Here is a 57,671-nt window from a genome sequence, read left to right as displayed (position 1 = left end):
ATCTGAAATTGTCAATTTAGAACGGGGACTGAACGGCGAACGCCCGTGCGTTTACGCGCTCGGCGGCTCAAAGGTGGATGATTCGTTGCATGTCGCGGAAAACGTCCTTTCCAAAGGCAGCGCCGATTCCGTCTTATTTAGCGGCGTCGTCGGAAATGTTATTCTCGCGGCGGCCGGATTCAAAATCGGAAAGCCGAATATGGATTTGATTGTGAAACTCGGATATACGGATCAAATTGAAATCGCCAAAGAAATGATTCAAAAATACGGGGATAAGATCAAATACCCGATGGATGTGGCGCTGAACGCTGACGGCAAGCGTGTTGAAGCAACCATTAAAGAAATGGGAAAAAGCAATTATCCGGCGTATGACATCGGTCTTGAAACAATTGTCGCGTACACGACAGAAATCGAAAACGCGGGAACCGTCATCTTAAATGGCCCGGCAGGCGTCTCTGAAAACCCGGATTTCGCGATCGGAACGCATGAAATTATCCGCGCGGGAACACGTTCTAAATTTTCAATCATTGGCGGCGGGCACATTTCCGCTGAAGTGAACCGGCTCGGAATCGAAGGACAGTTCTCTCACATCAGCACCGGCGGCGGCGCTTGCATTGAATATTTATCGGGCGTTGAGCTTCCGGGAATCACGGCGCTTGAAAACGCGGCGAAAAAAAAGAATTGAGATGAAAAACGGCACAATTCAGGAAGAATGTTATGTCAAAATATCATCTGTTGACGAATGAAGGTATCTTGGCGGTCAAATTGGCCCGTCAAACGATTGAATCGATGTTAAACGACGAAAAGCCTCAAAGAATCCCCAATTTGCCGCTCAATTTTCAGGAAGACCGCGGCGTTTTTGTCACACTCACTTTGGACGGCGAATTGCGCGGCTGCATTGGTTATCCGTACCCGATTATGTCGTTTGAGAAAGCCGTCATGAAAGCCGCGATTTCAGCCGCTTTTGAGGACCCGCGATTTTTCCCGATTGAGAAAAAAGATTTCAACCGGGTTTGCGTGGAAGTGACGGCGCTGACGATTCCGGAAGAATTGGAGCCGCCGTTTACATCCTACACCAATCAAATTCAAATCGGGAAGCATGGCCTGATGGTGGAATACCAAGAGAATCGCGGCCTGTTGCTTCCGCAAGTGGCGGTTGAGCAGGGATTTGACTCAATTGAGTTTTTATGCCAAACGTGTATCAAAGCCGGCCTCACGCCAATGGCTTGGAAATACGGGGCAAAAGTGTATCGGATTGAAGGACAGATTTTCCACGAAATTGAGCCGAACGGCGAAATTGTGGAAGAAAAGCTCTGACCTGAAGATGGAAGACAAATTTATGAAAAAATAAAAAGATAAGAATTTGGAGCCTTTTTTGTGAGTGACCAAGCAATCCCCGCAACGATTGACGAGTATATTTCAGCGCAGCCGCCTGAAATTCAAAAGATTCTGACCGAATTCCGCCGGACGATTTTGCGCGCCGCGCCGGACGCGCAGGAAAAAATCGCCTGGGGAATGCCTTCTTTTACAGCGTACGGAAGTTATGTTGCTCAATTTGCCGCCCACAAAAATCACGTCGGATTTTATCCGGGACCGGAGGCGATTACTGTTTTTGAAAAAGAGCTTTCCGGCTACAAAACATCCAAGGGCGGAATTCAATTTCCTTATGAAAAGCCGGTGCCTTATGATGTGATTGAAAAAATCGTCAAGTACCGGGCACAGGAAAATCAAAAAAGAATGATGGAAAAAGAAAGCAAGAAAAAAATCAATAAGAACCAATAAACAAAATTTTGATTCTTATTTTTGTTTATTTTTTTGTTTATTTTTTTGTTCCTTTTGTTTATTTCTTATTTTGGTTCACTTTCAGTACTCATTTTTTATTCTTGTAAGCGAAAATTGCGGCGGCAATCAGTAAAACACAAATCACGGCAATAATCAAAATCAAGAGAGTTCTGTTCCCAAAAAAATGGGTGTTACTGCTCGTGTTATTGTCACTTTGATTATTTCCCATACCGTTCTCCGATGAATTGTCGGACATATTCGTATTGTTTTCGGAATCCGGCGGAGTTTCAGACCCCGGCGTATCGGGAACCGACGTGTTGATGACAGTGGCCCGGCCGAATCCGCCGCTGTTTCGAACCTCGTTTACCGTCAATGTCGCAAATTCGGTTGAAAACGGATTTATGACGGCGCGATATTTCCATCCGTTCATATTCAGTTCCGCAGCCGGTGTTTGATAATTGGCTGTCGTTTCGCCGATCCCGCCGACGACATCGGAAAATCCGTTCCCGTCGTTTTGGTCGACTTGCCATTGGTATCCGAGACCATCAATATCAACAACAGAAAAGACAGCATGTTGGCCTTCATAAACAAATTGATTGTCGGGCGGTTCAATTTCCAGATAATCGCTTTCATTGATTGCGGTTTGATAGAAAAAGAATTTGCCGTCCGGATCCGCCTCGGACTTAAAAACAATAGGAGTACCCAACACGGCGTTTGCAAACAGAACGATTTGGCTGCCGGTATATCCGGAAAAAGCAGATTCATAAACAAGCTGGTCATCGCTGTTTTTAATTTGATTTTCCGCAGGATTGTCACTGTATCCTTGAAGAACTGAAAATTCGGAAGGGATTGTCGGAGTATAAATGCTTCCGCCGTCAATTGTAATTGCGGAAGTTCCCGATGTTGCCGGATTTGGACTCGTCCGGGAAGTACCGCCTCCGATTGCAAACCCGTTCCCGGTTTGAGTCACTTGAACCGTTCCGCCGGAAATCACAACTTCCGCATTACCGCCCGTTCCATTATAATTTCCGCCGCCACCGCCGATTGCCGCAGCATTTCCGCCGCCTCCGGAATCAGTGATTTCACCGGAAACAGCTGTCACTTTCGCCGCATCGGATATTTTTATGGTTCCGAACCCCCCGGGCCCGAGAACGTTTTCGGAACCGCCACCGCCGCCGCCACCGATTCCGGCACCACTTCCGCCACCGTTTGATCCTTTAGCAGTCCCACCGGCTGCGGTAACAGATGCTGAATCGGATATTTGAACGGTTCCGTTTCCACCTTTTCCGTTATGGCCGCCGCCGCCACCGCCGATTCCGGCACCACCGCCACCGCTTCTTGCGTTGCCGCCGGTTCCGCTGCCGCCGCCGCCATTTCCACCGGTTGCTGTAACAGTAACATTTCCCATAATTTTAATGCCGTCATCCGCTCCGGAACCGCCGCCGTTGCCGCCGACAGAATCTGCTCCGCTGCCACCACCACCAATTCCGGCGCCGCCGCCGCCGTTGGAAGCATTCCCGTTCCCACCGGTTGCGTGAATTGTTCCGGCCCCGGAAATTTCAATTTTAAAGGCAATACCGCCATCCGAAGTGTTTTCGAATTTGTGGTCTCCGCCGCCGCCACCGATTCCGGCACCGCCGCCCCGACCATTAGGATTGCTTCCGCCGATTGCGTTAATTTTCCCGGAACTGTTGATTTTAATCGAACTCACGTTTCCACCGGCTTCCCCACCGCCGCCACCGATTCCGGCGGCGCCGCCAAAAGTAGTTGAATTGTTAGTTCCACCGCCGCCACCGTATGCGTTAATGTTAACGTTTCCGGAAACAACGATGTCGCCGGTATCTTTTCCGGTTAACCGCGGTCCTCCGATTCCGGCACATCCCAACCCGCCCCGGACCGTTAAATTTCCGCCGCTATCCGAAGTAACCGTTAAAGCGACTCCTTGAGGAACATAAATTCCGGCAAGCGATCCGGTAATATTGTTCGTTCCTTTCACAAATAAAACCGAATTATTTCTTTCGGAAAGATTGAGTCCAAAAACACCATTGGCAGATGTTAAACTGAGATTTTGAATCGTCAAATTTAAAGGTTGAGGATTTGACGGCGTCTCCGCCACAATATTTGTTCCGGCAAAATTGGACTCGGGATTGTTGCTGAGAATCGTTAAATCGGTAATGTTTCCCGGAATTCTAATGGTACCTCCCGCCCATGATGTCGGATTAAGAGTCAAATTGTGGGGCCCCGGTCCCGAAAAACTATTTAGTTTGTTGTTGGCGTCAGTGACGTTGTTGGCGGTCGCGTTGTCAGCATAAACAACGGCCGGCATCAATAAAACAAGGAAAAGAGCAAGAAATGTTAAAATGACCACCCTTTTTACAATTGAAATTTCCATAACTTTACTCCCCATTTACAATGTTTTCCATTAGAATAAATTAAAAATCGAACAACATTTTAGTTTTACACATTAAGAATATACAATAAAATATACAATAAATATTATTTTTATTTTTTTATTATTATAAGAGAGATATTTTTATTTTATATTCTTATACTTTTTCTTAAAAAAATATTCAAAAATTCCATTTAATTTCGAATATGAGTTAACATCCGGAAGGATCTGTTTTTAAAAAAAGAAAAAATTTGAAAAATGATGATTCTCATAAAAATGAAAGCAAAAGAATAAAAAATGAAATTAAAAATGAAATTAAAAAATGATTATGAACTTCACCATCCGATCATATGAAAAATGTAAGAAAATGATTCCAAAGTTCGACGACAAATGCTTGTTTTGCAAAAATGTTTGAGCATGTAAGAATTACTTACATCTCCACAAATCAATCTTTTCCAAAAAAATAATCTCTGATTTTATACTCTCCAATGTCGGTGAGTTCTTTTTTCTGTATTTCTGCCCGCTCTTTGTTTTTTTCCCTGTCTCTCTCAAAAACCATATCTGTGCAAGGAGATTTATCTAATATCTCATAGACCCGGTCCTCGTATTTTAAATCAACAAAAAGCGAGTCGGGGATTAACATCATCATAGCGTCACCTTTTTGATTCCTTCGTTTTGAATGGCTATCGAATGTGTTTTTTGTAAAATGTATTCATCGGAAGGCGTGAACAATCTGGTTGGAACCGCTCCGCCTTTGAAATCGTCCAACACTGAATCCAAAAGTGAAATGAAATTAAAAAATGAAATTAAAATAATTCAGATAACTTTCAATCATTTCGGCATTTCAATCAAATGTTCCGCAAGCTGCGCCTTAATATGTTCCGGAATCGGCGTCGTCACTTTATTTTTGAAATCGTAATGCACGACAACCGCTGAGCCTTTGACGCAAAGACGTCCTTCCTGCCAAGCTTCATGATATGTCGTAAACGATTTGGTTCCGATTCGGATAACATAAGTCCGGATTTCGACGTCGTATTGGAAGAAAAGCTCGTCCAAAAAATCGAAATCGGTGTGCGCCATAATGAGCGTCCACGTGTCATAAGACAAATTCAAATTCGGCTCAAACATTCTAAAAATCGGATTTCGGCCCAACTCAAACCAATTGCCGAGGACGACATTGTTGATGTGACCGAGGCCGTCAACATCGCCAAAGCGCGGGGTAACTTTTGTCGTAAACATAGCCTTTCCTATTGTCGAAAAATATTTAAAGATTTGGATTTCAAATTCCTTTTTTCATTTTTGATGACAGCGTTCGGTTTACAGTTCCGATTGCATCTGCTGTTTACGGTTCCGATTGCATCTGCTGTTTACGGTTCCGATTGCATCTGCTGTTTACGGTTCCGATCGCATCTGCGGTTTACGGTTCCGATTGCATCTGCTGTTTACAGTTCCAATTGCATCTGCTGTTTACAGTTCCGATTGCATCTGCTGTTTACAGTTCCAATTGCACCTGCGGTTTACGGTTCCGATTGCATCTGCTGTTTACGGTTCCGATCGCATCTGCGGTTTACGGTTCCGATTGCATCTGCCAATGCTGTATCCAATCATTTCGTTGGAATCCGAGAAAATCAAACGCAAAGCGTTTGATTTTTCGGGAAGGTTTGCTTGATTATTTCAAAAGGATGGTATGGACTTGCTTAATTTTTCAAAAACCGCCCCACGTTTTTGAAATCCAAATGAAATGTGCCGCCATAACGCGCGCACCGCCGCCTGCCAAAAAACAATAACAGACAAAAAAATTCATAGTATGATAATGAAAAATCATTACAAATTAATGAAAAATTATATAACGGATGAGAGAATTCTGAGTCACGCAAAATCCGATTTTTGCAAAAATACAAAGAAGGGGATTCCATTATTCGAAAAACTCAACATTCTTGACACCACACTCCGTGATGGTGAACAAACGCCCGGTGTGGCGCTTTCGACCGACGACAAAATAAAAATCGCGACGGCTTTGGACGACTTGGGCATCGGCATTATCGAAGCCGGCTCGGCCGTGACGTCCGAAGGCGAACGCACGGCGATTAAGGCGGTTTCCGCCTTGGGACTTTCCGCCGAAATTTGCAGCTACTGCCGCATGAAAAAGGAAGACATTGATCTGGCGCTTGCCTGCGACGTTGATTCCGTTCATTTGGTGGTCCCGTCTTCCGCGCTTCATATTGAGATGAAGCTTCGAAAAGACATTTCAAAGCCGGCTGACCGGGAATCTGTTTTGGCGGCCGCGGGAGATGTTGCGGAATATGCGAAATCGCATGGTCTGATTGTCGAATTCAGCGCTGAAGACGCATCGCGCGCCGATTTAAAATTCTTAAAAGAATTGTATAAAACAGGCGTTAGCCATCACGTCGATCGTTTATGTTATTGCGACACGGTCGGAATGTTGACGCCGGAACGGGCGTTTACGATTTTCTCGGAACTGGCTTATAATGTGGGAGCGCCGCTTTCGGTGCATTGCCACAATGATTTTGGTTTGGCGACCGCCAACACGGTGGCGGCTCTTCGCGCCGGCGCCGCCGAAGCGCACGTAACCGTCAACGGAATCGGAGAGCGCAGCGGAAATGCGTCTCTGGAAGAAGTGGTTGTCCAACTCGAACATCTTTACGGCAAAAACACCGGCGTTAAAACCGAAAATTTATATAAAGTCTCGCGCCTTGTGAGCCGGCTTACCGGAATTCCGGTGGCGCCTAATAAAGCCATTGTCGGCGGCAACTCTTTTACCCACGAAGCCGGCATTCATGTCCATGATTTGGTCAAAAATACGGCAACTTACGAACCGATCGGTCCCGAATTTGTCGGACGGGAACGAAAAGTGGTTCTCGGAAAACATGCGGGAACCAGCTCCATTGAATTGGCTTTAAAGGAATTAGGATTCGGCGCCGAAAAATCTCAAAAGGAAGAGATTTTCGCCCGCGTCAAAGAACTCGGCGACCTTGGAAAACATGTGACGGATGCCGATTTGCAATCCATTGCCGAAGCGGTTTTGGAGATTCACCACAATCCGGCTGTTCGCTTAAAGGCGTTTACGGCGGTTTCCGGACGGCCGTCTATTCCGATGGCGTCCGTTGTTTTAGATGTTTTCGGAAAAGAAACAATTTGCGTTGACACCGGCGACGGTCCCGTGGACGCGGCGATTCGTGCCATCCGGCAAGCTGTTTCATCGGTTGGCGATATTATTCTTGAAGAATACCATGTCGACGCCATTACCGGCGGAACCGACGCCTTGGTCGAAGTCATGGTCAAGTTGTCCAAAGACGGAAAAACCGTCACCGCCCGCGGTGCCCGGACCGACATTATTGAGGCTTCCGTTGAAGCCGTCATTAACGGGATGAACCGGTTGGTTTGACGGCCCGACCGTCAACAAACCTCTCCCCGGAAAATGAATTTTTTTGAGATTTCAAAACGGAGCGGATATTTTATCCGTTCTTTTTTCGAATTCAAAAAAATTCACAAATAAAATGAGTGACAAGACTCATATAAAATAATCCCGTACAGATTAACTCATTATCATCAAAATGATCAGTTTCAACGACAATTTCAAAACAAATTTTAAAAATAAATCAACATAATTATCAGGAGATCTTTATGAAAAAAGAACCGACAGAACGAATGAATGGCGCAAGAGCGTTCATCGAATCTCTCAAAAAAGAAGGCGTCGATACGATTTTCGGGTATCCCGGCGGCGTCTTGCTTCATATTTACGATGAGATTTACAGTTGCGATTTGCGCCACATCCTGGTACGGCATGAACAAGCGGCAGCGCACGCCGCGGACGGATACGCGCGCGCGACCGGACGCGTCGGCGTCTGTTTGGCAACATCCGGCCCCGGCGCCACAAATCTCGTTACCGGAATTGCAAATGCTCACATGGATTCAATTCCGATGGTTGCGTTTACGGGACAAGTCGGAAGTTCTCTCATCGGAAACGACGCGTTTCAAGAGGCAAACATCACCGGAATAACGCTTCCGATTACAAAACACAACTATTTGGTTCAAAAGGCGGACGACATTCCCAAAACCATTAAAGAAGCCTTTTATATCGCATCAACCGGTCGTCCCGGCCCCGTTTTAATCGATATTACCAAAGACGCAACCGCTACCGAACTCAAATTTTCATATCCGGAAAGCGTCAGTTTGCGCAGCTATAAACCGACGGTTCGCGGAAACGCTCAGCAAATCAAAAAGGCGGCGGAACTCATCGCCAACGCCAAAAAACCGGTCATTTACGCCGGCGGCGGCGTTGTGTTGTCCAACGCGTCATCCGAACTCTACAAATTTGCGGAAGCCATCAACGCGCCGGTGACAACAACACTGATGGGAATGGGAGCGTTCCCGACAACGCACCCGCTCTTTATCGGAATGCCCGGCATGCACGGTACAAAATACGCCAACTTCAGCATCCAGGATTCAGACCTGCTGATTGCGGTCGGCGCCCGGTTTGACGACCGTGTGACCGGAAAAATTTCATCGTTTGCAGCCGGCGCTAAAAAGATTCACATTGATGTAGACCCGGCGGAAATTTCCAAAAATGTGAAAATCGACGTCCCGATCGTCGGCGACGCTAAAAATGTACTTACGGCGCTCACCCAAACCATCGCCGAAAAAATCACTGCCGGAAAAACCGACGACTGGTTAAAACGCGTGAATCAATGGAAAAAAGAATATCCGCTCGGTTATTTGGACGACGGTTCCACCATTAAACCGCAGTTTGTGATTGAAACGCTATCCAAAATCGCACCGGACGCCATCGTAGCGACGGAAGTCGGACAGCATCAGATGTGGACGGCACAGTATTTCAAATTCAAAGAACCGCGCAAATTCATAACGTCCGGCGGTCTCGGCACCATGGGATTCGGGCTTCCGGCCGCAATGGGCGCTAAAGTCGGCTGCCCGGACCAAATTGTCTTTGACGTGGCGGGCGATGGATCGTTTCAAATGAACTCTCAGGAACTTGCAACGTTGGTGACCAACGATATTCCGGTGATTTCCGTAATTTTAAACAACGGTTATCTCGGAATGGTGCGGCAGTGGCAGGAACTCTTCTACGACTGCAAGTATTCGCACACCGATATCGCAAACAGCGTCGATTTCGTCAAATTGGCGGAGGCGTACGGAGCGCTGGGCCTGCGCGTGGAAAAGAAATCGGAACTGGAAGAAGCCGTCAAACGCGCCATTAAAGAGGGACGGCCAACGGTCATTGATGTCCGCGTGGACCGGAAGGAAAACGTGTTCCCGATGGTTCCGGCCGGGGCGTCTATTAATGAAATTATCGACGAAAGAAAATACGGGGGCAAGTAAATGTCCGACATCAAAAATTATACGCTTTCCATTTTGGTGGAAAACCATTATGGTGTGCTGACACGTGTGGCGGGACTGTTTGCCCGACGCGGATACAACATTGACAGCTTGGCGGTCGGCGTCACGGAAGATCCGTCCGTTTCCCGAATGACCATTGTGGTCCGGGGAGATGATTCCGTCATCGAGCAAGTGATTAAGCAGCTTTACAAGTTGATTGAAGTCATTAAAGTGGTGGATCTCAGTTCGGAAGAATATGTCGACCGCGAGCTGGCGCTCATAAAAGTAGCCGCAAGCAAAGAAAACCGTGCCGAAATCCTTCAAATCGTGGAGATTTTCCGGGCGAAAGTCGTCGACGTCGGCGCAAACACCATGATGATTGAAATTACCGGAAGCGGCGAAAAGATTTCAGCTTTGGAAAAACTCCTCAAACCGTTCGGTATCAAAGAACTGGCAAGAACAGGACGTGTCGGGCTTTTGCGCGGCACAAAAGATGTCGTCAAAGCGCGGGAAGAATAAAACCTTGAAACGGAATCAAATAAATAGCCGTTTGAAATTAATAAAGCAAGTTTATAAAAACGATATTAATTTGCTCACCTTATGAACTTAATTAACTCAATCAACTGAAATAGATTCAAAACCGAATCAGGAAATCAATATGGCAAAAATGTATTATGACAAAGACGCAGATTTGAATGTTTTGAAAGGCAAAACAATTGCCGTTATCGGATACGGAAGTCAGGGTCACGCCCAGGCGCGCAACTTGAAAGACTCCGGCCTCAACGTGGTGGTCGGCCTTCGCGAAGGCGGCTCCGGCTGGAAAAAAGCGGAATCCGACGGCATGAAAGTGATGAAAGTCGCGGATGCTGTAAAGTCTGCCGACATCGTTCAGATTTTAGTCCCGGACGAAACCCAATCCAAGCTGTACTACGCTGAAATTGAGCCGAATTTGAAAAAAGGCGCAGCGCTTTGTTTCTCTCACGGATTTAACATTCACTACAACCAAATCACCCCGAGAAAAGACATGGACGTTTTCATGGTCGCCCCAAAAAGCCCCGGTCACATCGTCCGCCGGACATATTCGGAAGGAATCGGTGTCCCCGGCCTTGTCGCGATTTATCAAAACGCATCCGGAAAAGCTCTTGAACTCGGACTCGCCTACGCCAAAGGAATCGGATGCACCCGCGCCGGCGTTTATGAAACAACGTTCCAAGAAGAAACCGAAACCGACCTTTTCGGCGAACAGGTAGACCTTTGCGGCGGCGTCTCAAGCCTCATGAAAAACGCGTTTGAAGTCCTTGTCGAAGCCGGATACCAGCCGGAAATGGCGTACTTTGAAACCGTTCACGAACTCAAGTTGATCGTCGACCTTATCCATGAAGGCGGCCTTGAACGCATGTGGTTCTCAGTTTCCAACACCGCCGAATACGGCGGCATGACCGTCGGCCCCACCATCATCAACGAAGAATCTCGGGAAGCCATGTATGAAGCGCTGGCCCGCATTCAAAACGGCGAGTTTGCCAAAGAATTCATTTTGGAAGGCATGATCAACCATCCGGTTTTGAAAGCGATGGAACGCTACGAAAAAGAGTTGGAAGTTGAAACAATCGGCAAAGAAATCCGTTCGAAAATGCCGTGGCTCAACAAAGGCATTGATTCCGATTAAATTTTTTGGATTGATTGAAAAATCAATCTTCTCTTTCTTTTTTTTGTTATTTTGTTCTTTTTTTGTTTTTGGCGGACCGCATGTGCGCGTGTTATGGCGGCACATTTTCCATTTGAGATTTCAAGACCGATAACGGTTTTAAAGTTTGTAAATAGTGCCTATGACAAGGTAAATATAATATAAATTAAAAAAGAGTCAGAAAGTATGATTAGAAAATTCATCTTCTTATTCTGTTTTATTTTTTTTATTTTGGCAACGCCCATTGTTGCTGAAAGTGGAGAAAATAATTCAGAAACAATAAATACTTCATTTGGGCCCGTTCAAGGTATATCAATTTATAAAACCGGCATAATCAAAACATCCGGCGAAATGCCAACACAGGAAATTTCCGCAGAATATTGGCCAAAACTGGACAGAATGACAGATGTCATCCACGATGAAAATTTGTTAGCATCATATTCCTTTATAATGGGATATGGTCCAAGCACAAAAGGATATTTCTCAATCGGTACTTGTTATAATTGTGAAATTAAAGAAGAAGAGTTAGATGAAATTATGGATATTGTTAAAAAAGTCGGACAAGGAGAAGGAATTGAAGATGTGCCTATCGTTATTGCCAGAGTCGGACCGGGAACAAATGCAACACCACCGGAAACAATTCATGATGACTCAATCCCGGGATTCACACTGCCTATGTGTCTGCTTGCAATTGCTGCCCTAATCGGTATCAATTACAAACCAAAACAAAAGAAATGAATCAAAACAACTCATTTCTTATCTTTCAATTTCAAACTTGCCGGCATTTTCTGCTTATGTTTGGCGCGCTTCATTCTCTCAAGAATCGACACCGCTTTTTCTTTTGGAATTCCGGATTTTTCAATCATCCGTATTTCTTTTTCCCCAAACTTTTTGTTTTTCCCGTCCGATTTTCTTTTTTCAACCCATTCCAAAAAAGCATCCAGTTCATCATAAGAAATCCCAAAATCCGCCTCATCCGATTGTCCTTCAAAAAATCCGGCAGACGGAACTTTTGAGAGAATATTTTCCGGCAAGTTCATGTGTTTCGCAAGCAGCCGAACTTCCGTTTTGTAAAGATCGGCAATCGGCTCAAAATCAACACCGCCGTCTCCGAATTTTGTAAAGTAGCCGGTCATTTTTTCCGTTTTGTTCTTCGTTCCGATCACCAATAAATTGCTTTCGTTGGCGAAATTGTAAAGGAGCGACATTCGGAGGCGGGATTTTAAATTTCCGTCCGCGATTCGGGATTCGAAGGCATTTTGAGTTTCATGAGTTTCATTATTTTCCGCCGCAAAATCAACGGTGTTCATGACGGACTTGGCGGACAAGAAAATAGAACCCATGTCAATCTTTTGAAGGTGAAACCCGAATTGTTTTTCCACGGAAAGCGCGTCCATGAAGTCATTTTCATAGGTGTTTCCGGTATGAAAGAAAAAACACCACACATTTTCGGAACCGAGCGCTTTTGCGGACAAGGCAGCGACAACGGCGGAATCGATCCCGCCGGAAAGGCCGAGAACAACACCGTTTGCGTTTGCCTTTTTAACGGTTTTTTGAATAAAAGAAACGATTTGTTTTTCCGCAGATGGCGAATCAAAACAGTCCTTCATTTTTTGGTTGGCGGAAATCAGAGTCATAATTAAAAGTTGTCCTTGCTGATTTTAATAGTTTTCTAAAGAATGAAAAACAAAAACAAAATAGAAATAAAAACAAAAACAAAATAGAAATAAAAACAAATTAATTCAGTACAATTTCCAGTTCCGGTTTGTACCGACTGTTTTTATTTTCAGTTCAGATTGCACCTACTGTCTACAATTCCCATTTGCCCTGCCGGTTACTATTCTCCTATTTACACCTGCCGGTTACTATTCCTATTTGCACCTGCCGGTTACTATTCCTATTTGCACCTGCCGGTTACCATTCCTATTTGCACCTGCCGGTTACCATTCCTATTTGCACCTGCCGGTTACCATTCCTATTTGCACCTGCCGGTTACCATTCCTATTTGCACCTGCCGGTTACCATTCCTATTTGCACCTGCCGGTTACCATTCCTATTTGCACCTGCCGGTTACCATTCCTATTTGCACCTGTCATATCCAATTCATTTCAGCAAAATCCGAGAAAATCAAACGCAAAGCGTTTGATTTTTCGGGGCGGTTTGCTTGGGATTTTAAAGAAAAGGAAATAAAGACCAAGCGACCGAAGGGAGCCGTTCGCGAAGCGAACTTTTTGGAAACAGCCTCTCACCGCTCTTTGAAAAATTCCGAGCAGAGCGAGGAATTTTTAAGCGAACTTTTGGAAACAGCCTCTCACCGCTCTTTGAAAAATTCCGAGCAGAGCGAGGAATTTTTAAGCGAACTTTTGGAAACAGCCTCTCACCGCTCTTTGAAAAATTCCGTAGCGAAGCGAAGGAATTTTTCAAAAGAAAATTTATAACCGATAACGAAGTCTATACAGTCATTGACTGCAATAGTTTTAAATGAACCTGCTCTATTTATTTCATATTTTTACTGACATGACAGACTCACATTTTTCAAAACTCAAAGGGATTTTATGGCGAAAACTGACAAAAATGCGGAACGGATTGAACTTGTCCGGTATGAAAAAGATTCGAATACGGACTCCTCAAACGGAAAAATCGAAAAGGAAACTGTCATTGAAAAGCCGGAACCTGTGACTCGTGTTCCTGAAATTCAAATGGGCGTCGAAAAAGTTTACCCGACAGACGACTACGGCAAAGGAATTATTCCGCTCACCAGCGATGTGATGGCACATCTTGGAGTTTCTATTGGCGAACCGGTGGAAATCGAAGGCGAACGAAAAACAGTTGCCCGCGTTTGGAAAGCCAATATTTTGGATGGGGGAGACGATTCCGTTCGGATTGACACATTTATCCGCTACAACGCCAAAGTTTCGGTCGGCGACCGTGTCACGATTCGAAAAACAAAAGCTGTCCCCGCCAAAAAAATCACGATTGCGCCGCTGGAAGGAGAAAAAATCTCTCTGACCAAAGAAATTGAGGACAACATCAAATACAACATCCGGGAACGTTATCTTGTCAAAGAAGATATTATACCGGTCCGAAAAGACTTGCTGCCGCTCGCCGAATTTTTCTCGGAACCGGAAATGAAAAAGCAAACGATTGAATTTATGGTGACGCAGGTCACACCATCGAAATCGGCCGTTCTGATTACGAACGAAACGCAGATCGCGTTTGAAAAAAGCGCTGACGGCTACCGAAAAAAATATATTTCTTATGAAGATATCGGCGGGCTTTCCGGCGAACTTCAGGAAATCCGCGACGCCGTCGAACTTCCGATGAAACAGCCGCGCCTCTTTAAAAAACTTAAAATTGACCCGCCGAAGGGTTTGATTCTTCACGGGATTCCGGGAACCGGAAAAACCATGATTGCCAGAGCCGTCGCCGACGAAATCGGTTCAAATTTTTATTACATCGCGGGTCCTGAAATCGTACGCAGCGGCTATGGTCAAAGCGAAGAAATGATTCGAAACCTTTTCCAAGACGCCGCCAAAAACGCGCCGGCGATTATTTTTATTGACGAAATTGACTCCATTGCCCCGAAACGTGAAAATTCAGGCGAAGTGGAGCGCCGTATTGTGTCTCAGTTGCTCACCGTGATGGACGGAATGATGGACACCACTCAAGTTTTTGTGATCGCGGCCACAAACCGTCTGCATACGATTGACCCCGCCCTTCGCCGTCCCGGACGTTTTGACCGGGAAATCGAAATCGGAGCGCCGGACCAAGCCGGACGGGAAGAAATCATCAGTATCCACACCCGGTTTATGCCGCTTGAAGGCTCACCGGCGCTCAAAAAAGCGGAAATGGCGCTTAAAGAGGAAAAACAAAAGCTTCAAAACAGCGGAATTGAAAGCGGCCGGATCGACGAAGACGAAAATATCGCCCGCCTCACACAAAAAATCGCTGTCCTTCGGGAAACATATGAAGCGGATAAAAAATCACTCTTTAAAGAATTGGCTGCCCGGACGCAAGGTTTTGTCGGCGCGGATTTATCGGCGCTGGCGCGCGAAGCTGCTCTTTTTGCCATTAAAAGAATTGCGCCCCACGTTGATTTGGATGAAAAAATCCCGGATTCAATTCTGGAAGACTTGGTCGTGATGCGGGATGATTTCGAACAGGCGCTCAAAAAGAGCGAGCCTTCCGCCCTTCGTGAAATTTATGTCGAAATTCCGGAAATATCGTGGAACAACATTGGCGGGCTTGACGATGTAAAGCAGCAAATTATTGAAACCGTTGAATGGCCGCTCAAATTCCCGGAAAAATTCACCCGGATGGGAATCGAGCCGCCGACCGGCATTTTGCTTTACGGACCGCCCGGCACCGGAAAAACAATGCTCGCGCAAGCCGTTGCCCATGAATCGGAAGCCAGTTTCATCAGCGTGAAAAGCACGGAGCTTCTCCTCAAATGGGTTGGTGAATCCGAAAAAGCCATCAAAGAGATTTTCAGAAAAGCCAAACAAGCGTCCCCCACAATCATTTTCTTTGACGAAATCGACGCGTTCGCGACGATCCGGGACGGCAGTTCCACCGGAACGCGCTCGGTCGCCGAAAGCACACTCAACCAGATGCTGGTGGAAATGGACGGCATCGAACGCCTGAAAGACGTTTTTATTATCGCCGCCACGAACCGTCCGGAAATTTTAGACCCGGCCCTTTTGCGTCCGGGACGCTTAGACCGTTTGGTTTACGTCGGCGCGCCGGATTTGCCCGGAAGAAAAGCCATTTTTGAAATTTATTTGAAAAACATACCAATTTCAAAAGATGTGGACATCGACGAACTGGCGGAGATGACGGAAAGATATACCGGCGCCGACATTGAAGCCGTTTGTCGGGAATCGGTGATGACCGCGCTTCGCAAAAACTTTGATGTTGAAATCATCAAAATGGACGATTTCAAAGAAGCGCTCAATGTCGTGAAGCCGACAGTCACCGAAGACCTCAGCGAACAATATAAAATGATTGTCGATTACATCACGGGAAAAGATTCATTGGATGACGACCATTCCATGGCTTACAGATAAAGAAAAAGAAGATGAAACGAAAAGAAGCAAAAGAAAAAGCGGAAAGAAAACAAAGGAAAAAAGAAGAAAGGGATGAAAATATATATAAAATAAAAGCGATTTATCATATCCATAAAAGAATATATTTTGAATATATTTTCAAAATAATAATCGAATGTCCGATTGAATTTTCACACAATTCAAAATCCAAATCAGAGGAATAAAATGAAATATTACGCCAAAACACTTCTCGACAACAAACAAGTTATGTCCACCGATGCGAAAGAACTCGGAACGCTTGAGGACATTTACATTGACGCCAAAACCGGAAACATCACCGAACTTGTCATTTCCCCAAGCGGCGGTCTTGATGTGACGAAATACAGAAAAGACGAAAACTACATTTTAGTGCCGTTTTCCGCTGTCAGCGCCGTGAAAGACTACATCATCGTCGACAAAGACAAAGCAAAATCTTTCATCGCCAAATAAACAAAACAAAAAAAGACTTTTCCTTTTATCTCTTTTCTTTTTTTCATTTATTTTTTCATTTTGTTTGCGTTTATTTTTTCATTTATTTTTTCATTTTGTTTGCGTTTATTTCTTTTTGCTTGCATTTCTCTTTTACGTCTATTCTCTTTTACGTCTATTCTCTTTTACGTCTATTCTTTTTTCGTTCCCCATTTCATTCCCAGCAGTTAACCCGCAAGTTCAGACATTTCATGAGCGCAGCGAATGAAATGTCTGAACTTGCCGGCAGATACCGCTTAAAAAATAAAATAGCAGCAGACAGAACCTGAATAAAATGACAACTTCTAACTGTACATACCAAATTTAGATTTTCAGATTGCATCTGCTGTTGACTGTTCTGATTGCACCTGTTTCTGATATTTCCAATTGAATCTTCCACCGCTGTACACATTCATTCCAATGAAATCCAAGAAAATCAAACGCAAGGCGTTTGATTTTTTGGAGAGGTTTTCTTGAGAATTTAAAAAAGCGTGCAAATGTTCTCATTTTATTTTTTCAAAATGCACCGGCATGTTTTTGAAATTCAATTGAAAATGTGTCGCCATAACGCGCACCGGCGCCGCAAAAAGAGAAAACGAAAAAGAAAAAAGAAAAAAGAAAAAACAGGCAAAACTTAGATTTTGCCGGCATATTTTTTCATCAACTTCTTGTTCAGATTTTCAACTTGGGGAACGGCTGTTCCGATGTATTTGTACGGGTTGACCAAATTCTCAATGTCGTCTTTTGTGAGAACAGCGGCAACGTCCTTGTTTTCCAAGAGAACGGTACGGAAGTGCTTGTTTTCCTCAACAGCCTTCATCGCCGATTCACGTACAAGCTCGTGCGCTTCCTGCCGCCCGACGCCGCGGTTTGTCAGTTCAATCATAATCGCTTCGCCCATGTTGAGGCCGTTTAAAAGTTCCAGATTCTTTTTGATATTGTCATGGTTGAACCGGAGATTTTCAAGAACATTGATTCCGAGATTGATAATGTGGTCCGCCAGAATCGTACATTCCGGAAAAACGATGCGTTCCGATGACGAATTTGTGAGGTCGCGCTCGTCCCAAAGCGTGTTGTTAAGAAGCTCGGTTTCGATAAAGCCGCGGACAATCCGGGCAAGGCCGCAAATTTGTTCCGACTTAATCGGGTTTCTCTTGTGCGGCATCGTTGACGAACCGACTTGTTTTTTGCCGAATCCTTCTTCCAGCTCCGCAATTTCGCTGCGCTGCATGGACCGGATCTCAACGCCGATTTTATCAAGAGTGGTCGCGACATTTCCCATCCACATCACAAATTCGGCGTGGCGGTCGCGTTGAATCAACTGGTTTGACACATCCACCGACCCGATGCCTAAATAGTCCATGGTCTTTTTCTGAAGTTCAATTCCGTGTTTCCCAAAAGCCGCTTGCGTTCCGACAGCGCCGGTCATTTGCCCGACTAAGAGGCGGGGTTTGAGTTCGGCCAAACGATCAATGTGACGGTCGATTTCGGACGCCCAAATCGAAAACCGGAGACCATAAGTCGTCGGAACGCCGATTTGTCCGTGCGTGCGGCCGCAACAGACGGTGTTTTTGTGTTCTTCCGACAAACGTACCAGGACTTTCAGAAGGCGGAAAAGCTTGTCCTCAAAAATGACGACGGCGTCTTTGAATTGAAGCGCGGTCGCCGTGTCCAAAATATCGTTAGACGTCGCTCCGAAGTGAACCCATTTGCCGGCGTCGTCCGCGCACTGTTCGGAAATGGCTTTGACAACCGCCATCATGTCATGATTGATCTCACGCTCGATTTCATCCACGCGATCCCATTTGACAAGCGGAAGGGTTTTTTCAATTTCGGCGGCGGCGCTTTTCGGGATCATTCCCAAGTCGGCTTCAGCCTTTGATAAGGCAATTTCGGTTTCAACCAACGTTTTTAACCGGCGTTCCTGGGACCAAACGGCTTTCATTTCAGCGGTTCCGTAACGGAACTCAATCGGATGAATCGGCATCAATTTCAACTTCCTGAATAATTAAAATATGACCTGAAAATCAAAAATTCAAAAATAAAATCTGAAAATCTGAGAATTTGAGTAGTGGAAAATGAGAAATGTAGTTTATAAATTTAATGAATTCGATGAAAGAACAAAGACAGGCAAAAAAGACAAGAAAAGATGAATGAAAAAAACAAACAAAAAAGAAAGGATTTAAATAATTTGGACTCGGTTTTCACCCTTCTAAAAGGGGAATTAATCCAAAACTATTATATGTATTAAGTGTTAGTTTACATTCCTTTTCATCATTCATCAGAATCATAGACGATTTAATGAAATTGATTAAATTCAGATTATACAAAAATAATATTAGGTGAGATTTATGGGAAAATTTCCGGAAGCTGAAGAAAGATTATTGAAAAAGAAGATCTGTATGAAATGTAACGCCCGAAACTCTATTCGTGCGACCCGTTGCAGAAAATGCAACTATCCGAACCTTCGCTTAAAATCAAAAGACAAGAACGGAGCATGATCCGGAAATGACGGTGGAAGACTATCTCTCGGAAGTTATTCAAAGGGATGGCGTTGCCCATATCACTTTAATCGATCCCGCCTCGCAAAAACCGGAAGAATCCGTCCGGTTGGCAGTGGCAGCCGCGGAAGGCGGCACCGACGCCATTATGCTTGGCGGATCGACCGATGCCGGCGGCTATCTTTTGGACATGACGGCCAAAATGATCAAAGAGAAAGTCAAACTCCCCATCATTCTTTTCCCCGGAAACACAACCGGATTTACAACAAGCGCGGACTGCGTCTTGTTCATGAGCCTTTTAAACTCCCGCGACCCGAACTACATTGTCGGCAACCAAGTTCAAGGCGCGTTTACCCTCTACAAAGTCGGTATGGAATCCATCCCGATGGCGTATTTGGTGTGCGAGCCCGGCGGAACTGTCGGTTGGGTTGGGGACGCAAAAATTCTCCCCCGTAAAAAACCGGAACTTGCGGCAGCTTATGCCTTAACCGGCAAATATTTCGGTATGCGTTACACATACCTTGAAGCCGGATCCGGCGCGGACGCTCCGCTTCCGCCGGAAATGATCGGAACGGTCAAACACGTCTTAAAAGACAGCATTCTCATCGTTGGCGGCGGCATTCGCGACGGAAAATCCGCGGCAATTTGCGCCAAAGCCGGTGCGGATATCATTGTCACCGGAACCGTCATTGAAAAAGCGGACAATGCCAAAGCATTGACCGCCGAAATCGTTCAAGGCGCCAAAGCCGGTAAAAAGGCTTAATGCAAATTATCCGAATAAATCATATTCGCATGGCGGATATAAAATCAAGTATTAAAAACATCAAATCGGTTAAAACCGGTTTCACATTAATTTCAAACGGCATTCGTTGCCGGCACTTTTTTTATTCAATTTCAATGAATAACATTGACCATTGATGTTGTTGGCAGTTTATAGAGACATGATGTCGGAGGCCCGAGCGTGCTGAAAGTATCTCAATTGGTGAAGGATTATCAAACAGCTCACGGAAAAAAACGTGTTTTGGACGGCATTACATTTTCAATATCGGATGCTGAAATTGTCGGAATTACGGGAAAGAGCGGCGCCGGGAAATCGACTCTTTTAAAAATCCTGCGCGGCACCGAGCCTTTTGACGGCGGAAAAATTGAAATCGACGGCGAAACCGTTTTGCCGGACAGCGGAAAAGAAGGCGAAAAAATTCTTCGAAAAGCCACCGCCATTCACCTTCAGCGCAATTTCGGCCTTTGGGGCGGCCCGGCGATTGAAAATATTATCCGCCGGCTGAATTACCACCTTGTCGGCACCGAAGCGTTGCCGCTTCCCGACCACTACACTTACCCCGAACTTTACGATGAAGCAATGGAAATACTCAAACTCGTTCAGCTCGACAAAAAAGCGCTTCATTCAACCGACCAATTGAGCGGCGGCGAAAAGCAGCGCCTCGTTCTGGCCCGGCAAATCGCGGCCAAACCGAAAATTCTTCTGTTGGACGAGCCGGTCACCATGACCGGTCCCGATACTAAGCAGGAAATTTTGGACGTTCTTTTAAACCTTAAAGAAAAATTAAAGATCCCGATTCTGGTCGTTTCCCACCTGCCGGAAGTCCACGCTTATATTGCCGACCGGCTGCTGTTCCTTGAAAACGGTAAAATCGTCCAAGAAGGCGATCCGGTGACCGTTCTTCAACATTTCTTAAAAGACATGGCTGAAAAAGAGCCGCTGCCTGAAATCGGGGAGAGAAAAAGTTGCATCCACGTCCGGGATGTCAAAAAGAGATACAGCCTTATTCGCGTCGGGGAAGTTCTCAACATTGAAAATTTAAATTTAGATCTTTTCGGCGAAGAAATCACAACGTTTGTCGGAAGTTCCGGCGCCGGAAAAACCACCATCATGAAAATGATCGAAGGAATGATTCCGCCGACATCCGGTTTAATTGAATTTTCATACCGCGGAAATATTGATTTAAAAAATATCGCGGACAAAAATAAAGCAAAAACCGCCGGAGTTGATGGCGGAAATTGGATCGATATCGGCACATACAATGAAAACCGGATTTATCTCCGAAGCGTCATCAGTATTATGAATCAAGAGTTTTCGATGTCGGTGAACTCAACCGTTCGCGATCAAATTCGATTCCGCTTGAGTATGAAAACAAGGCAGGCTGTTGATTTCGCCAAACAAAAAGCGTCCGACCTCGGCATTTCACCGCAGCTTCTCGACATCATCTACCGGATTCCCGATATGTCCACGGAAGAGAAAGATAAAATCATGAATGAGGTTGGTCTTCCGGACAATATTTTTGCGGAGCTGTTCCCGATCATCCCGTCCAACGATGTCGATAAGTATGCGGCTCCGATCTTTAAATCCCTCGGCCTTCCGTTGGAAATTTTGGACCAAAACCCGGATGAAATCAGCGGCGGAGAACATGTGCGCGCGTTTATTGCGCTCAGTTTGGCCACCTCTCCCGATTACCTCTTTTTGGACGAGCCGTTCGGCGATTTAGATCCGGTCACGTTGCGCGATGTGACGAACGCATTAAAACGCATCAGCAAAGACTTTGGAACAACGATTATTTTGGTCAGCCACCATATGGACTTTGTAAAAGAAGTGTCCCACCGGGCGATTTGGATTGAAAACGGAAAAATTGAAATGGATGGAAAGGCCGATGCCGTTTGCACGTCGCTCATTGAAAAGAGCAACGCCAAATACTTGGACTTTGATATCGAAAAATTAACCCGAGCATAAAATTCGGGTTAACCTTTCAGTTTATTTTTTAATCCGGTTTCCGATTCCGTTTTTTAATTCAGTTTTCCAGTTCAATTTTTCAAGTTCAGTTCCCGGCTTCTGTATTCAGTTCTGATTTTTATTTTGATTACCTGCTGCTCATCTCCGTTCTTATTCCCCATACTTATTTTCCGTTCTTCTTATTTGTTTTCCATTTTACCTTCCACTTTATTCTCCTTTTTATTCTTCTTTTTATTCTTCTTTTTATTCTTCTTTTTATTCTTCTGAATTACAAAATTATAAGAAGATATAATTAATTATAAATAAGTATAAGTAATTGAGATTGGAAAGGCAAAATAAATCAAGTTTCAAACAAAAACAACAGGAAGAGATAAAATGAATCGGTCTGAGGGAACGACTCTTGAATTAAAGCGGGAATATTCAGATGACATCAAAAAATGTGTGATTGCTTTTGCGAATACAAATGGTGGAACGCTTTACATCGGCGTGGATGACAATGGCAACGCGGTGGGACTGAAAAATTTGGACGGGACGATGCTTCAATTGACAAACGCCATCCGTGACTCAATTAAGCCGGATGTGACCCTTTTTATGACCTGTCAAATTGAAGAAATGGAAGGGTTAAACGTCATTAAAGTTACCGTCCAAAAGGGAACGGCAAGCCCTTATTATTTATCCGGAAAAGGAATTCGTCCCGAAGGTGTTTTTGTCCGGCAAGGCGCGTCAAGCGTTCCGGCAACCGAAGCGGCGATTTTGAAAATGATCCGGGAATCCGACGGGGAAAAATATGAAAACGTTCGGTCCCTCAACCAAGAACTGACATTTGCCGATGCTGAAAAAGAATTTAAATCCCGTGGCATTCCATTTGAAGCAAAACAAAAAAAGACACTCAAACTCATGAATTCGGATGGTATTTACACGAACTTGGGACTTTTGCTGTCCGACCAATGTGTTCACACCGTCAAAGCCGCCGTATTTCAAGGAACAAACCAAACAATTTTCAAAAACCGCCGGGAGTTTTCAGGATCATTGTTCACACAGCTGGCCGATGTTTATGAATTTATCAGCCGGTACAATCAGACGCGCGCGGAAATTCACGGGCTCTACCGCTACGATAATCAAGATTACCCCGAAGACGCGATCCGGGAAACGATTCTAAACGCACTGGTCCATCGGGATTATTCAATCGGCGGCAGCAGTATTTTAGCCGGTGTCTTTGATGACCGGATTGAAATCGTTTCAAACGGCGGACTGCCGTCCGGAATGGAAGCGGATGATTTAGAGATGGGAATTTCCGTTTGCCGGAACGAAAATTTGGCAAACGTATTTTATCGGTTAAGTTTGATTGAGGCGTATGGAACGGGAATCCAAAAAATAATGAAAAGTTATGAAAAATATACCGTCAAACCAAAAATCCAAGTCAGCAGCAACGCTTTTAAAATAACGCTTCCCAACACAAATATTGAGGCGGAAAAGAAAGCGGATGAAGAAAAAAAATTGAAAGCCAAACTGAATGTGGCGGAATCTGTTGCCGTGTATAGAATTTGTGATGAAGCGGAAGAGTCGAAAAGTATTTCGTCCTTGAAAGTGCATGAAAAAACCGTTCTTGAAATGTTTGAAAAACAAGAATTAATTACACGAAAAGAAGCTGAAAAAGCGCTGTCACTGTCTCAACCGATGATGGCGATCATTCTTCGGAAAATGGTTGAAAACAAAAAACTGCGAAAAGTCGGCAGCGGAAATAAAACAAAATACGAACGTGTAAATGACGTTCTTTAAAATGAAAATCCTCAAACAAATCATTTTAATGAAATTCTCCATTAATTTTTTATTCTTTCACAGATTCACTTCATCGTACGGACTCACAGAAAATTTAAAAATCAAATGTCCATTAAAATCAATTTCATGCTTTATTTCAAATTTATCTCAAATTCAATTCATAATTCAATTCATAATTCAATTCATAATTCAATTCATAATTCAATTCATAATTTAATTCATAATTTACTCATAATCAATTCGTAATTCAATTCATTCAGTGGAAAAAACATGACTTATTGGAACCAAGAAATTGAGACAATGGACCCGGTGCGTCTTCGCGGGCTTCAAAGCGAAAGATTGGTCAAGCTTGTTCATTACGTTTATGAAAAATCGCCGTTTTACAAAAAACTTTTTGATGAAAAAGGCATTAAGCCGGAGGATATCAAATCAATCGGCGACATTCAAAAACTTCCGTTTACCTACAAAAAAGACCTGCGGGACACTTATCCGACCGGCATGTTCTGCGTTAAAAATACGGATTTGGTCCGCATTCACGCCTCTTCCGGAACCACCGGAAAGCCGATTGTTGTCGGTTACACTCAAAATGACATCACCAACTGGGCGGAATCTTTGGCGCGCGGCTTTACGTCAGTCGGCCTTGGGAAAGACGATATTCTTCAAATCAGCTACGGATACGGCCTCTTTACGGGCGGTTTGGGCGCGCACTATGGTTCCGAACGTATCGGCGCCACCACGATTCCGATCAGCTCCGGAAATACGGAACGTCAACTGTCTTTGATGGAAGATTTGAATGTGACCGCCGTTCTCTGCACGCCGTCTTATTTCTCTTATCTGATAGAAGTCGCCGAAAAAGAAGGCCGAAGCCTCAAAAACAATAAAAGCCTTCGGGTCGGGATTTTCGGCGCCGAACCGTGGTCGGAGTCGTTACGCCACCGGATTGAAGAAAGATCGGGCATCAAGGCGTATGACGTTTTTGGAACGTCTGAGCTGAGCGGGCCGCTGTTTACGGAATGTCCGGAACAAAATGGCATGCATGTCTGGGCGGATATGTTTATTGTTGAAATTTTAAATCCGGAAACGCTTGAACCGGTCAAAGACGGCGAGACGGGAGAACTGGTTGTCACAACGCTTCTGAAAGAAGCCCTGCCGCTGATCCGCTACCGTGTGGGCGATTTGGCCTCTATCGAAAACACGGTTTGCGCTTGCGGACGAACTCATCCGCGGCTGATGCGCCTCACGGGACGATCGGACGACATGACGATTGTGCGCGGCATTAATGTCTTCCCCGGACAAGTCGAATCCGTTCTCATGAAAATCCCGGAAGTCTCCCCGCACTTTTTAATGATGATCGAACGCAACGGCGAACTGGATGACATGACGGTTCAAGTGGAACTCAACGATCTGGCGTCGGACAAAGTGGAAGATTACAACCGGCTCATCTCCCGGATTTCACACGACCTCCGAACGGTTTTGACACTTTCCGTTGACGTCGAACTGGTCAATCCGGGAACAATTCCGCGCTCGGAAGGAAAAGCGAAACGTGTGATTGATAAACGAAAATTCTAAGTAAAGAAAAATTTGACAGATTTGGCGACAAAAATTATAAATTGACATAATCGTATAATTCATACAGCGGAACAGCAATGAACAAAAATTCGGCATAAGATGTGATGATATGGTAAAAACAATTAAACAGATTTCCCTTTTTTCAGAAAACAAACCCGGCCGCTTGGCAAAAGTGGCAGACACCCTCGGAAACATTAATGTGAACATTCGAGCGTTTACGATTGCGGAATCAGGAGATTTCGGAATCATTCGGATTGTTGTTGACCAGCCGGACATTGCGCACGAAGCGCTTAAAAAAGCCGGATTTACGGTTTCCGAGACCGATGTTCTCGGGATTGAAATAACGGACAAGCCGGGCGGTCTTCGGGATATTGCCGCTGTTTTGGAGGAAGGGAATATTAACATCGATTATGCTTACGCTTTTATCGGACGAAAACAAAATGCGATTTTAATCGTTCGCGTGAGTGACTTGGACAAAGCAGTCAATTATTTAAAAGGTAAAAATCTGAAACTTTTGGGAATTGAGGATTTGGCGTAACGCCTCTTCTCATTTTATTCTTTTTTAAAATTTCGCGGGCAAGGATTGAACGGTTTTTACGGATTCCTGGAATGATACAATGCCGCCAAGGATGTCTTCCGTCGAAAAAAGTAAAATGGGCGGCATTCACACGACAATTATCGGCGAGCGGGCCGGACGAAAAATCGTTTTACTTGTGGCCGCGCATCCTCAAGTGAAAAAAATCATACCCGGAATGATCAAAGTGAAAGGCCCGTCCGGCGGCAACCTTCGCGCAAAAGTTTTGCGTCCCGACAATCGCGGCAACTTACGCCTGCTTCTTTCTCAGGGAACAAGCGTTCAGGAAATTCAAGTTGTTACGACGGCTGCAGATTTCGAATCCGGGGAAGTCGTACTCAACGAACTGAACGAAATGATTGAAAAAGAATTAGCGGATTAAATGAAATAAAAATATAAAAAATAAAACATTTTCTTTAAAAAATAAAAAAGAAAGGATACCATTCATGGCATTTTTAGGATTTGATCACGGAACTTCCGCGATTCGGTTTGCGCTTATTCAAGATAGAGAGATTGGGACGCTTCTTTTTGAGATTCCGCGGGAAACGGCGGGCGCAATGGAAAAACCGGACCTTCAGGCGATGATTGAGAAGAATTTGGGAACCCGGCTGGCTGAAATTGAAATGGCATGCGTGACCTATTCGATGGGAGACGGCATTTCCGAAATCATGCCGATTGAAAACGTTCAAAACCGCGGTGTTGTCAGCGTCCTTGGCGCCGGCGAAAAAACAGGCGCCGGTACAAAGGTATTTGACATCATCAAAGAATCCGGCTGTCCGGCGGTTGTTCTTCCCGGGCTGCATCAAAAAAGCCCGACCGACCTGAGAATGGCGTTTTTCTCCCACCAGGCCAGTCCCGAAAAAATCGGAATCGCTTACCATGCCTATAGATCCGGTTACAAAAATTTTATTCTTTCCGACATCGGATCCAATACGGTGACGATGGCGGTGACCGTTCCGAAAATATTGGGCGCGATTGACGCCTGCATTTTTGCCCCCGGAACACGCCACGGGCCGATTGATGTGGCGGCCATTCGAAAGATTGACGACGGGAAAACGTCCGCAAACGACGCGTTCTCAACCGCCGGCGCCGGAAACAAAACCGACGTCATCGCTCTTTTTGCGGCCATGGAAATTTCCGCTTTGGACGTGCTGATGAAAGAATACAATGTTTCCGACTACGATATTCTTATTTCCGGAACCGGCGCGGAAAACAAAGAAATATTCAAATCCGTCACAAATCTTTTGCGCCGCCCGGCAGAATCTCTCGGAAAATGGGCAGCCGCAATCGGCTGCGCGGAAATTGCCGAAGATATTTCAAAGGGACAGCGGTCCATTTTCGGGATCAATGTCCGGATTTGACGTTTGGAATATTTTCCAAAAACACCTCATTTTTTTGAAATCCAAATGAAAATGTGTCGCCATAACGCGCGCAACCGCCCGCCATGAAAAAAACAATAAACGAAAAACGAGAGAGAAAAAATAAAAAAAGATAAATGAAATCTGACCCCGTTTTTAATGATAAGAAGGATTTTTGTGTTTTTGATCTATTGAAATTTAAATTGTATAACAATAGTTTACCTATGAAAGGGTGTCTACATTTATATATTTTTCTTCGTTTGCTTCATTCAAATTTTAAGAACGCCGGGAATTCGAAAATACAAAAACTTGCTGCCTTCTGCCATCTTTTAACAGTGTCAAGTTTGCCGAGTTTGTCAAATAGATCAAATTTCCTACAGGATTATAAATGATGAGCGTTTAAGGAATGGGTATGACAAAACGATTTATCAAAAAAATAAAATCGAAAAACATTGAAATTTTATCCGTTATTTCAGTGATTTTGATATGGGAAATTGTCGCGGACTTTATTGTTAAAAACCCATTCTACATGCCCAGTTTTCACAGCGTTGTTCTCGCGTTTATCAGCGTCATTCAAAACGGAACACTGATTTCGGATACGGGAATCAGCCTGTACCACTTCGCCATCGGATTTTTGGCGGCTCTTGCCATCGGGATCCCGCTCGGAATTTTCATGGGGTGGTTCCCGAAAATCAATCGGGCACTGTCGCCGATTATTGAAATTTTACGTCCTATTCCGCCTTTGGCTTGGATTCCGTTTGCCATTATTTGGCTGAAACTGACACATACCGCCGCTGCGTTTATTATTTTTATGGGAATGGTTTTCCCGATCATTTTGAACACGTACTCCGGATTCAAAAATGTACCGAAAGTGTATGTCGAAGCCGCAAAAGTCCTCGGCTGTACCGAAGATAAAAAATTAATCCGCTACGTTGCGCTTCCATCAGCTTCGCCGTCGATTCTGGCCGGAATACGCGTTTCCATGGGTGTCGGCTGGATGTGTTTGGCCGCCTCCGAAATGTTTGGTGTCAGCGATTCCGGCATCGGATATAAAATTTGGTTCTATTACGGCATCCAAAGAATGGATTATGTCGTTGTCTATATGCTCATCCTCGGGCTTGTGGGCCTCTTGCTGGACTTTTTGTTCCGGCGCTTTGTCCAGGACCGTATTCTTAAATGGCAGAAAGGAACGGTGATTTAAATGGCCGGTTTGAAAATCGAAAATTTGGAAAAGAAGTTTGTCAAAAAAGGAAAGGGCAAAGAAGAGGACTCTTTCGTTTTGGCGATTCAGGATATTGATTTAAACGTCAAAGACGGGGAATTCGTGACAATTTTGGGCCCCTCCGGCTGCGGAAAAACAACGCTTCTTCGAATCATCGCCGGCCTTGAGACATACAGCGACGGCAACATTTATCTCAACGGGGAAAAGATAACGGGACCCAGCCCGAAGCGTGGCATGGTGTTTCAAGAGTATTCGCTCTTCCCTTGGAAAACAGTTCTTGAAAACGTCATGTTTGGACCGCTGATGCAAGGCGCGACAAAGGAAGAAGCCAAAACAAAAGCGCTGCCATACATTTCTTTGGTCGGCCTTTCGGATTTTATCAACAGTTATCCGTATGAGCTCTCAGGCGGCATGAAACAGCGTGTTGCCATCGCTCGCGCTCTTGCCAATGAACCGGACATTATTTTGATGGACGAGCCGTTTGGAGCTTTGGACGCGCAAACCCGAAATAACCTTCAAAAAGAACTTTTACGCATTTGGCAGGAAGAAAAAAGAACCATCATTTTCGTGACGCATAGCGTTGACGAAGCAGTCTTTTTATCCGACCGGATTATTATTTTAACCGGACGTCCGGGAACGGTTAAAAAAGAAATTCCGATCAACATTCCGCGACCGAGGGACAGAACACGCCCGGAAGAAAACGCCATCCGAAACGAAGTTTTGCATCTGCTCGACAGTGCCCGGTGCGCCATTGACTAACGGCGCACCTTTTTTTGTTTTTTAATAACCGCTCATTTCAGCTCTCAAATCACTTTTCATCAAATCTTGGATTTTTGAATGAGGGGGTTGAATTTTTCGGCATCCTTATAATATTATTTTTGCCATCGGTTTTGATTTAAAAGATGTTATTTTTTTGAAATAAGCAACAAGAAACCCATTTACAGGGTTGTATCAAATATAATTTGCTAAAAATATTGATAAAAACAATTAAATAATAATATCTCTTATTAAATGACTGATATCTGAAATTTATTTGAATTATTTCAAATAAAAGACAGACCATAATTAAAGTTTGTATGAAAAAAGGGTGAAATCAATAACGGACAGAATAATTTACAAATTGTTTGAAATAACCGGGGGAGATTTTATAAAATATTCGTACATTTTATAAAATATTAATATCTTCAACAAAACATTTTTATTTTAAACAAAACATTTGTATTTTAAACAAAACATTTAATACATCCTCTTTCAGTATACATATTTAATCAGCGTTTGTGTATAATTTAATACTGTTTCGGTACTAAGTTATTCTGGAATGCTTATATAAAAAAACAAAATATCAAAAACAGAATGGAATAAGCAATTATTTCAAAAAGGTAGGGGAAAAAATGAAAATCAGAGTTGTTAGTTCAAAAGAAGAAATCGAAACACTGAAATCATCCGATGAAGTGATTCATCTGGCGTTTAGACCGTCCAACAAGGACATTTTCAACTTAGTCTTAGCCTGTCCGAATATCAAAGCCATCCACATCCCGAGTTCCTACAAGAAAACCTTGTCTGAGTCCGTCCAAATGTATTTGGCTATGCAAAATATCGCCCTCCTCGAAGGAGATGTCTGGGGTCACAGAAAGGATATCAACGAATATTCCGAAGTTTCCCAACACGTTTTAGACAGAATCAACGAGTTAAAAGCTGAAAAGATGTCAACCGATGACATTGTCTCAATGGTGACAAAAGAAACAAAGTTAAGCGATGATTTCATCCGCTTCATTGTGGAATCTTAAGCTTTTTGTAATATTCAATTAATTTTACATCCTTGTCTGAAGTTGAATTCATTTCACTTCGACATTTTATTTTCCATATTTTTTCTAATGAGTCGGCTCATTGAAAATGTCGGTTTGTGTCGGAATACTTTCTCCCCGCATGGTAAAACCTGATATATCATTCGGACGTTTATTTTCCAATGACAGAATTTGAAAGAGACTTGGTCAGGTCTTTCAACGAATATTTCAAAGAAAAAAATATTCGGGGAATTTCATACCGGCTCAAACAACACCGCTTTACCGCCCAATTTTTAGACGTTCTTGTCGATTCCCTGAACCCGGATTATTACTTAGGGATCGAATGCAAAAGTATTTCCGTGGAGAAAGGAACAAAGGCGCTTTATTTTACACAGCACTTTACGACGGATAAAAAAGGTGCTCATCAAATCGACCGCATTTCCGATTTTTTAAGATGTTCGGGGCGGCGGGGTTACTTGGCCGTTGAGCTCCGGTACGGCGTCGGACATGCCCGCGAAGCTTATGCCATTCCCTGGAAAGATATTTCCGAGCGGTTTAATTCCGAGTCTTTAAAATTCACAATTGAAGAAATTGCGTCTTATCCGTCCATTTTGCGCGGTAAAAGCGATTACCATGTTGAGGCTGATGTTTGGGGCGTTGACTGAAATTTTATCCGGCCATCTTTTTTAATCAACCTTTTTTGTTTATTCATATTTTAATTCATGCATTTTCAGAGGGATAAATTTTCGGAAGTTATTTTGTTTTTAATTTATCAAATTCAATTTCAATTTTTGATAAACGATTTTGGTAAAGCCGGCTGAATATTTCAATCATTGGCCGGTATTCCGAAATATTCCCGTATTGCAACGCTTTTATGTAATCGTTTCGATCTTCGCTTCTTAAAATCAACTCCGGATATCTTTCTTTTCTCAGCAAATAATTTGCGAGTTCCCGGCCGACACGTCCGTTTCCATCGACAAACGGATGAATCATTTCAAAGTCATAGTGAAACCGAATGATTTGCTCAAACGGGTATTTTCCGACGTCAATATTTTCATAACATTTTGAAACGGCCTCTTCCAGTTCTTCCTCAATCAATTCAGGTGGTGTCAATTGTAAATCACATTCGGAAATATCAACATGACCGATTTGCCGAAACTGTCCCGGATCATCAAGAATGTTTTCCATAACCAAGGTATGCACTTTTTTTATGAAAGGTAAATCTATTCTTTTGTTTTGAGCGTGTGTAAATGACCGAACTTTTTTATAATTCTGAACTTCAAAGATTTCACGTAGATTCGTCCGGGCGGGAGAAATGGATTTTTCAAGCAAATCGCTGACCTCTTGCTGACTCAGCGTGTTTCCTTCAATGGACGTGGTTCCATGAATATAATTAATTTCATTGAATTGAGTGTATAAAACCGCCTCATCCGATGGAATTGCTTTTAAAAACGTATCGTAAAGAAAACGTTTGTATTCGAGAGACAAAACATCTTCCCGACTCAAATAGTCAAAACTGTAATAGCCGACGCTCATCGATGCTTTTTTGTTCAGAACTTTCTTTTCAAATTCCGCATCAAATGTGATTTGAACAGGTTTGTCGACTCTTTTTCGAACCTTTGACTTCAACTCTTTGAACTGAACATCTTTGATTAAATTATATTTTACGTCACCCGGCTTCGATTGTGTTCCGGTCCGGACGGTTTCAATCCGATAAAATTGAGAAGGCATAACTTAAAAAGAGTCGGGGGTTTATTTAAATTTGTCGAAATCCCCGACTCTGAAAATTATAAATAATGTTGAAAACTCATAAAAGAATATCAATAAATAAAAACAGAACCCGATATAACATGTTTTCGTCTAAACGAATAGATTTTTCAGATAATATATAATCAAAAAGATTTAAATATAATACAATCCTTTTGATATAAACCTTTGAATGAGAAGATGAAACGAAATATATAAAATTCGATAATCTATATAGATTATGTCGAAAGACTATATATTTGTTGAAATCTTTTATTCAAACTGTCAAGAACCAAAGAAAAGACTGTTGGGAAACAGAATTTGGTCGACAAAATGTAAAGGCCAAAATCGATTAAAATCGATGAAATACAAACGTTCGTCAAAGAACAAGAAAAAAGGTGATAACATGTTTGACGAAAGTTTCTTTGATGTCGATGGCGACGAAGAACTGGAAAAGTTCGACCGCCTAAAAACCGACACAAGCGTCAAAAACCTTCCTCACTACACATTCGATGTGAACCAATATGTGAGGGTCATGAAATAAAAGAACAAAGGCGGAATTTCCGCCTCCTTATTTCTATTTTTTTATGAATTTGTTATATATGCTCAAATTTTTTTATTTTGATTGCGACGGCTCACGCGCGCGTCATAGCAATCGTTTTTTATAATTCCAAAAAACCGAAGGGATACTTTGATTCTGTTTTGATTTGCTGTTTCACATCTCTTTTTTAAAATAAAAACAGCTGCCGGTCTTTTTGAACCGAAAAAAAGAGCAAAGTCGAAAAGAAGAAGCAAAAAAAGAAAGAAAAAATCTCGGAAATCCGAGATTGAACGATGTTTTTAATTTAATTGTCTTTCGACGGGCTGAGTCCGAGCGCGCGGGCACTGATTTCGACGACGTCTTCAATGATAATGTCGGCTTTTTCATCGCCGGTTTGTTTTAACGCGTCGCGGCCATCCGAGAGGTTTCTCTTACAGAACGGGCAGGCTTGCGCAAAGACGTTGGTTTGCGTTTTTGTTTCGCTTGGATAGAGAACTTCCTCAGCGTCACCGACTCTGAGTTTGGCAATGGAGAGCGCCAATTCCGGCATACCGGCTTTGACACCGCCGCCGGCACCGCAGCATCTTTGGTAGGATTTGCAGCGTTCCATTTCGACATATTCCATGCCGGGCATGCTCTTTAAAACTTTTCTCGGTTCGTCGTAAACACCGACGTGGCGTCCCAAGTGGCACGGGTCGTGGAAAGTAACGACTTTGTCCTCGCCGAACGGTTTTTGAACCCACTCGACTTCGCCGTTGTCAATCTTTTCCGCCAGGAATTGGCTGACGTGCATCACTTTAAAGGGCACTTCTTCGCCGGTAAGTCTCGGCCAGTCCACAAGGGAGGCACGGAAACAGCCGGAGCAAGCGTAAAGAACGATTTTTGCGCCTTTGGCTTTGATGTTTTTCACGTTGGTTTCGGCCAATCTTCTCGCGAGATTGTCTTCTTTGTAATACTGTCCGGTTCTGATTAAGACGGACCCGCAGCAGCATTCTTCTTCGCCAAGCGTACAGAATTCAACGCCGAGTTTGTTTAAAACACGAGCGGTTGAAACGGCAAGATTGGTTTGCTTCATGCCGGCCGTACAGCCCATGAAATAAAGAACATCGGCTTTGTCGGCGATTTTAACATCTTTGGGAATCCAAATCAAACGGTTTTCTTTGGGTTCGTTGTAAGAGTTTTTGGTATCGTTGATGATCTTGGGCATGGTTCCCTGTTTTCCATAGGGACCGACGCCGCGTTTCACAAGGTTGGCACGCATCGCTTCCCAAAGTTCAACGGTGTTGATGCCGGATTCACAGACGGTGGCACAAATACCGCAGGTGGTACAGCCGTGAACATCGTCTTTGAATTGAACGAATTCTTCTTGAGTGATTTCGCGCGGGCCGAAAAGGGTTGCGGAAACACCGAAGGAGCGGTCAACAAAGCGTTTCCAGCGGTAGATTTTGTCGCGCGGGGAAAGTCCCGGAAGGTAGCCGGAGCCTTCATAAGTCGGACACCATTCGGCGCACTCGCCGCAGCGCATACAGCCGTCAAGTTCCATTGTCTGGACCATGGTGATGTTTTTAAGATCTAAATCGGGTTGTCTTCGTGCCATTATTTCTCGCCTCCTTTGTTCACGAGAATTGTGAGCGGCGATGTGATCATGTGGATGTATTTGCTGTACGGAATGAACGCAAATCCGATGAATAAAGCCAAAACGCTGTGGGTGAGCGCCAATTCTTTCACGTAAGTGTTAAAGAACTGCATGCTGCCAAGGGTCCAGAGTTGGTAGTCGTAGAAAATCATGTCAACACCGGTAAAGGCTGACGCGCCCATGACGATGTAACGGCCGGCGTGAGCGATAAATCCGGTGATGATCACAATCAAGAGCGTGATGAGCAAAACCGAGTCGTAAGAGTTGGTGTTTTGGCGGACTTTCGGAATGAAAAGCCGGCGGACGACGGCGATTAAAACGCCGATGAGAAGCATGTATCCGAGGATTTGGTTCGGGAACTGAAGCATGTTTCTGAATGCTTCAATGTCAAAGTGAACGCCGAGCATGTGTGTGATTTCAGCGGCGAACATGAGACCGGAAAGCGCGAAAAGGCCCATCCAGCCGATAAAAATAAGCATGTGCATAAACCAGCGGCCTTTGCTGGCGCGGAAGGTTCTTCTTTGAAGGCAAACGTCCAAAATAAGGGATTTCCAGAACGATTGTCCGTGGTGAACGCCTTCATGCGATCTTAATTGTTTCCAATACGCTTTGATGAAAGCGGGAATGCTGCCTGCTTTTCCTTCTTCCGGCTCAAGGCCGTACGCGACGGATCCCTGCGCCCATTTTCGAAGGTCCAAGATGAGACCGAAAATCAGAAGAAGAATCGCAATGGTACAAACGCTCATCATGACGATGAAGGTTAAGGAAACACCCGCAATACCTGAAAAGTATTCCATTGCCATATTATTTCTCCATTTATTTTTGAAAAGCAAATAAACCTAATAAATTCCGTTTTTGTTGATTAGAATCGTCAATAAGATTTACCGATATTATGAAAATAACATTTGTGTCAAAAGACACAATTCTTTATGATTCTTCATTAAATTTCTATCAAAAAGCACGTTCTTTTCCGTTTTTTTCGGAAAGGCTCGACCCGATGATTGAAACAAAGAGTCGGTGATAGAAGTGGTACAGACTTTGCATCAATTGTATTTAAATATTATCTCCGAAAATGTTGCACGGGACGAAAATAAAAAGGGTTGGCGAAGATAATTATAAAATATTTGATATAATTAAATATGTGAAAAATTCGGATTTTGAAAAAGAAAAATTGTCACAATCATTTCTAATAATTGTGACAAAATTATTTTTTAAATAGGTAATCCCCGCATAAATCATCAATTTTTACGTTGGCGTATATGCGGCTTTAGTTCCCGAATAACTTGCCCAAGAAACCGCTTCCGACGAATTATAGTAAACTGTAAGCCCGGCAGTATTTAAAAATACATCGGGGCCCCATGTCGGCTGTGGGCCACGGAAATAAATTTCAGTCAGACCTGTACAGTCTTGAAAAGCATACTCTCCAACAGAAGTTACGGAAGATGGGATTTCCAGGCCATTTAGATTGGTACAGTTTCTGAATGAACTGCCATTTATCTGCCCTAAAGTGTTGGAACTTTCAAATGTCACCGTTGTTAAATTGACACATCCGTAAAAAGATTGGTTTCCAATCGTCGTTACATTTGCCGGAATTGTTATGGTCGTTAACTTTGTACAATCTCTAAATGCCCAACTGTCAAATTTGGTCAACTTACTGCCGGATTCAAACGTTACCGATGTCAAATTAGAACAATTGTAAAAAGCCCCTTGCCCATAATATTCATTTCCACTAATTATTGTGACATTTTGCGGAATTGTAAGAGTGGAAAGATTTGTATCAGCAAAGGCTCCGCCTTCTATCTGCGTCAAACTTGAGGATAAAGTCACAGATGAGAGATTATTGCAAAGGAAGAACGTTCCGTCTTTTATTATTGATACATTTGGAGGGATTATGATGCTCGTTAAATTTTGGCACATTGCGAATGATTCAGATCCGATAGATGATACAGAATTCGGAAGTTTTATTCCAGTCATCTTCGTGTTGAAGCAAGGAGATGCAGAATTTTCAATACTCACTAAAGTCTTATTGTCAATATATTGCGGAACGTACAAATAAAAAAGATTGGCATTTGGAGGTGTATGCTTTTTTAAATTGATTCCGGTTCCGGAATCATTCACCGTAAAACTCAAATTCATGCTGTTCCCGCACATCACCAAATAAAGCGTCCGGTCGGCATCCAATGTAAAAGTATAGGACGCGGCAGCATCGGCAGATGTATTCACATCTTGGACAGCCGCTGCGGTAAAGTCGTCGGTTTCAACCCACTTCATAAAATAATAACTGTTCGGGTAAGTGGAATCAGTCACGTTCGGGAGTGCGACAACGGTGATTTCCGTTCCTTTATCAAAGCTGAGCGTTCCATTTTGTCCGACACCGTTCACGGTAAAGTTTCCGTACGGACTTTTGCTGCCGTTACCGATGATAACGCCGGTGCCGTTCATTCCACCGTCCATTCCGTTTAAGAATTCAACGGTTAAATTTGCTTGATTGGACGGCGTGGGGGGAACCGGGCCGCCGCCAGTTGTATTGTTCACAACAACTGTGGGCGGCAACGTTGTTGTGTTATTTTCGGGCGTTGTGTTATTTCCAATCGGACTCGGATTTGAGACGCTGCAGCAGATGCCGCTGTTTTCAAAAGAGGATTGGTTGTAGACAGTATAAGTCAGAAATACCAGTAATAAAAAAATCAAAATAACGAGAACATATTTTGACTTTTGGGGAAAATTATTTTTTGGAGACATGTTTTTTCACAAAATATTTAATAAATTATAAAGAGGAAATAATGAAGTGACAAGTTGTAATGATATATATTTAACGGCCAGTATAATACGTAAGAACTTTAAATGAATTGAAAACAGAAGCTCAGAGAACAAAATAAATCAAAAAAAATAACATCCTGACAAATTAAAACGGATGCAAATCAAATGTTAACTATTACAACAGTTTGGAATTAAAATAAAAAAATACGAATCGTCTGAATCGACGATTCGTTGTTATTTAATTACACCTTTCCTTCTTCTTCCTCTTCTTTCTTTCTTCTTCTCCAAATAATGAAGAAGAAGAATGAAAGGATTAACAAAAGAAGCAACAAGAAAATCCAAGGAATTTTTGGAATCTTGCGGCCCGCATCTTCCGGAAGAGTGATGTTCTTTCCGGAATCAGAGGGTTGCCCTTCTTCTTCTTCAAGGCCGAATCCGCCGTCATCTTCACGATCGATTACTTTTGCCCCGCCGGTTCCGCCGGATGAGGGTGTTTCTCCAGGAATAACCGTTAACGTGGCGTTGGTAGAAATCGCCGTGTCGCCGGCCGTGCCGGTAATCCAAACACGGTAGATACCGGCGTCATCATCCTGAGCGTCCGGGAGAGTTAAAACGGAAGAGTTGGTGCCCACGCTGTCCCACAACAGGGTGGTGGTATTGTATTTCTGCCATTGATACGTGTCGGCGTTGGCCGCGATCACGTTGAATTCGGCGGTGTTGCCCACGGCAACGGTTTGATCGACCGGGTTTGTGGAGATCAACACGGTTGTACCGTCAGCATTTGTCACGGTCAATTCCGCTTCATTGGAAATGGCTGTGTCACCGGCGGTACCGGTCACGACAACACGGTAGAAACCGGTGTCACTTGACTGAGCGTTGGGGAATTCCAAGATTGGGGAATCGGTACCGACATTGGTCCACACACCGCTCACATTCTTCTGCCACTGGTAAGAGGCAGCGTTGGTGGCAATCACGTACATTTCAGCGGTGTTGCCCACGGCCACGGTTGTGTCTTGCGGACCTTGGGTGATGGAAACGCCGGTGCCGGCTGCAATAACCGTTAACGTGGCGTTGGTAGAAATCGCCGTGTCGCCGGCCGTGCCGGTAATCCAAACACGGTAGATACCGGCGTCATCATCCTGAGCGTCCGGGAGAGTTAAAACGGAAGAGTTGGTGCCCACGCTGTCCCACAACAGGGTGGTGGTATTGTATTTCTGCCATTGATACGTGTCGGCGTTGGCCGCGATCACGTTGAATTCGGCGGTGTTGCCCACGGCAACGGTTTGATCGACCGGGTTTGTGGAGATCAACACGGTTGTACCGTCAGCATTTGTCACGGTCAATTCCGCTTCATTGGAAATGGCTGTGTCACCGGCGGTACCGGTCACGACAACACGGTAGAAACCGGTGTCACTTGACTGAGCGTTGGGGAATTCCAAGATCGGAGAATCGGTACCGACATTGGTCCACACACCACTCACATTCTTCTGCCACTGGTAAGAGGCAGCGTTGGTGGCAATCACGTACATTTCAGCGGTGTTGCCCACGGCCACGGTTGTGTCTTGCGGACCTTGGGTGATGGAAACGCCGGTGCCGGCTGCAATAACCGTTAACGTGGCGTTGGTAGAAATCGCCGTGTCGCCGGCCGTGCCGGTAATCCAAACACGGTAGATACCGGCGTCATCATCCTGAGCGTCCGGGAGAGTTAAAACGGAAGAGTTGGTGCCCACGCTGTCCCACAACAGGGTGGTGGTATTGTATTTCTGCCATTGATACGTGTCGGCGTTGGCCGCGATCACGTTGAATTCGGCGGTGTTGCCCACGGCAACGGTTTGATCGACCGGGTTTGTGGAGATCAACACGGTTGTACCGTCAGCATTTGTCACGGTCAATTCCGCTTCATTGGAAATGGCTGTGTCACCGGCGGTACCGGTCACGACAACACGGTAGAAACCGGTGTCACTTGACTGAGCGTTGGGGAATTCCAAGATTGGGGAATCGGTACCGACATTGGTCCACACACCACTCACATTCTTCTGCCACTGGTAAGAGGCAGCGTTGGTGGCAATCACGTACATTTCAGCGGTGTTGCCCACGGCCACGGTTGTGTCTTGCGGACCTTGGGTGATGGAAACGCCGGTGCCGGCTGCAATAACCGTTAACGTGGCGTTGGTAGAAATCGCCGTGTCGCCGGCCGTGCCGGTAATCCAAACACGGTAGATACCGGCGTCATCATCCTGAGCGTCCGGGAGAGTTAAAACGGAAGAGTTGGTGCCCACGCTGTCCCACAACAGGGTGGTGGTATTGTATTTCTGCCATTGATACGTGTCGGCGTTGGCCGCGATCACGTTGAATTCGGCGGTGTTGCCCACGGCAACGGTTTGATCGACCGGGTTTGTGGAGATCAACACGGTTGTACCGTCAGCATTTGTCACGGTCAATTCCGCTTCATTGGAAATGGCTGTGTCACCGGCGGTACCGGTCACGACAACACGGTAGAAACCGGTGTCACTTGACTGAGCGTTGGGGAATTCCAAGATTGGGGAATCGGTACCGACATTGGTCCACACACCACTCACATTCTTCTGCCACTGGTAAGAGGCAGCGTTGGTGGCAATCACGTACATTTCAGCGGTGTTGCCCACGGCCACGGTTGTGTCTTGCGGACCTTGGGTGATGGAAACGCCGGTGCCGGCTGCAATAACCGTTAACGTGGCGTTGGTAGAAATCGCCGTGTCGCCGGCCGTGCCGGTAATCCAAACACGGTAGATACCGGCGTCATCATCCTGAGCGTCCGGGAGAGTTAAAACGGAAGAGTTGGTGCCCACGCTGTCCCACAACAGGGTGGTGGTATTGTATTTCTGCCATTGATACGTGTCGGCGTTGGCCGCGATCACGTTGAATTCGGCGGTGTTGCCCACGGCAACGGTTTGATCGACCGGGTTTGTGGAGATCAACACGGTTGTACCGTCAGCATTTGTCACGGTCAATTCCGCTTCATTGGAAATGGCTGTGTCACCGGCGGTACCGGTCACGACAACACGGTAGAAACCGGTGTCACTTGACTGAGCGTTGGGGAATTCCAAGATTGGGGAATCGGTACCGACATTGGTCCACACACCACTCACATTCTTCTGCCACTGGTAAGAGGCAGCGTTGGTGGCAATCACGTACATTTCAGCGGTGTTGCCCACGGCCACGGTTGTGTCTTGCGGACCTTGGGTGATGGAAACGCCGGTGCCGGCTGCAATAACCGTTAACGTGGCGTTGGTAGAAATCGCCGTGTCGCCGGCCGTGCCGGTAATCCAAACACGGTAGATACCGGCGTCATCATCCTGAGCGTCCGGGAGAGTTAAAACGGAAGAGTTGGTGCCCACGCTGTCCCACAACAGGGTGGTGGTATTGTATTTCTGCCATTGATACGTGTCGGCGTTGGCCGCGATCACGTTGAATTCGGCGGTGTTGCCCACGGCAACGGTTTGATCGACCGGGTTTGTGGAGATCAACACGGTTGTACCGTCAGCATTTGTCACGGTCAATTCCGCTTCATTGGAAATGGCTGTGTCACCGGCGGTACCGGTCACGACAACACGGTAGAAACCGGTGTCACTTGACTGAGCGTTGGGGAATTCCAAGATCGGAGAATCGGTACCGACATTGGTCCACACACCGCTCACATTCTTCTGCCACTGGTAAGAGGCAGCGTTGGTGGCAATCACGTACATTTCAGCGGTGTTGCCCACGGCCACGGTTGTGTCTTGCGGACCTTGGGTGATGGAAACGCCGGTGCCGGCTGCAATAACCGTTAACGTGGCGTTGGTAGAAATCGCCGTGTCGCCGGCCGTGCCGGTAATCCAAACACGGTAGATACCGGCGTCATCATCCTGAGCGTCCGGGAGAGTTAAAACGGAAGAGTTGGTGCCCACGCTGTCCCACAACAGGGTGGTGGTATTGTATTTCTGCCATTGATACGTGTCGGCGTTGGCCGCGATCACGTTGAATTCGGCGGTGTTGCCCACGGCAACGGTTTGATCGACCGGGTTTGTGGAGATCAACACGGTTGTACCGTCAGCATTTGTCACGGTCAATTCCGCTTCATTGGAAATGGCTGTGTCACCGGCGGTACCGGTCACGACAACACGGTAGAAACCGGTGTCACTTGACTGAGCGTTGGGGAATTCCAAGATCGGAGAATCGGTACCGACATTGGTCCACACACCACTCACATTCTTCTGCCACTGGTAAGAGGCAGCGTTGGTGGCAATCACGTACATTTCAGCGGTGTTGCCCACGGCCACGGTTGTGTCTTGCGGACCTTGGGTGATGGAAACGCCGGTGCCGGCTGCAATAACCGTTAACGTGGCGTTGGTAGAAATCGCCGTGTCGCCGGCCGTGCCGGTAATCCAAACACGGTAGATACCGGCGTCATCATCCTGAGCGTCCGGGAGAGTTAAAACGGAAGAGTTGGTGCCCACGCTGTCCCACAACAGGGTGGTGGTATTGTATTTCTGCCATTGATACGTGTCGGCGTTGGCCGCGATCACGTTGAATTCGGCGGTGTTGCCCACGGCAACGGTTTGATCGACCGGGTTTGTGGAGATCAACACGGTTGTACCGTCAGCATTTGTCACGGTCAATTCCGCTTCATTGGAAATGGCTGTGTCACCGGCGGTACCGGTCACGACAACACGGTAGAAACCGGTGTCACTTGACTGAGCGTTGGGGAATTCCAAGATCGGAGAATCGGTACCGACATTGGTCCACACACCGCTCACATTCTTCTGCCACTGGTAAGAGGCAGCGTTGGTGGCAATCACGTACATTTCAGCGGTGTTGCCCACGGCCACGGTTGTGTCTTGCGGACCTTGGGTGATGGAAACGCCGGTGCCGGCTGCAATAACCGTTAACGTGGCGTTGGTAGAAATCGCCGTGTCGCCGGCCGTGCCGGTAATCCAAACACGGTAGATACCGGCGTCATCATCCTGAGCGTCCGGGAGAGTTAAAACGGAAGAGTTGGTGCCCACGCTGTCCCACAACAGGGTGGTGGTATTGTATTTCTGCCATTGATACGTGTCGGCGTTGGCCGCGATCACGTTGAATTCGGCGGTGTTGCCCACGGCAACGGTTTGATCGACCGGGTTTGTGGAGATCAACACGGTTGTACCGTCAGCATTTGTCACGGTCAATTCCGCTTCATTGGAAATGGCTGTGTCACCGGCGGTACCGGTCACGACAACACGGTAGAAACCGGTGTCACTTGACTGAGCGTTGGGGAATTCCAAGATCGGAGAATCGGTACCGACATTGGTCCACACACCACTCACATTCTTCTGCCACTGGTAAGAGGCAGCGTTGGTGGCAATCACGTACATTTCAGCGGTGTTGCCCACGGCCACGGTTGTGTCTTGCGGACCTTGGGTGATGGAAACGCCGGTGCCGGCTGCAATAACCGTTAACGTGGCGTTGGTAGAAATCGCCGTGTCGCCGGCCGTGCCGGTAATCCAAACACGGTAGATACCGGCGTCATCATCCTGAGCGTCCGGGAGAGTTAAAACGGAAGAGTTGGTGCCCACGCTGTCCCACAACAGGGTGGTGGTATTGTATTTCTGCCATTGATACGTGTCGGCGTTGGCCGCGATCACGTTGAATTCGGCGGTGTTGCCCACGGCAACGGTTTGATCGACCGGGTTTGTGGAGATCAACACGGTTGTACCGTCAGCATTTGTCACGGTCAATTCCGCTTCATTGGAAATGGCTGTGTCACCGGCGGTACCGGTCACGACAACACGGTAGAAACCGGTGTCACTTGACTGAGCGTTGGGGAATTCCAAGATCGGAGAATCGGTACCGACATTGGTCCACACACCGCTCACATTCTTCTGCCACTGGTAAGAGGCAGCGTTGGTGGCAATCACGTACATTTCAGCGGTGTTGCCCACGGCCACGGTTGTGTCTTGCGGACCTTGGGTGATGGAAACGCCGGTGCCGGCTGCAATAACCGTTAACGTGGCGTTGGTAGAAATCGCCGTGTCGCCGGCCGTGCCGGTAATCCAAACACGGTAGATACCGGCGTCATCATCCTGAGCGTCCGGGAGAGTTAAAACGGAAGAGTTGGTGCCCACGCTGTCCCACAACAGGGTGGTGGTATTGTATTTCTGCCATTGATACGTGTCGGCGTTGGCCGCGATCACGTTGAATTCGGCGGTGTTGCCCACGGCAACGGTTTGATCGACCGGGTTTGTGGAGATCAACACGGTTGTACCGTCAGCATTTGTCACGGTCAATTCCGCTTCATTGGAAATGGCTGTGTCACCGGCGGTACCGGTCACGACAACACGGTAGAAACCGGTGTCACTTGACTGAGCGTTGGGGAATTCCAAGATTGGGGAATCGGTACCGACATTGGTCCACACACCGCTCACATTCTTCTGCCACTGGTAAGAGGCAGCGTTGGTGGCAATCACGTACATTTCAGCGGTGTTGCCCACGGCCACGGTTGTGTCTTGCGGACCTTGGGTGATGGAAACGCCGGTGCCGGCTGCAATAACCGTTAACGTGGCGTTGGTAGAAATCGCCGTGTCGCCGGCCGTGCCGGTAATCCAAACACGGTAGATACCGGCGTCATCATCCTGAGCGTCCGGGAGAGTTAAAACGGAAGAGTTGGTGCCCACGCTGTCCCACAACAGGGTGGTGGTATTGTATTTCTGCCATTGATACGTGTCGGCGTTGGCCGCGATCACGTTGAATTCGGCGGTGTTGCCCACGGCAACGGTTTGATCGACCGGGTTTGTGGAGATCAACACGGTTGTACCGTCAGCATTTGTCACGGTCAATTCCGCTTCATTGGAAATGGCTGTGTCACCGGCGGTACCGGTCACGACAACACGGTAGAAACCGGTGTCACTTGACTGAGCGTTGGGGAATTCCAAGATTGGGGAATCGGTACCGACATTGGTCCACACACCACTCACATTCTTCTGCCACTGGTAAGAGGCAGCGTTGGTGGCAATCACGTACATTTCAGCGGTGTTGCCCACGGCCACGGTTGTGTCTTGCGGACCTTGGGTGATGGAAACGCCGGTGCCGGCTGCAATAACCGTTAACGTGGCGTTGGTAGAAATCGCCGTGTCGCCGGCCGTGCCGGTAATCCAAACACGGTAGATACCGGCGTCATCATCCTGAGCGTCCGGGAGAGTTAAAACGGAAGAGTTGGTGCCCACGCTGTCCCACAACAGGGTGGTGGTATTGTATTTCTGCCATTGATACGTGTCGGCGTTGGCCGCGATCACGTTGAATTCGGCGGTGTTGCCCACGGCAACGGTTTGATCGACCGGGTTTGTGGAGATCAACACGGTTGTACCGTCAGCATTTGTCACGGTCAATTCCGCTTCATTGGAAATGGCTGTGTCACCGGCGGTACCGGTCACGACAACACGGTAGAAACCGGTGTCACTTGACTGAGCGTTGGGGAATTCCAAGATTGGGGAATCGGTACCGACATTGGTCCACACACCACTCACATTCTTCTGCCACTGGTAAGAGGCAGCGTTGGTGGCAATCACGTACATTTCAGCGGTGTTGCCCACGGCCACGGTTGTGTCTTGCGGACCTTGGGTGATGGAAACGCCGGTGCCGGCTGCAATAACCGTTAACGTGGCGTTGGTAGAAATCGCCGTGTCGCCGGCCGTGCCGGTAATCCAAACACGGTAGATACCGGCGTCATCATCCTGAGCGTCCGGGAGAGTTAAAACGGAAGAGTTGGTGCCCACGCTGTCCCACAACAGGGTGGTGGTATTGTATTTCTGCCATTGATACGTGTCGGCGTTGGCCGCGATCACGTTGAATTCGGCGGTGTTGCCCACGGCAACGGTTTGATCGACCGGGTTTGTGGAGATCAACACGGTTGTACCGTCAGCATTTGTCACGGTCAATTCCGCTTCATTGGAAATGGCTGTGTCACCGGCGGTACCGGTCACGACAACACGGTAGAAACCGGTGTCACTTGACTGAGCGTTGGGGAATTCCAAGATTGGGGAATCGGTACCGACATTGGTCCACACACCACTCACATTCTTCTGCCACTGGTAAGAGGCAGCGTTGGTGGCAATCACGTACATTTCAGCGGTGTTGCCCACGGCCACGGTTGTGTCTTGCGGACCTTGGGTGATGGAAACGCCGGTGCCGGCTGCAATAACCGTTAACGTGGCGTTGGTAGAAATCGCCGTGTCGCCGGCCGTGCCGGTAATCCAAACACGGTAGATACCGGCGTCATCATCCTGAGCGTCCGGGAGAGTTAAAACGGAAGAGTTGGTGCCCACGCTGTCCCACAACAGGGTGGTGGTATTGTATTTCTGCCATTGATACGTGTCGGCGTTGGCCGCGATCACGTTGAATTCGGCGGTGTTGCCCACGGCAACGGTTTGATCGACCGGGTTTGTGGAGATCAACACGGTTGTACCGTCAGCATTTGTCACGGTCAATTCCGCTTCATTGGAAATGGCTGTGTCACCGGCGGTACCGGTCACGACAACACGGTAGAAACCGGTGTCACTTGACTGAGCGTTGGGGAATTCCAAGATTGGGGAATCGGTACCGACATTGGTCCACACACCACTCACATTCTTCTGCCACTGGTAAGAGGCAGCGTTGGTGGCAATCACGTACATTTCAGCGGTGTTGCCCACGGCCACGGTTGTGTCTTGCGGACCTTGGGTGATGGAAACGCCGGTGCCGGCTGCAATAACCGTTAACGTGGCGTTGGTAGAAATCGCCGTGTCGCCGGCCGTGCCGGTAATCCAAACACGGTAGATACCGGCGTCATCATCCTGAGCGTCCGGGAGAGTTAAAACGGAAGAGTTGGTGCCCACGCTGTCCCACAACAGGGTGGTGGTATTGTATTTCTGCCATTGATACGTGTCGGCGTTGGCCGCGATCACGTTGAATTCGGCGGTGTTGCCCACGGCAACGGTTTGATCGACCGGGTTTGTGGAGATCAACACGGTTGTACCGTCAGCATTTGTCACGGTCAATTCCGCTTCATTGGAAATGGCTGTGTCACCGGCGGTACCGGTCACGACAACACGGTAGAAACCGGTGTCACTTGACTGAGCGTTGGGGAATTCCAAGATTGGGGAATCGGTACCGACATTGGTCCACACACCACTCACATTCTTCTGCCACTGGTAAGAGGCAGCGTTGGTGGCAATCACGTACATTTCAGCGGTGTTGCCCACGGCCACGGTTGTGTCTTGCGGACCTTGGGTGATGGAAACGCCGGTGCCGGCTGCAATAACCGTTAACGTGGCGTTGGTAGAAATCGCCGTGTCGCCGGCCGTGCCGGTAATCCAAACACGGTAGATACCGGCGTCATCATCCTGAGCGTCCGGGAGAGTTAAAACGGAAGAGTTGGTGCCCACGCTGTCCCACAACAGGGTGGTGGTATTGTATTTCTGCCATTGATACGTGTCGGCGTTGGCCGCGATCACGTTGAATTCGGCGGTGTTGCCCACGGCAACGGTTTGATCGACCGGGTTTGTGGAGATCAACACGGTTGTACCGTCAGCATTTGTCACGGTCAATTCCGCTTCATTGGAAATGGCTGTGTCACCGGCGGTACCGGTCACGACAACACGGTAGAAACCGGTGTCACTTGACTGAGCGTTGGGGAATTCCAAGATTGGGGAATCGGTACCGACATTGGTCCACACACCGCTCACATTCTTCTGCCACTGGTAAGAGGCAGCGTTGGTGGCAATCACGTACATTTCAGCGGTGTTGCCCACGGCCACGGTTGTGTCTTGCGGACCTTGGGTGATGGAAACGCCGGTGCCGGCTGCAATAACCGTTAACGTGGCGTTGGTAGAAATCGCCGTGTCGCCGGCCGTGCCGGTAATCCAAACACGGTAGATACCGGCGTCATCATCCTGAGCGTCCGGGAGAGTTAAAACGGAAGAGTTGGTGCCCACGCTGTCCCACAACAGGGTGGTGGTATTGTATTTCTGCCATTGATACGTGTCGGCGTTGGCCGCGATCACGTTGAATTCGGCGGTGTTGCCCACGGCAACGGTTTGATCGACCGGGTTTGTGGAGATCAACACGGTTGTACCGTCAGCATTTGTCACGGTCAATTCCGCTTCATTGGAAATGGCTGTGTCACCGGCGGTACCGGTCACGACAACACGGTAGAAACCGGTGTCACTTGACTGAGCGTTGGGGAATTCCAAGATTGGGGAATCGGTACCGACATTGGTCCACACACCACTCACATTCTTCTGCCACTGGTAAGAGGCAGCGTTGGTGGCAATCACGTACATTTCAGCGGTGTTGCCCACGGCCACGGTTGTGTCTTGCGGACCTTGGGTGATGGAAACGCCGGTGCCGGCTGCAATAACCGTTAACGTGGCGTTGGTAGAAATCGCCGTGTCGCCGGCCGTGCCGGTAATCCAAACACGGTAGATACCGGCGTCATCATCCTGAGCGTCCGGGAGAGTTAAAACGGAAGAGTTGGTGCCCACGCTGTCCCACAACAGGGTGGTGGTATTGTATTTCTGCCATTGATACGTGTCGGCGTTGGCCGCGATCACGTTGAATTCGGCGGTGTTGCCCACGGCAACGGTTTGATCGACCGGGTTTGTGGAGATCAACACGGTTGTACCGTCAGCATTTGTCACGGTCAATTCCGCTTCATTGGAAATGGCTGTGTCACCGGCGGTACCGGTCACGACAACACGGTAGAAACCGGTGTCACTTGACTGAGCGTTGGGGAATTCCAAGATTGGGGAATCGGTACCGACATTGGTCCACACACCACTCACATTCTTCTGCCACTGGTAAGAGGCAGCGTTGGTGGCAATCACGTACATTTCAGCGGTGTTGCCCACGGCCACGGTTGTGTCTTGCGGACCTTGGGTGATGGAAACGCCGGTGCCGGCTGCAATAACCGTTAACGTGGCGTTGGTAGAAATCGCCGTGTCGCCGGCCGTGCCGGTAATCCAAACACGGTAGATACCGGCGTCATCATCCTGAGCGTCCGGGAGAGTTAAAACGGAAGAGTTGGTGCCCACGCTGTCCCACAACAGGGTGGTGGTATTGTATTTCTGCCATTGATACGTGTCGGCGTTGGCCGCGATCACGTTGAATTCGGCGGTGTTGCCCACGGCAACGGTTTGATCGACCGGGTTTGTGGAGATCAACACGGTTGTACCGTCAGCATTTGTCACGGTCAATTCCGCTTCATTGGAAATGGCTGTGTCACCGGCGGTACCGGTCACGACAACACGGTAGAAACCGGTGTCACTTGACTGAGCGTTGGGGAATTCCAAGATTGGGGAATCGGTACCGACATTGGTCCACACACCGCTCACATTCTTCTGCCACTGGTAAGAGGCAGCGTTGGTGGCAATCACGTACATTTCAGCGGTGTTGCCCACGGCCACGGTTGTGTCTTGCGGACCTTGGGTGATGGAAACGCCGGTGCCGGCTGCAATAACCGTTAACGTGGCGTTGGTAGAAATCGCCGTGTCGCCGGCCGTGCCGGTAATCCAAACACGGTAGATACCGGCGTCATCATCCTGAGCGTCCGGGAGAGTTAAAACGGAAGAGTTGGTGCCCACGCTGTCCCACAACAGGGTGGTGGTATTGTATTTCTGCCATTGATACGTGTCGGCGTTGGCCGCGATCACGTTGAATTCGGCGGTGTTGCCCACGGCAACGGTTTGATCGACCGGGTTTGTGGAGATCAACACGGTTGTACCGTCAGCATTTGTCACGGTCAATTCCGCTTCATTGGAAATGGCTGTGTCACCGGCGGTACCGGTCACGACAACACGGTAGAAACCGGTGTCACTTGACTGAGCGTTGGGGAATTCCAAGATTGGGGAATCGGTACCGACATTGGTCCACACACCACTCACATTCTTCTGCCACTGGTAAGAGGCAGCGTTGGTGGCAATCACGTACATTTCAGCGGTGTTGCCCACGGCCACGGTTGTGTCTTGCGGACCTTGGGTGATGGAAACGCCGGTGCCGGCTGCAATAACCGTTAACGTGGCGTTGGTAGAAATCGCCGTGTCGCCGGCCGTGCCGGTAATCCAAACACGGTAGATACCGGCGTCATCATCCTGAGCGTCCGGGAGAGTTAAAACGGAAGAGTTGGTGCCCACGCTGTCCCACAACAGGGTGGTGGTATTGTATTTCTGCCATTGATACGTGTCGGCGTTGGCCGCGATCACGTTGAATTCGGCGGTGTTGCCCACGGCAACGGTTTGATCGACCGGGTTTGTGGAGATCAACACGGTTGTACCGTCAGCATTTGTCACGGTCAATTCCGCTTCATTGGAAATGGCTGTGTCACCGGCGGTACCGGTCACGACAACACGGTAGAAACCGGTGTCACTTGACTGAGCGTTGGGGAATTCCAAGATTGGGGAATCGGTACCGACATTGGTCCACACACCGCTCACATTCTTCTGCCACTGGTAAGAGGCAGCGTTGGTGGCAATCACGTACATTTCAGCGGTGTTGCCCACGGCCACGGTTGTGTCTTGCGGACCTTGGGTGATGGAAACGCCGGTGCCGGCTGCAATAACCGTTAACGTGGCGTTGGTAGAAATCGCCGTGTCGCCGGCCGTGCCGGTAATCCAAACACGGTAGATACCGGCGTCATCATCCTGAGCGTCCGGGAGAGTTAAAACGGAAGAGTTGGTGCCCACGCTGTCCCACAACAGGGTGGTGGTATTGTATTTCTGCCATTGATACGTGTCGGCGTTGGCCGCGATCACGTTGAATTCGGCGGTGTTGCCCACGGCAACGGTTTGATCGACCGGGTTTGTGGAGATCAACACGGTTGTACCGTCAGCATTTGTCACGGTCAATTCCGCTTCATTGGAAATGGCTGTGTCACCGGCGGTACCGGTCACGACAACACGGTAGAAACCGGTGTCACTTGACTGAGCGTTGGGGAATTCCAAGATTGGGGAATCGGTACCGACATTGGTCCACACACCACTCACATTCTTCTGCCACTGGTAAGAGGCAGCGTTGGTGGCAATCACGTACATTTCAGCGGTGTTGCCCACGGCCACGGTTGTGTCTTGCGGACCTTGGGTGATGGAAACGCCGGTGCCGGCTGCAATAACCGTTAACGTGGCGTTGGTAGAAATCGCCGTGTCGCCGGCCGTGCCGGTAATCCAAACACGGTAGATACCGGCGTCATCATCCTGAGCGTCCGGGAGAGTTAAAACGGAAGAGTTGGTGCCCACGCTGTCCCACAACAGGGTGGTGGTATTGTATTTCTGCCATTGATACGTGTCGGCGTTGGCCGCGATCACGTTGAATTCGGCGGTGTTGCCCACGGCAACGGTTTGATCGACCGGGTTTGTGGAGATCAACACGGTTGTACCGTCAGCATTTGTCACGGTCAATTCCGCTTCATTGGAAATGGCTGTGTCACCGGCGGTACCGGTCACGACAACACGGTAGAAACCGGTGTCACTTGACTGAGCGTTGGGGAATTCCAAGATTGGGGAATCGGTACCGACATTGGTCCACACACCACTCACATTCTTCTGCCACTGGTAAGAGGCAGCGTTGGTGGCAATCACGTACATTTCAGCGGTGTTGCCCACGGCCACGGTTGTGTCTTGCGGACCTTGGGTGATGGAAACGCCGGTGCCGGCTGCAATAACCGTTAACGTGGCGTTGGTAGAAATCGCCGTGTCGCCGGCCGTGCCGGTAATCCAAACACGGTAGATACCGGCGTCATCATCCTGAGCGTCCGGGAGAGTTAAAACGGAAGAGTTGGTGCCCACGCTGTCCCACAACAGGGTGGTGGTATTGTATTTCTGCCATTGATACGTGTCGGCGTTGGCCGCGATCACGTTGAATTCGGCGGTGTTGCCCACGGCAACGGTTTGATCGACCGGGTTTGTGGAGATCAACACGGTTGTACCGTCAGCATTTGTCACGGTCAATTCCGCTTCATTGGAAATGGCTGTGTCACCGGCGGTACCGGTCACGACAACACGGTAGAAACCGGTGTCACTTGACTGAGCGTTGGGGAATTCCAAGATTGGGGAATCGGTACCGACATTGGTCCACACACCACTCACATTCTTCTGCCACTGGTAAGAGGCAGCGTTGGTGGCAATCACGTACATTTCAGCGGTGTTGCCCACGGCCACGGTTGTGTCTTGCGGACCTTGGGTGATGGAAACGCCGGTGCCGGCTGCAATAACCGTTAACGTGGCGTTGGTAGAAATCGCCGTGTCGCCGGCCGTGCCGGTAATCCAAACACGGTAGATACCGGCGTCATCATCCTGAGCGTCCGGGAGAGTTAAAACGGAAGAGTTGGTGCCCACGCTGTCCCACAACAGGGTGGTGGTATTGTATTTCTGCCATTGATACGTGTCGGCGTTGGCCGCGATCACGTTGAATTCGGCGGTGTTGCCCACGGCAACGGTTTGATCGACCGGGTTTGTGGAGATCAACACGGTTGTACCGTCAGCATTTGTCACGGTCAATTCCGCTTCATTGGAAATGGCTGTGTCACCGGCGGTACCGGTCACGACAACACGGTAGAAACCGGTGTCACTTGACTGAGCGTTGGGGAATTCCAAGATCGGAGAATCGGTACCGACATTGGTCCACACACCACTCACATTCTTCTGCCACTGGTAAGAGGCAGCGTTGGTGGCAATCACGTACATTTCAGCGGTGTTGCCCACGGCCACGGTTGTGTCTTGCGGACCTTGGGTGATGGAAACGCCGGTGCCGGCTGCAATAACCGTTAACGTGGCGTTGGTAGAAATCGCCGTGTCGCCGGCCGTGCCGGTAATCCAAACACGGTAGATACCGGCGTCATCATCCTGAGCGTCCGGGAGAGTTAAAACGGAAGAGTTGGTGCCCACGCTGTCCCACAACAGGGTGGTGGTATTGTATTTCTGCCATTGATACGTGTCGGCGTTGGCCGCGATCACGTTGAATTCGGCGGTGTTGCCCACGGCAACGGTTTGATCGACCGGGTTTGTGGAGATCAACACGGTTGTACCGTCAGCATTTGTCACGGTCAATTCCGCTTCATTGGAAATGGCTGTGTCACCGGCGGTACCGGTCACGACAACACGGTAGAAACCGGTGTCACTTGACTGAGCGTTGGGGAATTCCAAGATCGGAGAATCGGTACCGACATTGGTCCACACACCGCTCACATTCTTCTGCCACTGGTAAGAGGCAGCGTTGGTGGCAATCACGTACATTTCAGCGGTGTTGCCCACGGCCACGGTTGTGTCTTGCGGACCTTGGGTGATGGAAACGCCGGTGCCGGCTGCAATAACCGTTAACGTGGCGTTGGTAGAAATCGCCGTGTCGCCGGCCGTGCCGGTAATCCAAACACGGTAGATACCGGCGTCATCATCCTGAGCGTCCGGGAGAGTTAAAACGGAAGAGTTGGTGCCCACGCTGTCCCACAACAGGGTGGTGGTATTGTATTTCTGCCATTGATACGTGTCGGCGTTGGCCGCGATCACGTTGAATTCGGCGGTGTTGCCCACGGCAACGGTTTGATCGACCGGGTTTGTGGAGATCAACACGGTTGTACCGTCAGCATTTGTCACGGTCAATTCCGCTTCATTGGAAATGGCTGTGTCACCGGCGGTACCGGTCACGACAACACGGTAGAAACCGGTGTCACTTGACTGAGCGTTGGGGAATTCCAAGATTGGGGAATCGGTACCGACATTGGTCCACACACCGCTCACATTCTTCTGCCACTGGTAAGAGGCAGCGTTGGTGGCAATCACGTACATTTCAGCGGTGTTGCCCACGGCCACGGTTGTGTCTTGCGGACCTTGGGTGATGGAAACGCCGGTGCCGGCTGCAATAACCGTTAACGTGGCGTTGGTAGAAATCGCCGTGTCGCCGGCCGTGCCGGTAATCCAAACACGGTAGATACCGGCGTCATCATCCTGAGCGTCCGGGAGAGTTAAAACGGAAGAGTTGGTGCCCACGCTGTCCCACAACAGGGTGGTGGTATTGTATTTCTGCCATTGATACGTGTCGGCGTTGGCCGCGATCACGTTGAATTCGGCGGTGTTGCCCACGGCAACGGTTTGATCGACCGGGTTTGTGGAGATCAACACGGTTGTACCGTCAGCATTTGTCACGGTCAATTCCGCTTCATTGGAAATGGCTGTGTCACCGGCGGTACCGGTCACGACAACACGGTAGAAACCGGTGTCACTTGACTGAGCGTTGGGGAATTCCAAGATTGGGGAATCGGTACCGACATTGGTCCACACACCACTCACATTCTTCTGCCACTGGTAAGAGGCAGCGTTGGTGGCAATCACGTACATTTCAGCGGTGTTGCCCACGGCCACGGTTGTGTCTTGCGGACCTTGGGTGATGGAAACGCCGGTGCCGGCTGCAATAACCGTTAACGTGGCGTTGGTAGAAATCGCCGTGTCGCCGGCCGTGCCGGTAATCCAAACACGGTAGATACCGGCGTCATCATCCTGAGCGTCCGGGAGAGTTAAAACGGAAGAGTTGGTGCCCACGCTGTCCCACAACAGGGTGGTGGTATTGTATTTCTGCCATTGATACGTGTCGGCGTTGGCCGCGATCACGTTGAATTCGGCGGTGTTGCCCACGGCAACGGTTTGATCGACCGGGTTTGTGGAGATCAACACGGTTGTACCGTCAGCATTTGTCACGGTCAATTCCGCTTCATTGGAAATGGCTGTGTCACCGGCGGTACCGGTCACGACAACACGGTAGAAACCGGTGTCACTTGACTGAGCGTTGGGGAATTCCAAGATCGGAGAATCGGTACCGACATTGGTCCACACACCGCTCACATTCTTCTGCCACTGGTAAGAGGCAGCGTTGGTGGCAATCACGTACATTTCAGCGGTGTTGCCCACGGCCACGGTTGTGTCTTGCGGACCTTGGGTGATGGAAACGCCGGTGCCGGCTGCAATAACCGTTAACGTGGCGTTGGTAGAAATCGCCGTGTCGCCGGCCGTGCCGGTAATCCAAACACGGTAGATACCGGCGTCATCATCCTGAGCGTCCGGGAGAGTTAAAACGGAAGAGTTGGTGCCCACGCTGTCCCACAACAGGGTGGTGGTATTGTATTTCTGCCATTGATACGTGTCGGCGTTGGCCGCGATCACGTTGAATTCGGCGGTGTTGCCCACGGCAACGGTTTGATCGACCGGGTTTGTGGAGATCAACACGGTTGTACCGTCAGCATTTGTCACGGTCAATTCCGCTTCATTGGAAATGGCTGTGTCACCGGCGGTACCGGTCACGACAACACGGTAGAAACCGGTGTCACTTGACTGAGCGTTGGGGAATTCCAAGATTGGGGAATCGGTACCGACATTGGTCCACACACCGCTCACATTCTTCTGCCACTGGTAAGAGGCAGCGTTGGTGGCAATCACGTACATTTCAGCGGTGTTGCCCACGGCCACGGTTGTGTCTTGCGGACCTTGGGTGATGGAAACGCCGGTGCCGGCTGCAATAACCGTTAACGTGGCGTTGGTAGAAATCGCCGTGTCGCCGGCCGTGCCGGTAATCCAAACACGGTAGATACCGGCGTCATCATCCTGAGCGTCCGGGAGAGTTAAAACGGAAGAGTTGGTGCCCACGCTGTCCCACAACAGGGTGGTGGTATTGTATTTCTGCCATTGATACGTGTCGGCGTTGGCCGCGATCACGTTGAATTCGGCGGTGTTGCCCACGGCAACGGTTTGATCGACCGGGTTTGTGGAGATCAACACGGTTGTACCGTCAGCATTTGTCACGGTCAATTCCGCTTCATTGGAAATGGCTGTGTCACCGGCGGTACCGGTCACGACAACACGGTAGAAACCGGTGTCACTTGACTGAGCGTTGGGGAATTCCAAGATTGGGGAATCGGTACCGACATTGGTCCACACACCACTCACATTCTTCTGCCACTGGTAAGAGGCAGCGTTGGTGGCAATCACGTACATTTCAGCGGTGTTGCCCACGGCCACGGTTGTGTCTTGCGGACCTTGGGTGATGGAAACGCCGGTGCCGGCTGCAATAACCGTTAACGTGGCGTTGGTAGAAATCGCCGTGTCGCCGGCCGTGCCGGTAATCCAAACACGGTAGATACCGGCGTCATCATCCTGAGCGTCCGGGAGAGTTAAAACGGAAGAGTTGGTGCCCACGCTGTCCCACAACAGGGTGGTGGTATTGTATTTCTGCCATTGATACGTGTCGGCGTTGGCCGCGATCACGTTGAATTCGGCGGTGTTGCCCACGGCAACGGTTTGATCGACCGGGTTTGTGGAGATCAACACGGTTGTACCGTCAGCATTTGTCACGGTCAATTCCGCTTCATTGGAAATGGCTGTGTCACCGGCGGTACCGGTCACGACAACACGGTAGAAACCGGTGTCACTTGACTGAGCGTTGGGGAATTCCAAGATCGGAGAATCGGTACCGACATTGGTCCACACACCACTCACATTCTTCTGCCACTGGTAAGAGGCAGCGTTGGTGGCAATCACGTACATTTCAGCGGTGTTGCCCACGGCCACGGTTGTGTCTTGCGGACCTTGGGTGATGGAAACGCCGGTGCCGGCTGCAATAACCGTTAACGTGGCGTTGGTAGAAATCGCCGTGTCGCCGGCCGTGCCGGTAATCCAAACACGGTAGATACCGGCGTCATCATCCTGAGCGTCCGGGAGAGTTAAAACGGAAGAGTTGGTGCCCACGCTGTCCCACAACAGGGTGGTGGTATTGTATTTCTGCCATTGATACGTGTCGGCGTTGGCCGCGATCACGTTGAATTCGGCGGTGTTGCCCACGGCAACGGTTTGATCGACCGGGTTTGTGGAGATCAACACGGTTGTACCGTCAGCATTTGTCACGGTCAATTCCGCTTCATTGGAAATGGCTGTGTCACCGGCGGTACCGGTCACGACAACACGGTAGAAACCGGTGTCACTTGACTGAGCGTTGGGGAATTCCAAGATTGGGGAATCGGTACCGACATTGGTCCACACACCACTCACATTCTTCTGCCACTGGTAAGAGGCAGCGTTGGTGGCAATCACGTACATTTCAGCGGTGTTGCCCACGGCCACGGTTGTGTCTTGCGGACCTTGGGTGATGGAAACGCCGGTGCCGGCTGCAATAACCGTTAACGTGGCGTTGGTAGAAATCGCCGTGTCGCCGTGTACTCCTGTGACAACAACCCTAAACTCGGTTTGGTCATCATCCATCTCCGTTATATCTGTTGTATAACTTGACGACGACGCCCACGGGATATTATAGAATGTCACACCGCCATCAGTTGATTTTTGCCATTGATAAGAAGCCGCATTGGTTGCAACCACATCAAACGTGGTCATCTGACCTTCAACGACGATTTTATCCGCCGGCTGAGTCGTAATGGAAACCGCCTCAGTCAGACTGATAACCGTCAATGTGGCAGCACTGGATACCGCAACACCGCTGACGACAACTCTAAACTTGGTTTGATTATCGGTCATCGCCGTTACATCTGTTGTATAACTTGATGACGACGCCTCCGAAATATCATTGAATGTCATGCCGCCATCGGTTGATTTTTGCCATTGGTAAGAACCTGCGTTGATCGCAACTACATTAAATGTAGCGGTTTGACCTTCAAAGACGGCTTTATCCGTCGGATGAGTTGTGATTAAAACACTACCATCCGATACCCAAGTACCGTACAACTCAACAGGACCGGTAACCAATGTATTGAGATTGTAAGCATTTTGGAAGGTGGTGTTGTCGAGATACCATCCGGAAAATACATGATAGGGATTATCCGGCATTTCCGCCGTCAAATTGATGTCACGCGTAATCGGGAAATCATAATAACCCAACCCTTCGGTCACTTTATTACTGGGATCGTTCCAATGAAGAATCACACTATAAGGTCCGGCAAGTCCTTCAAAAGAAACAATACGTTTGAAGTTATTGGACTCGTTTAAAGATAATTTCTCCTTAGTTATTTCCGGAAGGGCACCTGTGGCCGGAATATAACTGATCACAGTAAGATTGTTGGTTCCGGTAATCACTCCGGAAGAATTAATCCATGCGGTGACATTAAAACCGATATTCGGAGTCAAGTCTTGGGACCAGTTATAAGAAGGTGTCCCGTCAATGATTTTGGTTGAAAGATTATAAGTTCCCGTAGACGTGTTGTTCCAATATTTGATACTCTCCATATTCGTCAGGTTCATATTATTGGCGGCATTGCTTCGGATTTTCAAACCGGGGCCGGTCCCGTTGTTGTAAAAGAGGACATTTTCAATACGGTCAATCCGGAGATTTAAAACGTTAGCAGCAGGAATACTGGGGCTGCTAATTCCATTGCCGACAACATGGAATACCGCCAACTTATCAACCGTCAAATTATTGGAATAAAAGGCGGTACCAGTACCGTTATTTATAATATAAACCTCTCCGCCGGTACTGATACTTGTATTGTTAGACTTAACCATTCCCGTGCTTGTAGAGGTGTTTGTGAAATTGCCTTTAACGGTTAACTTGGACCGGTCATCCAAAGTGATGGGACCGCCAAATTCCACAATACTGCGTGTATGATTTGAGTTTGTCACCTCAATATTCATCAGTGAATGCTTTCCCATTTTCAGATTGTCAGTAAAGTTGACATAAGTACCGAG

36 protein-coding genes (2 of these 36 running past the window's edge) are annotated in these 57,671 nt (G+C 47.6%); 26 read left to right on the top strand and 10 right to left on the bottom strand.

What is annotated here, in order from left to right; translation table 11 throughout:
- The 3 genes in view from MsAc7_RS08250 to MsAc7_RS08240 are tightly spaced (at most 60 nt apart) and all read left to right on the top strand, a layout consistent with a single transcriptional unit that may run on beyond the window.
- Positions 1–685: the 3' portion of a phosphoglycerate kinase gene (locus tag MsAc7_RS08250; RefSeq protein ID WP_338102436.1), read on the top strand. Its footprint begins 539 nt before the window's first position; the window shows 685 of its 1,224 coding nt (coding positions 540–1,224); its start codon lies off the left edge, out of view; it ends in the stop codon at positions 683–685.
- 32 nt (positions 686–717) lie between these two features.
- Entirely contained in the window at positions 718–1,317 is a 600-nt protein-coding gene (locus tag MsAc7_RS08245) for a TIGR00296 family protein (protein ID WP_338102435.1), read from the top strand.
- Positions 1,318–1,377: 60 nt separating this feature from the next.
- Positions 1,378–1,782, top strand: coding sequence for an iron chaperone (locus MsAc7_RS08240; RefSeq protein ID WP_338102434.1), 405 nt, complete (start codon positions 1,378–1,380; stop codon positions 1,780–1,782).
- 88 nt (positions 1,783–1,870) lie between these two features.
- On the opposite strand, the gene MsAc7_RS08235 is transcribed toward MsAc7_RS08240, so the two are convergent.
- From MsAc7_RS08235 to MsAc7_RS08225, 3 genes are all read right to left on the bottom strand, one after another.
- Positions 1,871–4,174, bottom strand: coding sequence for a hypothetical protein (locus MsAc7_RS08235; RefSeq protein WP_338102433.1), 2,304 nt, complete (start codon positions 4,172–4,174; stop codon positions 1,871–1,873).
- A 442-nt stretch (positions 4,175–4,616) separates the two neighbouring features.
- A complete protein-coding gene (locus MsAc7_RS08230) occupies positions 4,617–4,820 on the bottom strand; it encodes a hypothetical protein (protein WP_338102432.1) in 204 nt (67 codons plus the stop codon).
- A 182-nt stretch (positions 4,821–5,002) separates the two neighbouring features.
- On the bottom strand, positions 5,003–5,410 hold the full coding sequence (locus MsAc7_RS08225; RefSeq protein ID WP_338102431.1) for an acyl-CoA thioesterase: 408 nt from the start codon (positions 5,408–5,410) through the stop codon (positions 5,003–5,005).
- 140 nt (positions 5,411–5,550) lie between these two features.
- Between MsAc7_RS08225 and MsAc7_RS08220 the strand changes: the two genes are divergently transcribed.
- The 6 genes from MsAc7_RS08220 (at position 5,551) to MsAc7_RS08195 (ending at position 11,948) form a co-directional block, all read left to right on the top strand.
- Positions 5,551–5,958, top strand: coding sequence for a hypothetical protein (locus MsAc7_RS08220; RefSeq protein WP_338102430.1), 408 nt, complete (start codon positions 5,551–5,553; stop codon positions 5,956–5,958).
- A gap of 47 nt (positions 5,959–6,005) precedes the next feature.
- Positions 6,006–7,577: a 2-isopropylmalate synthase gene (locus MsAc7_RS08215; protein WP_338102429.1), complete on the top strand. Its 1,572-nt coding sequence runs from the start codon at positions 6,006–6,008 to the stop codon at positions 7,575–7,577.
- Positions 7,578–7,816: 239 nt separating this feature from the next.
- Positions 7,817–9,529, top strand: a complete 1,713-nt coding sequence (locus MsAc7_RS08210) for an acetolactate synthase large subunit (RefSeq protein WP_338102428.1) — start codon at positions 7,817–7,819, stop codon at positions 9,527–9,529.
- The gene (ilvN, locus tag MsAc7_RS08205) at positions 9,530–10,045 is read left to right on the top strand and encodes an acetolactate synthase small subunit (RefSeq protein ID WP_338102427.1); all 516 of its coding nucleotides are present in this window, start codon (positions 9,530–9,532) and stop codon (positions 10,043–10,045) included.
- 139 nt (positions 10,046–10,184) lie between these two features.
- A complete protein-coding gene (gene ilvC, locus MsAc7_RS08200; protein ID WP_338102426.1) occupies positions 10,185–11,192 on the top strand; it encodes a ketol-acid reductoisomerase in 1,008 nt (335 codons plus the stop codon).
- Between the two features lie 204 nt (positions 11,193–11,396).
- Positions 11,397–11,948, top strand: coding sequence for a hypothetical protein (locus MsAc7_RS08195; protein WP_338102425.1), 552 nt, complete (start codon positions 11,397–11,399; stop codon positions 11,946–11,948).
- 11 nt (positions 11,949–11,959) lie between these two features.
- Here the strand turns inward: MsAc7_RS08195 and MsAc7_RS08190 are convergent, their stop codons facing one another.
- The gene (locus MsAc7_RS08190) at positions 11,960–12,847 is read right to left on the bottom strand and encodes an NAD+ synthase (RefSeq protein ID WP_338102424.1); all 888 of its coding nucleotides are present in this window, start codon (positions 12,845–12,847) and stop codon (positions 11,960–11,962) included.
- Positions 12,848–13,006: 159 nt separating this feature from the next.
- On the opposite strand from MsAc7_RS08190, the gene MsAc7_RS08185 reads away from it, so the two are divergent.
- From MsAc7_RS08185 to MsAc7_RS08170, 4 genes are all read left to right on the top strand, one after another.
- Positions 13,007–13,648: a hypothetical protein gene (locus MsAc7_RS08185; protein ID WP_338102423.1), complete on the top strand. Its 642-nt coding sequence runs from the start codon at positions 13,007–13,009 to the stop codon at positions 13,646–13,648.
- Between the two features lie 117 nt (positions 13,649–13,765).
- Positions 13,766–16,276 (top strand): CDC48 family AAA ATPase, encoded by a 2,511-nt coding sequence (locus MsAc7_RS08180; protein ID WP_338102422.1) that lies wholly within the window; start codon positions 13,766–13,768, stop codon positions 16,274–16,276.
- Between the two features lie 11 nt (positions 16,277–16,287).
- Positions 16,288–16,479 (top strand): hypothetical protein, encoded by a 192-nt coding sequence (locus MsAc7_RS08175; RefSeq protein ID WP_338102421.1) that lies wholly within the window; start codon positions 16,288–16,290, stop codon positions 16,477–16,479.
- 1 nt (position 16,480) lies between these two features.
- Positions 16,481–16,744 carry a PRC-barrel domain-containing protein gene (locus MsAc7_RS08170; protein ID WP_338102420.1) on the top strand — a complete coding sequence of 88 codons (264 nt, stop codon included), beginning with the start codon at positions 16,481–16,483 and terminating at the stop codon, positions 16,742–16,744.
- A 652-nt stretch (positions 16,745–17,396) separates the two neighbouring features.
- On the opposite strand, the gene purB is transcribed toward MsAc7_RS08170, so the two are convergent.
- Positions 17,397–18,749 (bottom strand): adenylosuccinate lyase, encoded by a 1,353-nt coding sequence (purB, locus tag MsAc7_RS08165; RefSeq protein WP_338103485.1) that lies wholly within the window; start codon positions 18,747–18,749, stop codon positions 17,397–17,399.
- 364 nt (positions 18,750–19,113) lie between these two features.
- Between purB and MsAc7_RS08160 the strand changes: the two genes are divergently transcribed.
- The 12 genes from MsAc7_RS08160 (at position 19,114) to MsAc7_RS08105 (ending at position 30,960) form a co-directional block, all read left to right on the top strand.
- The gene (locus MsAc7_RS08160; protein WP_338100083.1) at positions 19,114–19,263 is read left to right on the top strand and encodes a 50S ribosomal protein L40e; all 150 of its coding nucleotides are present in this window, start codon (positions 19,114–19,116) and stop codon (positions 19,261–19,263) included.
- 7 nt (positions 19,264–19,270) lie between these two features.
- The gene (locus MsAc7_RS08155) at positions 19,271–20,026 is read left to right on the top strand and encodes a phosphoglycerol geranylgeranyltransferase (RefSeq protein WP_338102419.1); all 756 of its coding nucleotides are present in this window, start codon (positions 19,271–19,273) and stop codon (positions 20,024–20,026) included.
- Between the two features lie 198 nt (positions 20,027–20,224).
- The gene (locus MsAc7_RS08150) at positions 20,225–22,009 is read left to right on the top strand and encodes an ATP-binding cassette domain-containing protein (RefSeq protein ID WP_338102418.1); all 1,785 of its coding nucleotides are present in this window, start codon (positions 20,225–20,227) and stop codon (positions 22,007–22,009) included.
- A 375-nt stretch (positions 22,010–22,384) separates the two neighbouring features.
- The gene (locus MsAc7_RS08145) at positions 22,385–23,788 is read left to right on the top strand and encodes an RNA-binding domain-containing protein (RefSeq protein ID WP_338102417.1); all 1,404 of its coding nucleotides are present in this window, start codon (positions 22,385–22,387) and stop codon (positions 23,786–23,788) included.
- Between the two features lie 270 nt (positions 23,789–24,058).
- Positions 24,059–25,357, top strand: a complete 1,299-nt coding sequence (locus tag MsAc7_RS08140; protein ID WP_338102416.1) for a phenylacetate--CoA ligase family protein — start codon at positions 24,059–24,061, stop codon at positions 25,355–25,357.
- Positions 25,358–25,466: 109 nt separating this feature from the next.
- Positions 25,467–25,895 carry an ACT domain-containing protein gene (locus MsAc7_RS08135; protein WP_338102415.1) on the top strand — a complete coding sequence of 143 codons (429 nt, stop codon included), beginning with the start codon at positions 25,467–25,469 and terminating at the stop codon, positions 25,893–25,895.
- 79 nt (positions 25,896–25,974) lie between these two features.
- Positions 25,975–26,313 carry a DUF2103 domain-containing protein gene (locus tag MsAc7_RS08130; protein WP_338102414.1) on the top strand — a complete coding sequence of 113 codons (339 nt, stop codon included), beginning with the start codon at positions 25,975–25,977 and terminating at the stop codon, positions 26,311–26,313.
- A gap of 64 nt (positions 26,314–26,377) precedes the next feature.
- The gene (locus MsAc7_RS08125; protein ID WP_338102413.1) at positions 26,378–27,292 is read left to right on the top strand and encodes a methanogenesis marker 12 protein; all 915 of its coding nucleotides are present in this window, start codon (positions 26,378–26,380) and stop codon (positions 27,290–27,292) included.
- A 409-nt stretch (positions 27,293–27,701) separates the two neighbouring features.
- Positions 27,702–28,490 carry an ABC transporter permease gene (locus MsAc7_RS08120; protein WP_338102412.1) on the top strand — a complete coding sequence of 263 codons (789 nt, stop codon included), beginning with the start codon at positions 27,702–27,704 and terminating at the stop codon, positions 28,488–28,490.
- Positions 28,491–29,270 (top strand): ABC transporter ATP-binding protein, encoded by a 780-nt coding sequence (locus tag MsAc7_RS08115; RefSeq protein WP_338102411.1) that lies wholly within the window; start codon positions 28,491–28,493, stop codon positions 29,268–29,270.
- A 632-nt stretch (positions 29,271–29,902) separates the two neighbouring features.
- Entirely contained in the window at positions 29,903–30,298 is a 396-nt protein-coding gene (locus tag MsAc7_RS08110) for a DUF1699 family protein (protein ID WP_338102410.1), read from the top strand.
- 179 nt (positions 30,299–30,477) lie between these two features.
- A complete protein-coding gene (locus MsAc7_RS08105; protein WP_338102409.1) occupies positions 30,478–30,960 on the top strand; it encodes a hypothetical protein in 483 nt (160 codons plus the stop codon).
- Positions 30,961–31,048: 88 nt separating this feature from the next.
- Here MsAc7_RS08105 and MsAc7_RS08100 read toward each other — a convergent pair whose 3' ends face one another.
- On the bottom strand, positions 31,049–32,026 hold the full coding sequence (locus tag MsAc7_RS08100) for a Fic family protein (protein WP_338102408.1): 978 nt from the start codon (positions 32,024–32,026) through the stop codon (positions 31,049–31,051).
- 421 nt (positions 32,027–32,447) lie between these two features.
- Here MsAc7_RS08100 and MsAc7_RS08095 point away from each other — a divergent pair, with 421 nt between their 5' ends.
- Positions 32,448–32,585 carry a hypothetical protein gene (locus MsAc7_RS08095; RefSeq protein WP_338102407.1) on the top strand — a complete coding sequence of 46 codons (138 nt, stop codon included), beginning with the start codon at positions 32,448–32,450 and terminating at the stop codon, positions 32,583–32,585.
- 301 nt (positions 32,586–32,886) lie between these two features.
- Here MsAc7_RS08095 and MsAc7_RS08090 read toward each other — a convergent pair whose 3' ends face one another.
- From MsAc7_RS08090 to MsAc7_RS08075, 4 genes are all read right to left on the bottom strand, one after another.
- Positions 32,887–34,179, bottom strand: a complete 1,293-nt coding sequence (locus MsAc7_RS08090; RefSeq protein WP_338102406.1) for a (Fe-S)-binding protein — start codon at positions 34,177–34,179, stop codon at positions 32,887–32,889.
- Positions 34,179–35,021, bottom strand: a complete 843-nt coding sequence (locus MsAc7_RS08085) for a respiratory nitrate reductase subunit gamma (protein ID WP_338102405.1) — start codon at positions 35,019–35,021, stop codon at positions 34,179–34,181. The genes MsAc7_RS08090 and MsAc7_RS08085 overlap by 1 nt, the downstream gene beginning before the upstream one ends.
- A gap of 442 nt (positions 35,022–35,463) precedes the next feature.
- Entirely contained in the window at positions 35,464–36,909 is a 1,446-nt protein-coding gene (locus tag MsAc7_RS08080) for a leucine-rich repeat domain-containing protein (protein ID WP_338102404.1), read from the bottom strand.
- 311 nt (positions 36,910–37,220) lie between these two features.
- On the bottom strand, positions 37,221–57,671 hold the 3' portion of the coding sequence (locus MsAc7_RS08075) for a hypothetical protein (protein ID WP_338102403.1). Its footprint extends 1,848 nt past the window's final position; only the last 20,451 of its 22,299 coding nucleotides appear in the window; its start codon lies beyond the right edge, outside the window; the stop codon is at positions 37,221–37,223.

The sequence above is a fragment of the Methanolapillus millepedarum genome, from assembly GCF_032594115.1.
Lineage (GTDB): Archaea > Halobacteriota > Methanosarcinia > Methanosarcinales > Methanosarcinaceae > Methanolapillus > Methanolapillus millepedarum.
This window is presented reverse-complemented; position numbering and strand designations above follow the sequence as displayed.

Excerpts from the sequence above, each read along its gene's own strand:
- MsAc7_RS08110 (WP_338102410.1), top strand. The coding sequence starts at position 29,903 with ATGAAAATCAGAGTTGTTAGTTCAAAAGAAGAAATCGAAACACTGAAA.
- ilvN (WP_338102427.1), top strand. The coding sequence starts at position 9,530 with ATGTCCGACATCAAAAATTATACGCTTTCCATTTTGGTGGAAAACCAT.
- MsAc7_RS08140 (WP_338102416.1), top strand. The coding sequence starts at position 24,059 with ATGACTTATTGGAACCAAGAAATTGAGACAATGGACCCGGTGCGTCTT.
- purB (WP_338103485.1), bottom strand. The coding sequence starts at position 18,749 with ATGCCGATTCATCCGATTGAGTTCCGTTACGGAACCGCTGAAATGAAA.
- MsAc7_RS08125 (WP_338102413.1), top strand. The coding sequence starts at position 26,378 with ATGGCATTTTTAGGATTTGATCACGGAACTTCCGCGATTCGGTTTGCG.
- MsAc7_RS08215 (WP_338102429.1), top strand. The coding sequence starts at position 6,006 with ATGAAAAATTATATAACGGATGAGAGAATTCTGAGTCACGCAAAATCC.
- MsAc7_RS08225 (WP_338102431.1), bottom strand. The coding sequence starts at position 5,410 with ATGTTTACGACAAAAGTTACCCCGCGCTTTGGCGATGTTGACGGCCTC.
- MsAc7_RS08130 (WP_338102414.1), top strand. The coding sequence starts at position 25,975 with ATGCCGCCAAGGATGTCTTCCGTCGAAAAAAGTAAAATGGGCGGCATT.
- MsAc7_RS08160 (WP_338100083.1), top strand. The coding sequence starts at position 19,114 with ATGGGAAAATTTCCGGAAGCTGAAGAAAGATTATTGAAAAAGAAGATC.
- MsAc7_RS08195 (WP_338102425.1), top strand. The coding sequence starts at position 11,397 with ATGATTAGAAAATTCATCTTCTTATTCTGTTTTATTTTTTTTATTTTG.
- MsAc7_RS08120 (WP_338102412.1), top strand. The coding sequence starts at position 27,702 with ATGACAAAACGATTTATCAAAAAAATAAAATCGAAAAACATTGAAATT.
- MsAc7_RS08180 (WP_338102422.1), top strand. The coding sequence starts at position 13,766 with ATGGCGAAAACTGACAAAAATGCGGAACGGATTGAACTTGTCCGGTAT.
- MsAc7_RS08210 (WP_338102428.1), top strand. The coding sequence starts at position 7,817 with ATGAAAAAAGAACCGACAGAACGAATGAATGGCGCAAGAGCGTTCATC.
- MsAc7_RS08175 (WP_338102421.1), top strand. The coding sequence starts at position 16,288 with ATGAAACGAAAAGAAGCAAAAGAAAAAGCGGAAAGAAAACAAAGGAAA.
- MsAc7_RS08100 (WP_338102408.1), bottom strand. The coding sequence starts at position 32,026 with ATGCCTTCTCAATTTTATCGGATTGAAACCGTCCGGACCGGAACACAA.
- MsAc7_RS08115 (WP_338102411.1), top strand. The coding sequence starts at position 28,491 with ATGGCCGGTTTGAAAATCGAAAATTTGGAAAAGAAGTTTGTCAAAAAA.
- MsAc7_RS08145 (WP_338102417.1), top strand. The coding sequence starts at position 22,385 with ATGAATCGGTCTGAGGGAACGACTCTTGAATTAAAGCGGGAATATTCA.
- MsAc7_RS08170 (WP_338102420.1), top strand. The coding sequence starts at position 16,481 with ATGAAATATTACGCCAAAACACTTCTCGACAACAAACAAGTTATGTCC.
- MsAc7_RS08155 (WP_338102419.1), top strand. The coding sequence starts at position 19,271 with ATGACGGTGGAAGACTATCTCTCGGAAGTTATTCAAAGGGATGGCGTT.
- MsAc7_RS08090 (WP_338102406.1), bottom strand. The coding sequence starts at position 34,179 with ATGGCACGAAGACAACCCGATTTAGATCTTAAAAACATCACCATGGTC.
- MsAc7_RS08105 (WP_338102409.1), top strand. The coding sequence starts at position 30,478 with ATGACAGAATTTGAAAGAGACTTGGTCAGGTCTTTCAACGAATATTTC.
- MsAc7_RS08095 (WP_338102407.1), top strand. The coding sequence starts at position 32,448 with ATGTTTGACGAAAGTTTCTTTGATGTCGATGGCGACGAAGAACTGGAA.
- MsAc7_RS08230 (WP_338102432.1), bottom strand. The coding sequence starts at position 4,820 with ATGATGATGTTAATCCCCGACTCGCTTTTTGTTGATTTAAAATACGAG.
- MsAc7_RS08085 (WP_338102405.1), bottom strand. The coding sequence starts at position 35,021 with ATGGCAATGGAATACTTTTCAGGTATTGCGGGTGTTTCCTTAACCTTC.
- MsAc7_RS08190 (WP_338102424.1), bottom strand. The coding sequence starts at position 12,847 with ATGACTCTGATTTCCGCCAACCAAAAAATGAAGGACTGTTTTGATTCG.
- MsAc7_RS08235 (WP_338102433.1), bottom strand. The coding sequence starts at position 4,174 with ATGGAAATTTCAATTGTAAAAAGGGTGGTCATTTTAACATTTCTTGCT.
- MsAc7_RS08245 (WP_338102435.1), top strand. The coding sequence starts at position 718 with ATGTCAAAATATCATCTGTTGACGAATGAAGGTATCTTGGCGGTCAAA.
- ilvC (WP_338102426.1), top strand. The coding sequence starts at position 10,185 with ATGGCAAAAATGTATTATGACAAAGACGCAGATTTGAATGTTTTGAAA.
- MsAc7_RS08135 (WP_338102415.1), top strand. The coding sequence starts at position 25,467 with ATGGTAAAAACAATTAAACAGATTTCCCTTTTTTCAGAAAACAAACCC.